Annotated in this window: 53 protein-coding genes and 5 tRNA genes; 26 read left to right on the top strand and 32 right to left on the bottom strand. The window is 59.0% G+C overall.

What is annotated here, in order from left to right; all coding sequences use genetic code 11:
• Window positions 1-113 precede the first annotated feature (113 nt).
• On the bottom strand, window positions 114-1,013 hold the full coding sequence (locus tag IE091_RS06050; RefSeq protein ID WP_189463043.1) for a YihY/virulence factor BrkB family protein: 900 nt from the start codon (window positions 1,011-1,013) through the stop codon (window positions 114-116).
• 178 nt (window positions 1,014-1,191) lie between these two features.
• Here IE091_RS06050 and IE091_RS06045 point away from each other — a divergent pair, with 178 nt between their 5' ends.
• Window positions 1,192-2,286: a bifunctional nicotinamide-nucleotide adenylyltransferase/Nudix hydroxylase gene (locus IE091_RS06045; protein WP_144982783.1), complete on the top strand. Its 1,095-nt coding sequence runs from the start codon at window positions 1,192-1,194 to the stop codon at window positions 2,284-2,286.
• Here IE091_RS06045 and IE091_RS06040 read toward each other — a convergent pair.
• From IE091_RS06040 to IE091_RS06010, 7 genes are all read right to left on the bottom strand, one after another.
• On the bottom strand, window positions 2,283-3,200 hold the full coding sequence (locus IE091_RS06040; protein WP_144982780.1) for a LysR substrate-binding domain-containing protein: 918 nt from the start codon (window positions 3,198-3,200) through the stop codon (window positions 2,283-2,285). The genes IE091_RS06045 and IE091_RS06040 overlap by 4 nt on opposite strands.
• A gap of 51 nt (window positions 3,201-3,251) precedes the next feature.
• Window positions 3,252-4,670, bottom strand: coding sequence for a cardiolipin synthase (cls, locus tag IE091_RS06035; protein ID WP_144982777.1), 1,419 nt, complete (start codon window positions 4,668-4,670; stop codon window positions 3,252-3,254).
• 121 nt (window positions 4,671-4,791) lie between these two features.
• Complete coding sequence (locus IE091_RS06030) at window positions 4,792-6,297, bottom strand: fumarate hydratase (RefSeq protein WP_039178005.1); 1,506 nt, start codon at window positions 6,295-6,297, stop codon at window positions 4,792-4,794.
• 170 nt (window positions 6,298-6,467) lie between these two features.
• Window positions 6,468-7,298 (bottom strand): endonuclease VIII, encoded by an 831-nt coding sequence (gene nei / locus IE091_RS06025; RefSeq protein ID WP_189463042.1) that lies wholly within the window; start codon window positions 7,296-7,298, stop codon window positions 6,468-6,470.
• Window positions 7,299-7,301: 3 nt separating this feature from the next.
• Entirely contained in the window at window positions 7,302-9,326 is a 2,025-nt protein-coding gene (gene uvrB / locus IE091_RS06020; RefSeq protein WP_039178009.1) for an excinuclease ABC subunit UvrB, read from the bottom strand.
• A 17-nt stretch (window positions 9,327-9,343) separates the two neighbouring features.
• Window positions 9,344-9,751 carry an OsmC family protein gene (locus tag IE091_RS06015; RefSeq protein ID WP_144982768.1) on the bottom strand — a complete coding sequence of 136 codons (408 nt, stop codon included), beginning with the start codon at window positions 9,749-9,751 and terminating at the stop codon, window positions 9,344-9,346.
• Entirely contained in the window at window positions 9,752-9,949 is a 198-nt protein-coding gene (locus IE091_RS06010) for a hypothetical protein (protein WP_039178013.1), read from the bottom strand.
• A gap of 221 nt (window positions 9,950-10,170) precedes the next feature.
• Between IE091_RS06010 and ygfZ the strand changes: the two genes are divergently transcribed.
• Entirely contained in the window at window positions 10,171-11,121 is a 951-nt protein-coding gene (gene ygfZ, locus IE091_RS06005; RefSeq protein WP_189463041.1) for a CAF17-like 4Fe-4S cluster assembly/insertion protein YgfZ, read from the top strand.
• A 17-nt stretch (window positions 11,122-11,138) separates the two neighbouring features.
• Here the strand turns inward: ygfZ and IE091_RS06000 are convergent, their stop codons facing one another.
• The 4 genes from IE091_RS06000 to IE091_RS05985 form a co-directional block, all read right to left on the bottom strand.
• Window positions 11,139-11,912: a TatD family hydrolase gene (locus IE091_RS06000; protein ID WP_189463040.1), complete on the bottom strand. Its 774-nt coding sequence runs from the start codon at window positions 11,910-11,912 to the stop codon at window positions 11,139-11,141.
• 46 nt (window positions 11,913-11,958) lie between these two features.
• Window positions 11,959-13,548 (bottom strand): peptide chain release factor 3, encoded by a 1,590-nt coding sequence (locus IE091_RS05995; RefSeq protein WP_189463039.1) that lies wholly within the window; start codon window positions 13,546-13,548, stop codon window positions 11,959-11,961.
• Between the two features lie 150 nt (window positions 13,549-13,698).
• Window positions 13,699-13,908 carry a putative motility protein gene (locus IE091_RS05990; protein ID WP_039178020.1) on the bottom strand — a complete coding sequence of 70 codons (210 nt, stop codon included), beginning with the start codon at window positions 13,906-13,908 and terminating at the stop codon, window positions 13,699-13,701.
• An 87-nt stretch (window positions 13,909-13,995) separates the two neighbouring features.
• Window positions 13,996-15,237 carry an NAD(P)/FAD-dependent oxidoreductase gene (locus IE091_RS05985; RefSeq protein ID WP_189463038.1) on the bottom strand — a complete coding sequence of 414 codons (1,242 nt, stop codon included), beginning with the start codon at window positions 15,235-15,237 and terminating at the stop codon, window positions 13,996-13,998.
• A 333-nt stretch (window positions 15,238-15,570) separates the two neighbouring features.
• Between IE091_RS05985 and amt the strand changes: the two genes are divergently transcribed.
• The gene (gene amt / locus IE091_RS05980; RefSeq protein ID WP_189463037.1) at window positions 15,571-18,945 is read left to right on the top strand and encodes an ammonium transporter; all 3,375 of its coding nucleotides are present in this window, start codon (window positions 15,571-15,573) and stop codon (window positions 18,943-18,945) included.
• Between the two features lie 89 nt (window positions 18,946-19,034).
• Here amt and IE091_RS05975 read toward each other — a convergent pair.
• From IE091_RS05975 to IE091_RS05960, 4 genes are all read right to left on the bottom strand, one after another.
• Window positions 19,035-19,109 (bottom strand) — tRNA-His (locus IE091_RS05975).
• Window positions 19,110-19,141: 32 nt separating this feature from the next.
• Window positions 19,142-19,216 (bottom strand) — tRNA-His (locus IE091_RS05970).
• A gap of 57 nt (window positions 19,217-19,273) precedes the next feature.
• Window positions 19,274-19,350, bottom strand: a tRNA-Arg gene (locus IE091_RS05965).
• A gap of 96 nt (window positions 19,351-19,446) precedes the next feature.
• A tRNA-Pro gene (locus IE091_RS05960) sits at window positions 19,447-19,523 on the bottom strand.
• Between the two features lie 205 nt (window positions 19,524-19,728).
• Between IE091_RS05960 and folD the strand changes: the two genes are divergently transcribed.
• Entirely contained in the window at window positions 19,729-20,589 is an 861-nt protein-coding gene (gene folD, locus IE091_RS05955) for a bifunctional methylenetetrahydrofolate dehydrogenase/methenyltetrahydrofolate cyclohydrolase FolD (RefSeq protein ID WP_096923019.1), read from the top strand.
• Between the two features lie 61 nt (window positions 20,590-20,650).
• A complete protein-coding gene (gene mtnN / locus IE091_RS05950; RefSeq protein WP_189463036.1) occupies window positions 20,651-21,358 on the top strand; it encodes a 5'-methylthioadenosine/S-adenosylhomocysteine nucleosidase in 708 nt (235 codons plus the stop codon).
• Window positions 21,359-21,400: 42 nt separating this feature from the next.
• On the opposite strand, the gene pyrC is transcribed toward mtnN, so the two are convergent.
• Window positions 21,401-22,438: a dihydroorotase gene (gene pyrC / locus IE091_RS05945; protein WP_039178028.1), complete on the bottom strand. Its 1,038-nt coding sequence runs from the start codon at window positions 22,436-22,438 to the stop codon at window positions 21,401-21,403.
• 150 nt (window positions 22,439-22,588) lie between these two features.
• On the opposite strand from pyrC, the gene IE091_RS05940 reads away from it, so the two are divergent.
• From IE091_RS05940 to IE091_RS05930, 3 genes are read left to right on the top strand one after another with little or no spacing between them, the layout of a single operon-like run.
• Complete coding sequence (locus IE091_RS05940) at window positions 22,589-23,005, top strand: hypothetical protein (RefSeq protein ID WP_189463035.1); 417 nt, start codon at window positions 22,589-22,591, stop codon at window positions 23,003-23,005.
• A gap of 6 nt (window positions 23,006-23,011) precedes the next feature.
• Window positions 23,012-24,283, top strand: a complete 1,272-nt coding sequence (locus IE091_RS05935; protein ID WP_189463034.1) for an ATP-binding protein — start codon at window positions 23,012-23,014, stop codon at window positions 24,281-24,283.
• A gap of 37 nt (window positions 24,284-24,320) precedes the next feature.
• Complete coding sequence (locus IE091_RS05930) at window positions 24,321-24,860, top strand: response regulator transcription factor (RefSeq protein ID WP_189463033.1); 540 nt, start codon at window positions 24,321-24,323, stop codon at window positions 24,858-24,860.
• Here IE091_RS05930 and IE091_RS05925 read toward each other — a convergent pair.
• The gene (locus tag IE091_RS05925) at window positions 24,857-25,630 is read right to left on the bottom strand and encodes a 3-hydroxybutyrate dehydrogenase (protein WP_189463032.1); all 774 of its coding nucleotides are present in this window, start codon (window positions 25,628-25,630) and stop codon (window positions 24,857-24,859) included. The genes IE091_RS05930 and IE091_RS05925 overlap by 4 nt on opposite strands.
• A gap of 93 nt (window positions 25,631-25,723) precedes the next feature.
• Window positions 25,724-26,155 (bottom strand): [NiFe]-hydrogenase assembly chaperone HybE, encoded by a 432-nt coding sequence (hybE, locus tag IE091_RS05920; protein ID WP_189463031.1) that lies wholly within the window; start codon window positions 26,153-26,155, stop codon window positions 25,724-25,726.
• Between the two features lie 149 nt (window positions 26,156-26,304).
• On the opposite strand from hybE, the gene IE091_RS05915 reads away from it, so the two are divergent.
• The gene (locus tag IE091_RS05915) at window positions 26,305-26,568 is read left to right on the top strand and encodes a GrxA family glutaredoxin (protein WP_039178039.1); all 264 of its coding nucleotides are present in this window, start codon (window positions 26,305-26,307) and stop codon (window positions 26,566-26,568) included.
• A gap of 131 nt (window positions 26,569-26,699) precedes the next feature.
• On the top strand, window positions 26,700-27,467 hold the full coding sequence (locus tag IE091_RS05910; protein ID WP_096923023.1) for a VOC family protein: 768 nt from the start codon (window positions 26,700-26,702) through the stop codon (window positions 27,465-27,467).
• Between the two features lie 25 nt (window positions 27,468-27,492).
• Here the strand turns inward: IE091_RS05910 and IE091_RS05905 are convergent, their stop codons facing one another.
• Both IE091_RS05905 and IE091_RS05900 read right to left on the bottom strand, forming a co-directional pair.
• A complete protein-coding gene (locus IE091_RS05905; protein WP_189463030.1) occupies window positions 27,493-28,155 on the bottom strand; it encodes a CoA transferase subunit B in 663 nt (220 codons plus the stop codon).
• A gap of 21 nt (window positions 28,156-28,176) precedes the next feature.
• Window positions 28,177-28,875 carry a CoA transferase subunit A gene (locus IE091_RS05900; protein WP_189463029.1) on the bottom strand — a complete coding sequence of 233 codons (699 nt, stop codon included), beginning with the start codon at window positions 28,873-28,875 and terminating at the stop codon, window positions 28,177-28,179.
• A 186-nt stretch (window positions 28,876-29,061) separates the two neighbouring features.
• Here IE091_RS05900 and IE091_RS05895 point away from each other — a divergent pair, with 186 nt between their 5' ends.
• The 3 genes from IE091_RS05895 (at window position 29,062) to IE091_RS05885 (ending at window position 31,911) form a co-directional block, all read left to right on the top strand.
• Window positions 29,062-29,958: a LysR family transcriptional regulator gene (locus IE091_RS05895; RefSeq protein WP_039178048.1), complete on the top strand. Its 897-nt coding sequence runs from the start codon at window positions 29,062-29,064 to the stop codon at window positions 29,956-29,958.
• A 169-nt stretch (window positions 29,959-30,127) separates the two neighbouring features.
• On the top strand, window positions 30,128-31,009 hold the full coding sequence (locus IE091_RS05890) for an acyltransferase (RefSeq protein ID WP_189463028.1): 882 nt from the start codon (window positions 30,128-30,130) through the stop codon (window positions 31,007-31,009).
• 119 nt (window positions 31,010-31,128) lie between these two features.
• The gene (locus IE091_RS05885) at window positions 31,129-31,911 is read left to right on the top strand and encodes a LysM peptidoglycan-binding domain-containing protein (protein WP_189463177.1); all 783 of its coding nucleotides are present in this window, start codon (window positions 31,129-31,131) and stop codon (window positions 31,909-31,911) included.
• Window positions 31,912-31,958: 47 nt separating this feature from the next.
• Here the strand turns inward: IE091_RS05885 and gcvT are convergent, their stop codons facing one another.
• A complete protein-coding gene (gene gcvT, locus IE091_RS05880; RefSeq protein WP_189463027.1) occupies window positions 31,959-33,071 on the bottom strand; it encodes a glycine cleavage system aminomethyltransferase GcvT in 1,113 nt (370 codons plus the stop codon).
• Window positions 33,072-33,159: 88 nt separating this feature from the next.
• Window positions 33,160-34,563, bottom strand: coding sequence for an alanine/glycine:cation symporter family protein (locus tag IE091_RS05875; protein ID WP_039178057.1), 1,404 nt, complete (start codon window positions 34,561-34,563; stop codon window positions 33,160-33,162).
• Window positions 34,564-34,972: 409 nt separating this feature from the next.
• On the opposite strand from IE091_RS05875, the gene gcvH reads away from it, so the two are divergent.
• A complete protein-coding gene (gene gcvH, locus IE091_RS05870) occupies window positions 34,973-35,362 on the top strand; it encodes a glycine cleavage system protein GcvH (protein ID WP_039178059.1) in 390 nt (129 codons plus the stop codon).
• Window positions 35,363-35,527: 165 nt separating this feature from the next.
• Complete coding sequence (gene gcvP, locus IE091_RS05865) at window positions 35,528-38,419, top strand: aminomethyl-transferring glycine dehydrogenase (RefSeq protein WP_189463026.1); 2,892 nt, start codon at window positions 35,528-35,530, stop codon at window positions 38,417-38,419.
• Window positions 38,420-38,451: 32 nt separating this feature from the next.
• On the opposite strand, the gene IE091_RS05860 is transcribed toward gcvP, so the two are convergent.
• A complete protein-coding gene (locus IE091_RS05860; protein ID WP_039178064.1) occupies window positions 38,452-39,351 on the bottom strand; it encodes a LysR family transcriptional regulator in 900 nt (299 codons plus the stop codon).
• A 215-nt stretch (window positions 39,352-39,566) separates the two neighbouring features.
• On the opposite strand from IE091_RS05860, the gene ppnN reads away from it, so the two are divergent.
• The 3 genes from ppnN (at window position 39,567) to IE091_RS05845 (ending at window position 42,019) form a co-directional block, all read left to right on the top strand.
• A complete protein-coding gene (gene ppnN / locus IE091_RS05855) occupies window positions 39,567-40,949 on the top strand; it encodes a nucleotide 5'-monophosphate nucleosidase PpnN (RefSeq protein WP_308428117.1) in 1,383 nt (460 codons plus the stop codon).
• Between the two features lie 33 nt (window positions 40,950-40,982).
• Window positions 40,983-41,711, top strand: coding sequence for a sulfite exporter TauE/SafE family protein (locus tag IE091_RS05850; protein ID WP_081193248.1), 729 nt, complete (start codon window positions 40,983-40,985; stop codon window positions 41,709-41,711).
• A 104-nt stretch (window positions 41,712-41,815) separates the two neighbouring features.
• Window positions 41,816-42,019, top strand: coding sequence for a hypothetical protein (locus IE091_RS05845; RefSeq protein WP_039178069.1), 204 nt, complete (start codon window positions 41,816-41,818; stop codon window positions 42,017-42,019).
• Between the two features lie 54 nt (window positions 42,020-42,073).
• Here IE091_RS05845 and IE091_RS05840 read toward each other — a convergent pair whose 3' ends face one another.
• The gene (locus tag IE091_RS05840; RefSeq protein WP_189463025.1) at window positions 42,074-44,785 is read right to left on the bottom strand and encodes a cation-translocating P-type ATPase; all 2,712 of its coding nucleotides are present in this window, start codon (window positions 44,783-44,785) and stop codon (window positions 42,074-42,076) included.
• Window positions 44,786-45,040: 255 nt separating this feature from the next.
• Between IE091_RS05840 and IE091_RS05835 the strand changes: the two genes are divergently transcribed.
• Entirely contained in the window at window positions 45,041-45,250 is a 210-nt protein-coding gene (locus IE091_RS05835; protein ID WP_189463024.1) for a hypothetical protein, read from the top strand.
• Window positions 45,251-45,297: 47 nt separating this feature from the next.
• On the opposite strand, the gene IE091_RS05830 is transcribed toward IE091_RS05835, so the two are convergent.
• From IE091_RS05830 to IE091_RS18610, 5 genes are all read right to left on the bottom strand, one after another.
• Window positions 45,298-45,374, bottom strand: a tRNA-Pro gene (locus IE091_RS05830).
• A 122-nt stretch (window positions 45,375-45,496) separates the two neighbouring features.
• Complete coding sequence (locus tag IE091_RS05825; protein WP_189463023.1) at window positions 45,497-46,309, bottom strand: inositol monophosphatase family protein; 813 nt, start codon at window positions 46,307-46,309, stop codon at window positions 45,497-45,499.
• A gap of 121 nt (window positions 46,310-46,430) precedes the next feature.
• A complete protein-coding gene (locus IE091_RS05820) occupies window positions 46,431-46,910 on the bottom strand; it encodes an anti-virulence regulator CigR family protein (protein ID WP_189463022.1) in 480 nt (159 codons plus the stop codon).
• A 116-nt stretch (window positions 46,911-47,026) separates the two neighbouring features.
• Complete coding sequence (locus tag IE091_RS05815; RefSeq protein WP_229800770.1) at window positions 47,027-47,467, bottom strand: pilin; 441 nt, start codon at window positions 47,465-47,467, stop codon at window positions 47,027-47,029.
• A 33-nt stretch (window positions 47,468-47,500) separates the two neighbouring features.
• Entirely contained in the window at window positions 47,501-47,938 is a 438-nt protein-coding gene (locus tag IE091_RS18610) for a pilin (RefSeq protein ID WP_189463021.1), read from the bottom strand.
• 242 nt (window positions 47,939-48,180) lie between these two features.
• Between IE091_RS18610 and pilB the strand changes: the two genes are divergently transcribed.
• From pilB to IE091_RS05780, 6 genes are read left to right on the top strand one after another with little or no spacing between them, the layout of a single operon-like run.
• Window positions 48,181-49,938 carry a type IV-A pilus assembly ATPase PilB gene (gene pilB / locus IE091_RS05805; protein ID WP_189463020.1) on the top strand — a complete coding sequence of 586 codons (1,758 nt, stop codon included), beginning with the start codon at window positions 48,181-48,183 and terminating at the stop codon, window positions 49,936-49,938.
• 8 nt (window positions 49,939-49,946) lie between these two features.
• The gene (locus IE091_RS05800) at window positions 49,947-51,176 is read left to right on the top strand and encodes a type II secretion system F family protein (protein WP_144982714.1); all 1,230 of its coding nucleotides are present in this window, start codon (window positions 49,947-49,949) and stop codon (window positions 51,174-51,176) included.
• A gap of 41 nt (window positions 51,177-51,217) precedes the next feature.
• A complete protein-coding gene (locus IE091_RS05795; protein ID WP_096923037.1) occupies window positions 51,218-52,060 on the top strand; it encodes a prepilin peptidase in 843 nt (280 codons plus the stop codon).
• A 12-nt stretch (window positions 52,061-52,072) separates the two neighbouring features.
• The gene (gene coaE, locus IE091_RS05790; protein WP_096923038.1) at window positions 52,073-52,672 is read left to right on the top strand and encodes a dephospho-CoA kinase; all 600 of its coding nucleotides are present in this window, start codon (window positions 52,073-52,075) and stop codon (window positions 52,670-52,672) included.
• A gap of 34 nt (window positions 52,673-52,706) precedes the next feature.
• On the top strand, window positions 52,707-52,940 hold the full coding sequence (gene yacG, locus IE091_RS05785; RefSeq protein ID WP_039178088.1) for a DNA gyrase inhibitor YacG: 234 nt from the start codon (window positions 52,707-52,709) through the stop codon (window positions 52,938-52,940).
• A 12-nt stretch (window positions 52,941-52,952) separates the two neighbouring features.
• Entirely contained in the window at window positions 52,953-53,822 is an 870-nt protein-coding gene (locus IE091_RS05780; protein ID WP_189463019.1) for a DNA replication terminus site-binding protein, read from the top strand.
• Between the two features lie 9 nt (window positions 53,823-53,831).
• Here the strand turns inward: IE091_RS05780 and IE091_RS05775 are convergent, their stop codons facing one another.
• Window positions 53,832-54,161 (bottom strand): hypothetical protein, encoded by a 330-nt coding sequence (locus IE091_RS05775; protein ID WP_016913758.1) that lies wholly within the window; start codon window positions 54,159-54,161, stop codon window positions 53,832-53,834.
• Window positions 54,162-54,526: 365 nt separating this feature from the next.
• Between IE091_RS05775 and IE091_RS05770 the strand changes: the two genes are divergently transcribed.
• Window positions 54,527-55,366 carry a helix-turn-helix transcriptional regulator gene (locus IE091_RS05770; RefSeq protein WP_039178094.1) on the top strand — a complete coding sequence of 280 codons (840 nt, stop codon included), beginning with the start codon at window positions 54,527-54,529 and terminating at the stop codon, window positions 55,364-55,366.
• A gap of 126 nt (window positions 55,367-55,492) precedes the next feature.
• Here IE091_RS05770 and IE091_RS05765 read toward each other — a convergent pair whose 3' ends face one another.
• Window positions 55,493-55,867 carry a histone-like nucleoid-structuring protein, MvaT/MvaU family gene (locus IE091_RS05765; RefSeq protein ID WP_039178096.1) on the bottom strand — a complete coding sequence of 125 codons (375 nt, stop codon included), beginning with the start codon at window positions 55,865-55,867 and terminating at the stop codon, window positions 55,493-55,495.
• Window positions 55,868-56,120: the final 253 nt, after the last annotated feature.

The following is a 56,120-nucleotide window of genomic DNA, read 5'->3' as shown; positions in this document are numbered from 1 at the left end:
AGCGTGATGTAGGGCCAGGGGTTCCATTGATACGTGGGTCACCCTGGCCCCTTGAACCTTCCCAGGCACCATTCCACGCAGACAGCACTGCGACAATGGCAACCTCCTGTTCATCAAAGCAATTCTTGGCGTACCAATACCGCACTGTTGCGGGGCACCAGAGGGCGCCCTCGGCGCAGCAGCAGCGAACGGGTAAACGATGCACCGAACAACAGTATCAAGGAACTGTAGTAGACCCACAGCAGGATCATCACTACCGAGCCCGCGGCACCATAGGTAGATGCGGTGGCCGTATAGGCCAGATAGATGGCGATCAGGCTGCGGCCTATCGTGAACAGAATCGCCGTCACCAGCGCGCCGATCAGCACGTCCTGCCAACGCAATACCACATCGGGCAGCACTTTGAAGATAGTGGCAAACAGCAAGGTCACCATGGCCAGCGAAATGAGCGACTCGGCAGTGGTAGTGACGATGGTCGCGATGGGCAGCAGGTCACTGGTGGCGTGCAGCATGCTGCGCAGGAAAACGCCCAGCACCAGAGAAACGAGCAGAATGAAGCCAATCGAAAGCACGACGGTCAGCGACAGCAGGCGCGTCTTGATGAAAATGAAGGCGCTGTTGCTGGTAGGCTTGGCCGTGACGCCCCAGATGGTATTGAGTGAAAACTGCATCTGAGCAAAGACCGTGGTGGCACCCACCAGGAGCGCAACCACCCCTAAGACAGTAGGCAGAAGCCCGGACTCTTCGATACGCGACTGGGCAACCGCCTGTTCCACCGCCTGGGCAGCCTCGGCCCCTAACGTGCCTTGAAGCTGTGTCACGATTTGCCCTTGAGCAGCATCTTCCCCCAGCACCACCCCGATCACGGTGACGGCAATGATGATCGTCGGAGCCAGCGAAAAAAGCGTATAGAACGCCAGCGAACCAGCGTAGCTGAAGGCATTGCGCTCCAGCCATAGAGAGATTGCATCTTGTACCACGTTCCACCAGAAAACGAGCGTGCGCTTCAGCATAGTTATTCCCTTTAAAACCATTCCCAGCGTCCTTTTTTATAACGCCACTATCACTATCAATAGGTAAGCATACCGAATGAAACCGTTGAGCGCAGGGTTTGATGCATTGCACAGAAGTGACTCACTGACCATAATGGCCACGCCTGATGGCCAACTGACCAGCGCGCAAGGACACCCCATGACACCGGATGCTGCCCTCTCCCCTTCGAACCATGAGTTTGACTGCCTAGTCTTCATTGGTCGTTTTCAGCCGCCACATCTGGGGCATTTGGCCATCATCCGCGAAGCGCTCAAACAGGCGCGTCAGGTCATCGTCATGGTCGGCTCTTCGTGGCAAGCGCGTTCGTTACGCAATCCCTGGCACTTCAATGAACGCCAAGCCATGATCCGCTCGGGATTCGACGAAGCCGAGAACCGCCGCCTGGAAATCACGCCCCTGCTGGATGCCCTTTACAATGACGATGTCTGGGTGCGGGATGTGCAACGCAAGGTGCGTGACCTGGCTACCCCCGCCAAGGCTCGTCTGCCACGTATCGGACTGATCGGAGCCAGCCGTGGCCAATCGAGCTACTATCTTTCGCTGTTTCCTCAGTGGGAATCGGTCAGCGTTCCGCTGGTGGAAGGCATTTCAGCCAGCCAGATTCGAGAACGGCTGTTTCGCTCCCCGGACGCCACCGGCGACTATCTGAGCACTGGCGCTTATCATGATCTTCCCCCGGGGGTGGTCAGAAGCGTAGGACAGTTCTGCAAGGGTGATGCTTATCATCAGTTGCTGGAGGAGCAGCATTTGCTGGACCAGTATCGCCAGGCCTGGGCAAAAGCCCCTTACCCGCCCATCTTCGTGACGGTAAATGCCGTGGTGGTGCAATCTGGCCATGTATTGCTGGTGAAGCGCACTGCCGCCCCTGGCAAGGGGCTGTTCGCGCTGCCCGGCGGCTTCATCAACCCTCACGAACGCTTGCTGGATGCCTGCCTGCGCGAGCTGCGCGAACGCTTGCGGCTCAAAGTGCCGGAACCGGTGCTGAAGGGCTCGCTACGCGGCCAGCGTCTGTTCGATGAGCCACACCGCAGTTGGCGAGGGCGAACGCTCGCCGAAGCTTTCTATTTTGCGCTGACCCCCGACCAGCAGCTACCTCGCCTGAAGCCGGTCAAAGGCGGCGAGCATGCCCGCTGGGTGGCGTTGGCCGACCTGGAGCCGGAAAGTCTGTTTGAAGACCACTTCTTCATCATTCAAAACTTTCTAGGGCTACCGGCCAACCTGGGCGGCGTTTAGCCCTGCAGAAAATCGCGCGGCAGCTTCATCATTTGCCGCCATAGGCGCTCTACCCCGGGCTTGTGCACCAGCGAGCAACGATACAAACGGATTTCCAGAGGAATATCCCACCCCTCATCTCCTGCCCGAACCAGCCGACCGCTCTTCAGCTCTTCACGGATGCAGAAATCGGGAATCCAGGCCACGCCGACTCCTTGCAACACCATGCCCTTCAGGCCCTCGGCCATGGCCGTTTCGTACACCGTGCGCAGCTTCATGCGTAGCGGATCGTTCTTCAGCAGCATGCGCACGCTACGCCCCAGGAAAGCACCCTGTGTGTAGGCCAGGTAGGGAATCGACTGATCACGCAGCAGCGAGAACAGCGGCTTGCCCTGCTCATCAGGGAGCGACACGGGCAACATCTTGACCTTGCCAATCGAAAAAGACGGGAACACTTCGGCGTCCAGCTGCATGGTGGCAAACGGGTCATAGTAAGCCAACATGAGGTCACAGTTGCCTTCCCGCAGAACGTGAATCGCCTCGCCCACATTCATGGCCACCAACCGCGTCGGCAGTTCGCCCAAACCCTTCTGCAGCCGCGAGATCCAGGGCGGATAAAAACTCAACGCCAAGGAGTGCGCGGCCACGATATCCAGCGCCTCGTTGGCAATCGAGAGGCCACGCAAATGGCTGAGTGATTCATTGAGTTGCTCTACCAGGTTGCGCGCAGTGACCAAAAAAAGCTGGCCTTCCGAGGTGAGCCCTATGGGTGTCGTCGAGCGGTCCACCAAAGTGACTCCCACCGCTTGTTCCAGCGCCCTGATGCGACGACTAAAGGCAGGTTGGGTCACATGGCGCTGCCTGGCAGACGCAGAAAAACTGCGCGTGTTGGCCAGTGCCACAAAATCTTCTAACCATTTTGTTTCAAGATTCACCCAACACTCCCTTTGTTTATTGGTTCTTTGTGATCGCGGCTGGCCCAGCGGCTACTGGACGGGTGACATCAGGTACGCGGCGCGGGATACGACTTTTTTCCACATTGGCCGCTGGCTGACTTCATCGAGGGTAACGCGTCGACACTGGGCGAAATCGGCTTCCAGCATCTCGGCCACCTGTCGGGTAAAATCAGCGCTTGGTATGAAGGCGGTAATCTCGAAATTCAATCTGAACGAGCGATTATCCAGATTGACCGTGCCGACGGCAGACGAGCTGTTGTCGATAAGCATGACTTTTTGATGTAGAAAGCCAGGCTGATAACGGTATATTTTCACACCTGCCTTGAGCATGTCGGGCAAGAACGAGAACGCCGACAGGAAGACCAGCAAGTGATCCGGCCGCTCCGGGATCATCACACGCACATCTACACCGCGCATGGCCGCCAGTCTCAATGAATCCTGGACGCCTTGGTCGGGCACGAAATACGGGCTGGTGACCCAGAAACGTTCGTTGGCACTGTGAATCAACTGCTGCACCAGCAGCCCTGCCGTGTCCTGCTTGTCCGCAGGCCCCGACGGCACGATGACCACCTGTTGGTCATGCCCCGCGGCGGGTGCCGCGTGCCAGTTCAGCGTAATCACTTCCCCTGTGGCCCAGTGCCAATCCTCCCAGAACGCTTCCTGGAGGCCGAGAACGCTAGGACCGTGCAGTAACAGATGAGTATCGCGCCAAGGGCCATGCTTCTTGCTCTGCCCCAGATACTCTGTGCCGACATTGAAGCCGCCAACCCACCCCTGCTCCCCATCCACCACGGCAATCTTGCGGTGGTTGCGGAAGTTGAGCTGGAAGCGGTGTTTGATGCCACGCGACGATCGAAACGGGGTCACTTCGACACCTGCCTGTTTCAGCTCTTTGAAATAACCGTCTCGCAGCTTGCGGCTGCCAATTTCATCGTAGAGAAAATAGACACGCACACCGCGCTGGGCCGCGCCTACGAGATGCTGCTGCAACTCACGTCCCAGCGCATCATCCCGCACGATGAAGAACTGCAGCAACAGATAGTGCCGAGCCTGCGCGATGCCTTCGAACAAGCTGTCGAACGTTGCTTGCCCATCGATCAGCAGCTGCGGGTGATTGCCTCGGGTCAGCGGCATCATCGCCAGCTGCTCAACGGCCTTGATATCGGTATTGGTGGACTCGACCACGTGGGGCTTGATGTTGTGACGATAGCGCACCAAGACTCTGCGCAGCACCGTATCTCTTGCACCGCGTGCGGTCACATAGCCATAGAAGCGGGGGCGTCCAAAAAACCAGTAGGCGGGTAAAGCGATATAGGGAAAGGTCAGCAGTGAAATGATCCACGCGACGGCACCCTGGGATGTCCGACTGGACATCAACGCCATTACTGCCGAGACCATCCCCAGAACGTGGATCATCATGATCGCCGTGCCTAGCAGCCATGAGGCCATTAACGCTTCCTCGTCATCATCAGGACATCTTGCTGTTTTTCTATAGCGACCATGCGGAGAAGCCCCGCCTGGGACGGGGCTTCCGATCACTCATCTGGTCACACAGGTTGCCAATCGGCCATCAGGCCTTTTGGGCAATGATTTCTTTCCACTTGGCAGGCCCCGTCTGGTGCACCGACGTGCCCTGGCTATCGACGGCGACCGTGACCGGCATGTCTTCCACCTCGAACTCATAGATGGCTTCCATTCCAAGGTCCTCGAAGCCTACTACACGAGACTTCTTGATGGCCTGGGCCACCAGATAGGCAGAGCCCCCGACCGCCATCAGATAGACGGCCTGGTTGTCGCGAATCGCGTCGATGGCCGCCTGGCCACGCTCGGCCTTGCCCACCATCCCCAGCAGCCCGGTCTCTTCCAGCATGGTACGGGTGAACTTGTCCATACGAGTGGCGGTCGTTGGCCCTGCTGGCCCCACGACTTCATCACCTACCGGGTCTACTGGCCCGACGTAGTAGATGAAGCGACCTTTCATGTCTACCGGCAGCGGCTCACCTTTGGAGATCATGTCGACCATACGCTTGTGCGCCGCATCGCGTCCGGTCAGCAGTTTACCGTTGAGCAGCAGCGTGTCGCCTGGCTGCCAGGTGCTGACCTCTTCGGGAGTGACCGTATCGAGATTCACGCGCTTGACGTTATCACCCGCTTCACGAGTGATTTCCGGCCAATCTTCCAGCTTGGGAGCTGGCAACGAGACGGCACCGGAACCATCCAGAGTGAAGTGCGCATGACGCGTCGCCGCACAGTTGGGAATGATGGCCACCGGCTTGTTGGCCGCATGGGTGGGATAATCCTTGACCTTGATATCCAGCACCGTGGTCAAGCCGCCCAGCCCCTGGGCACCGATACCACTCTTGTTGATCTTGTCGAACAGCTCCAGACGCAGCTCTTCTGCCCGGTTGCTGGGGCCACGTGCCTGAAGGTCTTGGATGTCGATAGGATCGAGGAGCGCTTCCTTGGCGATTTCCATGGCCTTTTCGGCGGTTCCACCAATCCCGATACCGAGCATGCCGGGCGGGCACCAGCCAGCGCCCATCTTGGGCAACTGTTCCATGACCCAATCCACCACGCTGTCGGAAGGGTTGAGCATGGCAAACTTCGATTTTGCCTCGCTACCGCCGCCCTTCGCTGCCACGTGAATATCGACCTTGTCGCCAGGCACGATCTTGTGATGGATGATGGCGGGCGTATTGTCCTTGGTGTTTTGGCGCTTGCCATCCGGGTCGGCCAGAACCGATGCACGCAGAACGTTATCGGGCAATTGATAGGCCCGGCGCACGCCTTCGTTGATCATGTCATCCAGGCTGAGATCCGCTTCCCAGGTCACGTTCATGCCGACATGCACGAATACCGTCACGATACCGGTGTCCTGGCAGATGGGGCGATGGCCCGTGGCGCACATCCGTGAGTTGATCAGGATCTGAGCAATGGCATCCTTGGCCGCCGGATTCTCTTCGCGCTCATAAGCGGCTGCCATGGCATCGATAAAATCCTTGGGGTGATAGTAAGAGATGTACTGCAGAGCATCGGCAACGCTTTGAATCACGTCGTCCTGGCGAATCACGGTCATGGATGAACAGCTCCTCGGTTATCGTGCTGAGTGCGACCTTCTCGGCCGTCTAAGTGTGCTGGAAGTATACCGTATTGAAACAATCCCGGCAGCCACTACAGGTGCTTCCCACCATGCAGGGGTTAACGCTTTGGTCTGACAGCGAGCCGGCAAGTTAGATAACGGTATAACTATGATAGCGAAACACCCTGACAGTTCGGGCAGCGATAGAGTCGGCGAGAACCGACCATGGTGCGCTCGATGACATCACCACAGCGATGGCAACTGAGTCCAGCCCGCTCGAACACTGCAAAGCGCCACTGCCTGCGAGGTTCTCCTGAGGCCACCGCCTGGGATATCCACTCGGGCAGGTTGGTGACGCCCGCCTGTAGATAGGCCTGCCGGGTGACCTCGATGATAAGCTCGGCCAGTAACGCGAGCTGCGTATCGCTCAGTTCAGCGGGCCGCTGGCGGGGATGCAGCTGGGCGAAAAACAGAATTTCCGAGCGCAGATAATTACCCAGCCCCGCCACCAGGCCCTGATCCAGCAGCAGCGCCCCCAGGCTACGCCGCCGAAAGGCAGGCAACAACAAGCGTTGCCTGACCTGCGCGGGGGTAACCTGTTCGCTCAACAGATCAGGACCAAGCCGCGACAAGAACGGGTGTTGATGCAGGTGCTCTTCATGCCACAAGGAAACATCCGAGGCGCTGTAAAGACTGGCAGACCTGCCCTCCGCGGTCAGTCGGACACGCAACGAGCGCTGGGTACTGGGCGGTCTGTCCTCGGCATGCAGTTTCCAGACGCCATAGAGCTGATTGTGTGAATAGAGCACACGCTGATCGGCAAAGCGAATCAGCATCGCCTTGCCACGGGTATCCACCGCCTGCACGTTGACGCCAATGAGCGATGCCGCATGCGGGGCCAGCTCCGGAAACGCAAACCACACGTCTTCCAGCGTCTTCCCCGCGAGCTGCTTCTCGATACGATCCGCGGCACGCCGGATTTCAGGGCCTTCAGGCATCGCCTACCCCAGCGCCAGCTGCTGTTCTTTCATGCGGTGCACCTGATCACGCAAACGCGCCGCCTCTTCGAACTCCAGGTTCTGGGCGGCCTCGAACATGGCGTCTTCCAGCTTGCTGATGGCCGCCAGCAGGTCTTGGCGACTCATGGACGCCACGTCATAGCTACCCTCAGGCTCGGCCACCTTGCGCTCGTTGCCACGTCGGCGGGAGCTCTTCTTGCCGGGCGTTTGGGCGGCTTCGAGAATGTCGGCCACCGAACGCGTCACGGTGGTCGGCGTGATGCCATGCTCTTCGTTATGGGCCATCTGCTTGGCGCGGCGGCGCTCGGTTTCATCGATGGCCTTGCGCATCGAGTCGGTAATCCGGTCACCGTAGAGAATCGCTTTGCCGTTGGCATTACGCGCCGCGCGGCCAATGGTCTGGATCAGCGAACGTTCGGCACGCAGGAAACCTTCCTTGTCTGCATCCAGAATGGCGACCAGCGATACTTCCGGAATATCCAGCCCTTCACGCAGCAGGTTGATCCCCACCAGCACATCGAACTTGCCCAGCCGTAGATCGCGGATGATTTCCACCCGCTCGACAGTATCGATATCGGAGTGCAGATAGCGCACCCGAATATCGTGTTCGTCGAGATAGTCGGTCAAATCCTCGGCCATACGCTTGGTCAGCGTAGTTACCAGCACGCGCTCGCCCACTGCAGTGCGCAAGCCGATTTCGGACAGCAGATCGTCGACCTGGGTGCTGGCAGGGCGCACTTCGATTTGCGGATCGAGCAGCCCCGTGGGGCGCACCACCTGCTCGACCACCTGACCGGCATGCTCTGCTTCATAAGGCCCCGGGGTGGCCGAGACGAAGATGGTCTGTGGCGAAATCGACTCCCACTCTTCGAACTTCATCGGCCGGTTGTCCAGCGCGGAAGGCAGGCGGAAGCCGTACTCCACCAGCGTTTCCTTGCGGGAGCGGTCACCTTTGTACATGCCACCCACCTGGGGCACGCTGACGTGGGACTCATCGATGAAGAGCAGCGCATCGTCGGGCAGGTAATCGAAAAATGTCGGCGGCGGCTCGCCAGGAGCACGGCCAGACAAGTAGCGCGAGTAGTTTTCGATGCCGTTGCAGTAACCCAGCTCCAGCATCATTTCGATGTCGTAGAGAGTGCGCTGTTCCAGGCGCTGGGCTTCCACCAGCCGCTCATGCTTTCTCAGCCACTCGAGCCGCTCTTTCAGCTCCCCCTTGATGGCATCGATGGCCTCCAGGATGGTTTCCCTGGGGGTGACATAGTGCGACTTCGGGTAGATCGTCATGCGCGGCACCTGGCCACGTATATCCCCTGTCAGCGGGTCAAACAGGCGGATGGAATCTATCTCGTCGTCGAAGAGCTCGACCCGTACGGCCTCCTCGTCGGCGTCCGCCGGAAAGATATCGATTACATCACCACGCACACGGTAGGTGCCGCGACGAAAATCCATGTCGTTGCGCGTGTACTGCAGCTCCGCCAATCGGCGCAGGAAGGCACGCTGATCGATCAGCTCGCCGCGGGTAAAGTGCAGGCGCATTTTCAGGTATTGATCCGGGTCACCCAGACCATAGATCGCCGATACCGACACGACGATCAAGGCATCACGCCTTTCCAGCAGCGCCTTGGTGGCGGACAGCCGCATCTGCTCGATGTGATCATTGATCGAGGCATCTTTTTCGATGAACGTGTCAGAGGAAGGCACGTACGCTTCCGGCTGATAGTAGTCGTAGTAGGAGACGAAATATTCGACGGCGTTATCGGGAAAGAACGACTTGAATTCGCCGTACAGCTGAGCCGCCAGCGTCTTGTTGGGCGCCATGACGATGGTCGGCCGCTGTAGCTGCTGCACCACGTTGGCCATGGTGAAGGTCTTGCCGGAGCCGGTCACGCCCAGCAGTGTCTGGTGGGCCAGGCCCGACTCCAGGCCGCTTACCAGGCTGCGGATCGCGGTGGGCTGGTCGCCCGCAGGCTTGAATTTTGACTGCAGACGAAATTCCTTGCTCATCATGGCTCCTGGGATGGTCACTCGGTGCGAGTGGTGATCTCGATGGTGGCCTGGGTCATCAACCGCTGAATGGGGCATCGGTGGCTGATCTCTTCCAGCTTGGCTTTCTGCTCAGGGTCGCTGATACCGTGCAGTTCGAGCTGAACGGCCAGCCGGTAAACGCCCTTCTTTTCATCCTGGTCGTCTCGCTGCACCGTGACCGTAATGCCTTCCAACGGCCACTGCTTGCGCTTGGCATACATTTGTACGGTAATGGCCTTGCAGGTTCCCAAAGCGATATCGAAATAGTCGTGAGGGTCCGGCGCACTTTCATCGCCACCCACCACCGCGGGTACGTCTGCGTAGAGGTCTTCCAGGCCATTTACCTCGATACGCTGACGAAACGTCCGGTTGCGCTCACTGATCACCACGATAGGCGGATGCATTCACGACACCTTGATGGGTAGCTTGAGCCGTTCGACCGCCTGGATCAGCGCGTCGCGCTTGGCACGCCCTTCCACTTCGGCGCCATGACGCCCTACTTCGGCGCTGTCCACCCCATCCAGCATCATCAATGCCGTGGTGATCTTGTTGACCTGATCAGCGTTGGAAACCCCTTGGAAACTGAGTGATTGCACTGCCATGCGTTGCCCTTTTATGTGTTAATGAGTCTTGTTAAGTATATGCTAGCGGGATCGATCGGCGATACGACGCAAAATTCTTGTGCAAGACCGATACGCGGAATTGAAGTTTAGCACGCGCAAGTGCGCTTGCAATTGCAGCCCACTGCCCGCACCTAGCGTAACCTATCGCCGCGCCGCGTCTTTCACTCCATGCCGCGCAGCATTCATCTTCAGGAGAGACCATGGCCACCGCCGAGACTCACCCCTTCACCGGTACTGTTTACCTCACGCACCTGGCAGCGCTGGACGTCACGGGCCCTGATGCCGAAAAATTTCTCCAGGGTCAAACCAGCGCCCAGGTCGGCCTCGCCAATGGACATTTCGCCCCCCTGACCTGCTTTTGCACTCCCAAGGGGCGCATGCTGGCCAACGCCCAACTGCTGCGCCTGGCGCCACAGCACTATCGCCTGATTCTCGACGCCTCGCTGGCCGAGTCTCTGGCCAACCACCTCAAAAAATTTGCTGCTTTCTACAAGACCGAGCTGACGATTGCCACGTCCGTGACATTCGTGGGCAGCAGCGCCCCCGACGCCACGCTACTGGAGCAGGCAGGCGTGACGTTGCCCGATCAGGCCTATGCCCACCATACCAGCCCTTCGGGCACCGCCCTGCGCATGCCGGGCACTCCTCGCTGGCTGCTGATGCTAGAAACCACACCCCCAGAGCATGTTTCGCAAGAGGCGCAACAGCAAGCCTGGCAGCTGGCAGATATCCGTAGCGGCCTCGCCTGGTTGACGGCGGCACAGCAGGATCACTTCCTGCCACAAATGCTCAACTGGGAAGCGCTGGGCGGCATCAGCTTCAAAAAGGGCTGCTATACCGGGCAAGAAGTCGTCGCTCGGGCGCACTTTCGCGGCCAGGTCAAAAAACGCCTGGTGCATGCGCACGTGAGCGCCAGCGCATTACCCCAGATAGGCGACAGCCTGGTGGATCAGGAAGGGAAAGCCTTGGGTGAAGTCGTCAACAGCGCGTTCAGTGACGAGCAGCAGATAGAGTTGCTGGCGGTCATGAATACCAAAGTGGCGGAGGAGCAGATCTCCGTCTACTGGCAAGCGCAGCCAGTGAGCCTGCACGCGCTGCCTTACCCCGTCGAGCGCCTGGACCCTGAAGCGCTAGCAGCTCAATTGAGCTGACACCAGCGGGGCAGCACTCACAGGCCAAAAATGCGCGCAGCGTTGGCACTGCTCAGCGCTGCGACGTGTTCCAGCGATTGCTGACGCAGCTTAGCCACCTGCTCAGCGACGTGCTTCACGCGCGAAGGTTCATTGCGCTGCCCTTGGAAGCCACTCAGCGGCATATCGGGGCTATCGGTTTCCAGCACGAACCCGTCATCCGGCAATGTGGCCACCACACGATGCAGGCGCTGAGCACGAGCGTAGGTGACGGCGCCTCCCAGCCCCAGTACAAACCCCGCATCCAGAAACCTTGCGGCCTGCTGGTAAGAACCGGCAAAGGCATGGATCATGCCGGGCCTCGCCAGTGCACATTGATGAAGCCGCTTGGCCACGTCATCGTTGGCCTTCACACAGTGCACGACGGGGGGAAGCTGACAACGGCTCGCGATACCGAGCTGGGCATCGAAATATTCCCATTGCGGCGAGAGACTCTCGCTGAAGCGGCCATCGATACCACACTCGCCAATCGCCACCAGGGCGGTTTCTGGGCGGGTCAACTGCTGCTTGACCAGCGCCTCCAGCGCCACCAGGTCATCGGTGTGATGCTGAGCAATGAAATAGGGGTGAAGCCCGAGGCAGATACTGACCCCTTCGCTCTCGCCCAGCGCCAGCACATTCTGCCAGCGCTGGCGCACCGTGGCAGGCACGATGAAACCCGTGACGCCCACGGCCCTGGCCGCGGCAATGACGGCCTTTCGGTCTTCATCGAACTCCGCGGCATCCAGGTGGCAGTGGGCGTCAATGAGCATAGCAAGCGCTCTCGTTTGGGTAGGCGTCTTGAGGCGAGTCTTGAGATTAGTGCTCTCGGGTCGGCTGGAAACGGATATCCGGCCAGCGCTCCTGGGTCATTTGCAGATTGACCCGGGTCGGGGCGATATAGGTCAGGTAGCCACCGCCGTCGATCGCCAGGTTGGCACTTGCCTTGCGCTTGAACTCTTCCAGCATCTTCGCATCGTCACAATAGACCCAGCGAGCCGTCTGCACATTGACGCCCTCGTAGAGACAGTCGACCTTGTACTCTTCCTTCAAGCGGTGTGCAACGACGTCGAACTGCAGCGTACCTACTGCGCCAAGAATCAGGTCATTGTTATCCACCGGCATGAAGACCTGAGTAGCCCCTTCCTCCGATAGCTGCTGCAGGCCTTTCTGAAGTGCTTTCATCTTCAGCGGGTCTTTCAGGCGCACGCGCTTGAACAGCTCCGGCGCGAAGTGCGGGATGCCCATGAAGCGCATGTCTTCACCCACGGTAAAGGTGTCACCAATCTGAATGGTGCCGTGGTTGTGCAAACCGATGATATCGCCGGGCCAGGCCTCCTCCACGTGGGAGCGGTCCGAGGCCATGAAGGTCAGCGCATCGGCAATCTTGACGTCCTTGCCAATGCGCACATGGCGCATCTTCATGTTCTTTTCGTACTTGCCGGAACACACCCTCAGAAAGGCAATGCGGTCACGGTGGTTCGGGTCCATGTTGGCCTGGATCTTGAAAACGAAACCGGTAAAGCGATCGTCCTTGGCCGTGACTTCTCGAGTATCGGTCTCGCGGGGCTGCGGCGATGGCGCGTACTCGACGAAGCCGTCCAGCATTTCACGCACGCCGAAGTTACCCATGGCGGTACCGAAATAGACCGGGGTCAGCTCGCCACGACGATAGGCTTCCAGGTCGAACTCATGGGAAGCGCCGCGCACCAGATCGACTTCCATGCGCAGCTCTTCGGCCTGCTCTTCGCCCAGAAAGGCATCCACCTCCGGGTTGTCCAACCCTTCGATACGCTTGTCGTCAGGGATACGGCTGCCCTGCCCCTGGGTATAGAGGTGAATCACGTCGTTGTAGAGATGATAGACACCCTTGAAGTGCCGCCCCATGCCAATGGGCCAGGTCATCGGGGCGCATTGGATGTTGAGCACCGCCTCCACTTCATCCATGACTTCGATGGGGTCACGAATATCGCGGTCCATCTTGTTCACAAAGGTGAGGATGGGCGTGGTACGCAATCGACACACTTCCATCAGTTTGATGGTGCGATCTTCGACACCCTTGGCCCCATCGATGACCATCAGTGCGGAGTCGACGGCGGTCAGGGTGCGGTACGTGTCTTCCGAGAAGTCCTCATGTCCTGGAGTGTCCAGCAGGTTGACGATGCGTCCGCCGTAGGGGAACTGCATGACCGACGTGGTCACCGAGATGCCCCGCTCCTGCTCCATCTTCATCCAGTCGGACGTCGCGTGGCGATCATTGCGCTTGCTTTTCACCGAACCGGCCATCTGAATGGCGTTTCCGAACAGCAGCATTTTTTCGGTGATGGTCGTTTTACCGGCGTCAGGGTGCGAAATAATGGCAAAGGTGCGGCGTAGCTCTGCTTCGCGCGCTAATTGAGCGTCAGACATGGAGTTCTCTAAATAGGGGACTGCGTAATAACCAAATAAGCGCCAGAACAGTGGCGGGGTGCGCCTATGGTAACGCAACTCCCTGCCTGCGGCATACCAAAGCAAAAAACGCCGACAAGGTCGGCGTTTGGGGATCGAGAAGCGAGAGCTTCAGGCGAAGGTGTTGATCTGGGTACCGACGCTACCTTCCTGAGCAAGCTCAGGCTGTGCTGCCGCATCGGCCGAAGCCAGTACTTCCGTGACTTGATCGGCTTGCTGCTCCAGCGCATCTCTGAACATTTGCATTTGCGCCTGCTCGACCGTTTGCGCCTGGTTCATGTAAAGCGCAGTGCTGACCGTATTACTGACCGCGACATCCATTGCGGAGCCTCCATCTGGCAGAATTTCATCTACAGCCTAGCAAACATCCCTTCCAGACGCCAAGCAAACCGGAAAGCGACCTGACATCTAGAAGCGGTCCGCGCGGAACGGCGCCATATCGATGGCTGTCGGTTTATTTTCCATCATGTCGGCCAGCAGCTGGCCAGTCGCAGGCCCCAGCGTAAAGCCCTGGTGGCCATGCCCGAACGCCAGCCACAGGCCAGGATGACGTGGCGCAGGGCCAATTACCGGCTTCATGTCCGGCAGGCAAGGACGCGCGCCCTTCCAAGCACGTTCGTCCTTGCGTTCGGCCAGCGGAAAAATGGTTCGCGCCACGCTCTCTGCAGCCCCTAGCTGCTCTTCGTCGGCAGGCGATTCCAGACGATCCAGCTCCGCTCCCGTGGTCAGCCGCACGCCTGCATTCATGGGGGCCAGCAGGTAGCCGACTTCCGCATCCATCAGCCAGTAATGCAGCTTGGTATCGGGCTGTGTGGCGTAGTGCATATGGTAGCCACGCTTGACGAATGTCGGGAAGTGGTAGCCCAGCGGCTTCATCCATTCTCCCGCCCAGGGCCCTAGCGCCATCACTACGTCATCTGCCGTGAAAGTGTCGGTGGCGGTGCTCACCTGCCACTGCGCCCCCTGCTGGCTGACGTCGGTGATGTCCGCTTGTACCAGCTGGCCACCCAAAGCCACGAACGACTCGGCGTAGGCCGCTACCAGACCACCGGGGTCAGCAACGGTCCAAGGGTCCAACCAATGAATGGCCCCGATGATCTGCTCTCCCAGCTGGGGCTCTTTTTCGACAACCCCCTGGCGGTCGAGCACCGCAAACTGCACACCATAGAGATCGCGGGCCTCTTCTGCTTCCTTGACACGCTTGGCCAGCTTTTCGGGGGTGCGATAGATTTCCAGCCAGCCCTCGCGACGTACCAACGCATCGGCACCTGCCGCTTCGATCATCGGCGCGTGGGCGTCGAGACACAGCTGAATCAGCGAGGCGTACTCCGGGACGATCTTCTTGTAGAGCCGCGACGACGAATGATGCCAATAACTGAGCAGCGGAGAGGCCGCCTTGACCATGCCGGTGGGCCGATAGCGAATATCGACACGACGGTTAGGCAGCACACTCAAAATGGTTTTCATATCGCGAGGAAACGGATACGGCCGTACCGCCTCACGCTGGATGATGCCCGCGTTACCGAACGAGGTTTCACGACCAGGCTGGCGGCGATCGATTAAGGTGACCTGAAAACCGCGCTTTTGCAGTTGCCAGGCGATACTGACGCCAACCATCCCTGCCCCTAAAACCACTGTTTGACGCGCCATTTTGATGCACTCCTCATTGAAAGATGATGCCACTACCAGCCCGTCCTGGCAGCGCCGCAGCATATTGAAAAATATCACCAATCAAACAGCAATTACACAGTCATAAATACTGTTTTAAATCATAATTTCAGTTTTTATTAACGTAAAAATCAAAAATAAGGATGAGTCCACTAGCCACGGCACGACAATTGCTTCATTCACGTTAGCAGTGCTTGAAGCGCTCGTCACGCTGACGGGGCTGCCTGCCTCGTCACTCGACAGTGATTCCTTCGCCTTCCGATAAAGCACCAAATTAGCGCATACGCCGCACCATGCAGCGACAAGGAGAAGCAGATGACAGTGATGCTGGAAACAAGGCTCCTCGACACTTTATGGGTCCTTTGGGCCGCCGCCATGGTGTTCGTCATGCAGGCAGGCTTTCTGTGCCTGGAAGCCGGCACTACCCGTACCAAGAACGCCATCAACGTCGCCATGAAAAACCTGGCCGACTTCGCGGTTTCGGTGACGGTTTTCTGGCTGATCGGCTTTGGCATGATGTTCGGTGTTTCACAGGGGGGTTGGCTGGGACTGTCGTTATTCGGCTGGGAAATGGAGGCCAGCAACGCCTGGCTGATGACCGTGTTCATCTTTCAAGCCATGTTCTGCGCCACCGCAGCCACTATCGTGGCAGGCGCAGTGGCGGAGCGCATGCCTTTCCTGGGCTACCTATGGACAGCCTTCTGGATAGCACTATTGATCTACCCAGTGTTTGGCCACTGGGCGTGGGGAGGCTTACTCGGTGGCGCGCCTGGCTGGCTGGCCGCTCGTGGATTCGTCGACTTTGCCGGAGCAACGGTAGTGCATAGCGTGGGCGGCTGGGTGGCCCTGGCCGCCGTCCTGGTGATCGGCCCCCGCACCGGGCGCTTTCGCGATGGCGTTCATGCCAACCCGTTCCCGGCGGGCAACCTGCCGCTGGCCATGCTGGGCGCACTGTTCATGATTCTGGGTTGGTTTGGCTTCAATGGCGGCAGCACCCTGGCAATCAATAGCGCCATTCCCGGCATCATTGCCAACACGCTACTGGGGGCGGCTGGCGGCATTCTGTCGTCCATGCTGATGGGCTGGCGCATTCGCCGCTATGCCGATGTGATGTATGCCATCAACGGTGCCATTGCCGGTCTTGTCGCGGTCACGGCAGGCGCTCATGCCCTGTCGCTGCACGCGGCCTTCATTCTGGGCAGCATTAGCGGCGTGCTGATGGTGGCGGCCAGTGAGTGGCTGCTCAAAAAACGCATCGATGATGCCGTAGGCGCCATTCCCGCCCACCTGGTCACCGGCATCTGGGGCACGCTGGCACTACCCTGGGTGGCTAACCTGGAGGCGCTGGGAACCTCGCTGAGCCGCTGGGAGCAGTTTCATGTTCAGCTCATGGGCGTGATCGTGTGCGGCGCATGGAGCTTTGGCCTCGCCTGGCTCCTGCTGCAAGTGAGCAAGCGCATCATGCCTCTGCGGGTTTCACCGGAGGCAGAGAAAATGGGGCTCAACCTGGCAGAACACGGCGCCCGGAACGAACTGCATCAACTTCTGGAACACATGCGCCAGCATGAGCGCCAGGGGGACATGCGCCAGCGCATCGACGCCGACCCGTTTACCGAGGTAGGGGAAATCGCTGCCAGCTACAATCGAGTATCCGCCGCGCTTGAGCGCGCCGTAGGCCATACCCGAGTCATGCTGCGTAATTTGCGTGACGGCGTCTTGACCTGGCAGGCAGATGGCACGCTCACCAGCCTCAACCCCGGCGCTGAAGCACTGTTCGGCGTTCAGGCACAGCAGCTCGTCGGGCAACCCATTACCACGCTGCTTCCTCATCGGCCATTGACCCCCGGCACACGTCTGGAAATCAAGCGACGTACCGGAGACCAGCAAGTGCGCTATCTCGAAATCCAGGTCAGCGAGGGGGCTGCGGGGTCACACTCGGAACGTTCAGGCATGGTGCGGGACATCACCGAGCGAAAACTGCTGCAAGAGCAGCTGAATCGAGAGCGCGACCTTGCTCGTACCACGCTCGCCTCCATTGGCGACGGGGTGATCACCTGCGATGCCAGTGGCAACATTACCTTCATGAACAGCGAAGCGCAGCGCTTGACCGGCTGGGGCGCCAGCGAAGCCTTGAACAAACCGATTCACCGTATCTATCAGCTGCGTGACGAACATAGCGACGAACCAATCAACAATCCGGCCCGTCATGTCCTGACCCAGCACCGCCCACTGCAATACACCGACCCCGGCATGCTGCTGAACCGCAATGGAAAGCGCTACCCCATCCAGCACAGCGCCTCGCCTATTCGCTCGCGCAGCGGCATTACTCTGGGTGCCGTCGTGGTCTTTCAGGATGTCAGTCTGACGCGCAAGCTCTCCGAACAACTCAGCTATCAAGCGTCCCACGACAACCTGACCGAGCTTGTCAATCGACGCGCCTTCGAGGCCCTCCTTGCCAAGCTGCTGACACAGACGGAAAGCGACCATGCCCTATGCTACCTGGATCTCGACCAATTCAAGATCGTCAATGATACCTGTGGTCATCAGGCGGGTGACGAACTGCTCCGGCAGGTGGCTCGCAAGCTGAAAGCGCATGTCCGCAACAGCGATACCGTGGCACGCCTGGGAGGCGACGAGTTTGCGCTACTGCTGCCCGACTGCCCCCTGGAAAAAGCCAAATTGATTTGCGAAGCGCTGCGCAGCGACATCGAGCAGTTTCGCTTTGCCTGGCAAGAGCACACCTTCGGCATCGGTGTCAGTATCGGGCTCGTTGCCATTACTCCGACGCAACCTCGGCGCCTGGCGGAAACACTCCACGCAGCCGATGCCGCCTGCTATAGCGCCAAGGAGGCAGGCCGCAACCGGATTCACTGCTACCAGCCCGAAGACCGCCTGCTGCTGGAGAGGCACGGAGAGCTGCAGTGGGTACAGCGCTTGCAAAATGCACTGGATAACGACACTTTCCGTCTGTTCGCGCAACCGGTTCACCCAGTATGCACGCGAAACAAAGGCTATCAGGAGATTTTGATACGCCTGGAAGAGCATGGCCAGTTGATTGCCCCCGGAAGCTTTTTACCCGCGGCACAACGCTATCACTTCATGCCACGTATCGACCGCTGGGTCATTCGCAACACGCTCGCCTGGCTGAGCGACCGCTATCGCAGCGCGGAACCCGACGCCATTGGCCACTGGGGCATCAACCTGTCCGGCGACTCGTTATCCGATAGCGACTTCTGCAACGACTTGATTCGGCAGGTACGTGCCGCCAAGCTGCCTGAAGGCAGCTTGTGCTTCGAAATTACCGAAAGCGCCGCCATCGCCCAGCTCTCGAAAGTCAGCGAGCTGATTCAGACACTGAAATCGTTGGGCTGCCAATTCGCCCTGGATGATTTCGGTACGGGACTCTCGTCGTTTGGCTACCTCAAACAGCTATCGGTCGACTATCTCAAGATCGATGGCCGCTTCATCCGCAACCTGCACCACGACCCCATCGACTGCGCAATGGTCGAAGCGATTCATGCGGTAGGCAAAGCGCTGCATATCGAAACGGTCGCTGAATTCGTGGAGACGCAAGAGACCCTGGATAAATTGCGCACACTGGGCATCGACTATGCACAAGGCTATCTGCTGGGCAAGCCAACGGAAATAACACGTGCAGAAGGGAATAACATCAAAGTTATGCCAAGATGATCACGTACAGCTTGACCGTAGAGAATTGGCAAAAGACATAAAGGGGTTGATATGAGAGTAGAACTTCGAGGGAGAGACAATCAGGTTAATGGGGTGGATGATGGGGATCGAACCCACGACCACCGGAGCCACAATCCGGGGCTCTACCACTGAGCTACATCCACCACAACCTGGGTACTGCAGAACGTCTTGTCGATGGGGTGGATGATGGGGATCGAACCCACGACCACCGGAGCCACAATCCGGGGCTCTACCACTGAGCTACATCCACCATGACAAAACAAATGCTTGATAATACCGACTGGAAAAAACGAGACCGTCTTCTTGATGGCACGCCCAGCAGGACTCGAACCCGCAACCTACGGCTTAGAAGGCCGTTGCTCTATCCGGTTGAGCTATAGGCGCACATAATGTATCCAGAGATACCGATGAGCACTTGACCACAACCAAAGCTTGGAAGGCAGTGTTACTTTTGACTTCAAGTAATCGGCTTCAAGTAAATGGTCGGGATGGAGGGATTCGAACCCCCGACATCCTGCTCCCAAAGCAGGCGCGCTACCAGACTGCGCTACATCCCGATACTTACCTTGACCGCTGCTGCGTGTCCCGTCTCAAGCGAGGCATATATTACTATTTATGATTCTAAAGTCAACACTTAAAGTGTTTGATTCGATAGATGCTTTGCCTGACCGCCCTGCCATGCGAAAATTGCGCAGCCGAATTGCTCGGTTACCGAGCCGTATCCTTTATTAGCTTCTCCATCTTCAATAGGGACCTCACTACATGACCGCCCAACTCATCGATGGCAAAGCCATCGCCGCGCATGTCCGTCAACGCGTTGCCGCCCGAATCCAGGCGCGTCAGCAGGAGGGTGTGCGTGCACCCGGACTAGCCGTGGTCGTGGTCGGCGAGGACCCTGCCTCACATGTCTATGTCAACAACAAGCACCGCGCCTGTGAGCAGGCTGGCATTCTTTCTTTTCAACATGCCCTGCCCGCCGATACGACGCAATCTGCCCTGGAAGCCTTGGTAGACGAACTCAACGCCGACCCCAGCGTCGATGGCATTCTGGTACAGCTACCGCTACCGGCACACCTCGATGCCAGGCCCATCCTGGAGCGCATCCGTCCCGACAAGGACGTGGATGGTTTCCACCCCTACAACCTGGGACGCTTGGCGCAACGGCTGCCCTCCCTGCGCCCCTGCACGCCCAAAGGCATCATGACCATGCTGGCACAAAGCGGCATTGCCGTGCGCGGCATGGACGCCACGATCGTTGGCGCATCAAACATCGTGGGCCGCCCCATGGCCCTGGAGCTGATGCTGGCAGGCTGTACGACAACGGTCTGCCACCGCTTCACACGCGACCTGGCAAGTCACGTCAGCCGTGCAGACCTGGTGGTCGTCGCCGTGGGCAAACCCGGCATCGTGAAGGGTGAGTGGATCAAACCCGGCGCGGTGGTCATCGATGTGGGCATCAACCGCCAAGAGGATGGCAGCCTGGTCGGCGACGTGGACTTTAGCGCGGCAGCCGAGCGCGCCAGCCACATCACTCCCGTGCCTGGCGGCGTTGGCCCCATGACGGTGGCCACTCTGCTCGAAAACACGCTGGAAGCCGCTGAACGCCACGACCAGCAGCGCTGAACCCGGACACGCTCTAGACACTGGCAGCTCCCTGCCTCATTGACCTGCGGAGAACATCACGGTGCAACGTATTGGTATCATCGGCGCCATGGCGCAAGAAGTGAACATCCTGGCAAGCCAACTGGGGGATGCTGAGCGTGCCGAGCACGCAGGCTTCGTATTTCACACCGGCACATTACATGGGCTGGAAGTCGTCATTCTCCAATCCGGCATCGGCAAGGTGAACGCCGCCGTCGGTACCGCCATTCTGCTGGAGCGCTACCAGCCAGAGGCCATCATCAACACCGGGTCTGCAGGCGGTTTTGCCACGGACTTGGCCATTGGTGATGTGATCATTTCGGATGAAGTGCGCCACCATGACGTGGATGCCACGGTCTTTGGCTATGCCTTGGGACAGGTGCCCGGCATGCCCGAGGCCTACCAGGCCAGTGAACACCTGCGCAGCGTGGCACGCAGCGCCATTGCCGCCCTGGGCGAAGTGACAGTGAAAGAAGGCATGGTCGCCACCGGCGATTCGTTCATGGCCGACCCGGAGCGGGTAGCCAAGACCCGCGCCCAGTTCCCCACCATGCTGGCGGTCGAGATGGAAGGTGCCGCCATTGCCCAGACCTGTCATCTGTATGGCTGCCCCTTCGTGGTGATTCGCGCTCTGTCCGATATCCCGGGCAGCGGTGACAACCACCTATCCTTCGAGCAGTTTCTGGAAGTGGCCGCCGACCACTCTTCACGCATGGTCAATCAGATGCTGTCGAAGCTGGCCAGCGAATGACTCTGAAACCCCCATCGCCGCCAGGCGATGGGGGTTCACCTCTTACCCCTCCATTTGCCACGCCAGGGTTTCACCCGCCTGCAAAGGCACGATGGTCTGCCCTGCAGCATAAGGGTAGCTTTCCGGCAGCTGCCACTCCCGGCGCACCAGAGTAACCGTATCGGCATTGGGCGCCAGCCCATAAAAACGCGGCCCGTTCAGGCTGGCGAATGCCTCCAGCTTGTCCAGTGCCCCAACCGACTCGAACGCCATCGCGTAAAGCTCGATAGCGGCAGGTGCCGTATAGGCGCCGGCGCAGCCGCAGCTTGATTCCTTGTCGCCCTTGGCGTGAGGAGCGCTGTCGGTTCCCAGAAAGAATTTCGCACTGCCGCTGGTGGCCGCTTTCAACAGCGCCTGACGATGCTGCTCACGCTTCAGGATTGGCAGGCAGTAGTAGTGAGGACGAATACCACCGGCCAGCATCTGGTTACGATTGAACAACAGGTGGTGAGCGGTGATGGTCGCTGCGACATTGTCCGACGCGTCAGCGACGAATTCAGCGGCTTGCTGCGTCGTGATGTGTTCGAACACGACCTTCAACGTCGGGTGACGAGCCAACAGAGGCTTCATGACGCGCTCGATGAACACGGCTTCACGATCGAAGATGTCGATGTCATGGTCGGTCACTTCGCCATGCACCAGCAGCGGCATTCCCAGCCGTGCCATGGTGGCAATGGCTGCGTCGCAATGAGCGATATCGGTGACGCCGGAAGCCGAGTTGGTTGTTGCCCCCGCCGGATAGAGCTTGACCGCTTTGACCACACCGCTGGCGACAGCACGTTCGATCTCTTCTGCGGGCGTTGTGTCGGTGAGGTACAGCACCATCAGCGGCTCGAACGCGCTACCTTCCGGCAAGGCCGCCAGGATACGTTCACGATAGGCCATGGCCTGCTCGGTCGTCGTCACCGGCGGCTTGAGGTTGGGCATGATGATGGCCCGCCCCATCTGGGCTGCGGTATGGCCTACCACCGCATTCAGCGCCTCGTCGTCGCGAAGGTGAAGGTGCCAATCGTCGGGGCGAGTGATCGTGATAGCGTCCACGGCAAGTCCTGTCTTGAAAGTGAAAGAGGGGTGTCACGGCTGCACAGTATACCCAATCGCCCCGTGGGATAAATCTGCACACGACCCCCACAGGCCCAGCCAAGTGTCGTATCATGACGCCACGTTGCAAGACCAAGGATGCTGTTGTTTATGCAGAACGTACGACGCTATGCGGATGTCATTGCCAGCATAGAGGGGTTGGTGTGGCTAGGCCTTGCCTGGTCGATCTCCATTTCCATGTATCAGCAGAGTACCGAGCCTACGCTGGCCATGTTGTTCGTGGTGGGCGCACTGCTGCTGTTCAGTTGGGCACACCGACCGCTGCGCTATCTGCTGATGCGCTACCACATTCGCAAGCGGCGCACCGACATGTGGATGCACACATTGGCCCTGCCCCTGTTGCTGGCCATGTTTTTCCATATCCTGCTGGAAACGCTGTTGGGCACTGCCTGGCTGCCACCCAAAATACTGCTGTTCAACCTGCTGGCATCAGCGGGCTGGTTAACCTTCGTCATGACGCTATTCATCAAGTTCGTGATTCATAGCGTCAAGACATCGAACAAGTAATCGTCCATGGCTACCGCTCTGCCCCTGCCGCTCTCCACGCCCAACCGCAACCTGGTCCGGCTGACCATCGTACGGGGGATCACCTGGACGGGCTTTCTGATGGCGATCATCGTCGGCATCGAGCTGCTGGCGTTCAATCTGCCGGTCACAGCGGTGGTCAGCGTAGTCATCGCCATGGGCATGCTGAATATTGCCACCTGGTGGCGGCTGGGCCGCCCCAGAGCGGTCACCCATATCGAGTATCTGGCCCACCTGCTGGCAGATATCACCGGGCTGACGCTGCTGTTCTATTTTTCCGGGGGGTCTACCAACCCTTTCATCACCTACTACCTGGTGCCGGTGACCATTGCCGCTGCCACACTGCCGTGGCGACACGCCTGGATCATTGCCGCCTGTGCCATGGGCGGCTACACCTTCCTGATGTTTTTCTACCACCCCATACCGCAGCTGGGGCATATCAGCAGTGACGGCCCTTTAAGCCTGCATGTGCTGGGCATGTGGCTCAACTTTGGCCTGTCGGCGGGGCTCGTGACCTTTTTTATCTACAAGATGGCCCATGCCCTACGCAGCCGAGACAAAGCACTATCGCGCACCCGGGAAGCCGCACTGCGCAACGAGCAGGTGCTGGCAGTGGCTACCCAGGCCGCCGGCACGGCCCATGAGCTGGGTACTCCGCTGTCGACCATGGCCGTGCTGCTGAAAGAGATGCAGGCTGACGCAGCCCAGGACTCGGCGCTTGCCGATGACATCGCGCTTCTGCGCCAGCAGGTGGATATCTGCAAGTCGCGGCTGCAGCATCTGGTCAACAACGCCGACCGGCGGCGCATGGCCGAGCCGGAGATCCTCGACGCCGAAGTATGGCTGGCAGGCGTGGTCCAGCGCTGGCTGGTGATCCGTCCTGACGTCAACCACCTTTTCGACGTGGCCGAGCGGCGGGGACGACCATGGATTGCGGTAGATGCCACCCTCGATCAGGCCCTCACCAACCTGCTCAACAACGCCGCCGATGCCAACCCCGAGCACATCGCCATTCGCCTGGATTGGCAGGACGAGAGCGTCGTGATCGATATCCGCGACCATGGCCCCGGCATTGCGATGTCGATAGCTGACCAGTTGGGTGATACCTTCGTATCGACCAAGAGCAAGGGGATGGGCATCGGGCTTTTCCTGACTCACGCCACGATCAATCGGTTTGGTGGTGGTGTAAGCCTGTATAATCACCCGGAAGGGGGAACACTGACGGAGGTGACGCTGCCACGCTGCTCCGCACCGGGCTAGCCTGCCATCAGTGCCAAGTCAGACCATCGAGGATGCCATGCAGAACCAAGACCAGCGCCTGTTGATCGTAGATGATGATGAAATGTTCTGTCACGTACTGAGCCGCGCGCTGACGCGCCGTGGCTTCGACGTGATGGTAGCCCATGACGCCGACCAGGCCATGGCGACCGCCGCGCAGTTCCTGCCCACCATGGCCACGCTGGATTTGAAGCTCGAGCACAGCTCAGGGCTCAAACTACTGCCCGAGCTGCTCAATACCGTGCCGGGTTGCCGTATCGTCGTACTGACCGGGTACTCCAGCATTGCCACCGCCGTCGAAGCCATCAAGCTGGGAGCCATCAACTACCTGTGCAAACCCGCCGACGCCGATGACGTCATGGCGGCTTTCGAACACCCGGAGGCCGACCCCAACGTGGAGCTGGCCGACAACCCACCCTCGATCAACCGCATTACCTGGGAGCACATCCAGAAAGTGCTACAGGAGCACGATGGCAACATTTCGGCTACGGCAAGAGCCCTTGGCATGCATCGCCGGACGCTTCAGCGCAAGCTGCAGAAGCGCCCGGTACGCCGTTAGTGGGCAGTCCAGCCCAGGTCGATGTTCCAGCTGGCACCGGTCACCGCGCCAGCGGCATCCGACGCCAGATAAGCGACTAGCTGGGCCACTTCGGAAGGCTCGATCAGGCGTTTCACCGCCGCGTTTTTCAACATGATCTTCTCGATCACTTCCTGCTCATCCATGTTATTGAGCTTTGCCTGGTCGGCAATCTGATTGTCGACCAGCGGCGTCTTGACGTAGGCCGGGCAAATGGCATTGGCCGTGATGCCCTGCTCGCCCCCTTCTAGGGCCGCCGTCTTGGTCAGTCCGATCATGCCATGTTTGGCACTGATGTAGGCCGCCTTGCCAGGAGACGCCACCTGGGCATGGATAGAAGCGATATTGATGACCCGCCCCCACCCCCTCTGACGCATGTGCGGCCAGGCGGCCTGGGTCAGCAGGAAAGGCGCGGTCAACATCAGGTCGATGATTTGCCGCCACTTCTCTTCGGGGAACGACTCGATGGCCGCGACGTGCTGGATGCCAGCATTGTTCACCAGGATATCCACGCCACCAAAGCGCTTCACGGCGTCGGCAATGGCACCACGGCAGGCGTCCGGGTCGGTCAAATCGGCCTTGTAGAACGCCGCACCGGCCTGGTCAGCCACCTCCTGACCCGCCTCGTTGAAATCCACTGCCAAGACCTGGTGGCCCTGCTCGCAAAAATGCTTGACCACAGCGGCACCGATACCACTGCTGGTACCGGTGACGACTGCAACACGGGGCGTTGACGCTTTATCTGCTGACATGCAGGCTTCCTTTTATCGATGTGTCTGAAATGAAGATATAAACACTTAAAACTATAGGTGCTGTCTCGGGCTTCTGCCTTCTGCCAAGTAAATTCAAAGAGTGTCAGATGACATCAACTGCTCCATCATACGCTGGGCAAGCCGAGACGCCTCTTGCAGACTCTCAAGCTCACTCAGGTCGTCCAGAATGCAGCGCTGATAGAACTCGATACCGTTCGGCAAGCGCTCGAGCGTCATGCGATAACGGCCCGATGGCAAGGAGACCACGTGAGACTCTTCCAGAGGGGCAGACAGCGTTGCCTGTTCGGGCACCACCAGCATCCATAATGCACACGGGGTGATCAGCGCGCCTACCAGCGTGCTGGCGCCGCTGATCCGCAGGTCGCTGTATTGAAAGCACAGCGCATCCACACTCAATCGCGGGTTGTAATGGGCCTCCTTTTTCAGCGCCGATAACGATGCGTCTCGGTAGCTGGTCGCCAACTCGGCCAGATAGCCATAGTCGTGGGCCTGCAAGACTTGCATGAGAATGCTCCTGTAAATGCACGGATCGCGTGACGTCCATTGTAGGGCTTTATGGATAGCGTAGTGTGCTGCTATTGGCGAAACACGCCGGGCTACGCCACAATGGGCGCTACTGTACAAGTCATACCTTATTCAACGGAGTCATTACCATGTTCGTGGTTATTTTTGGGCGTATGTCCTGCCCTTTTTGCGTACGCGCCAAACATCTTGCCGAACACCTGGAGAGCAACGGCAAGATCGAAGGCTATCGCTACGTCGACATGCCATCCGAAGGCGTCACCAAGGAAGATATCGCCAAAACGGCTGGCAAACCCATTCATACCGTCCCGCAGGTCTTCATCGACCAACAGCACATCGGCGGTTACACCGAGTTCGACCAGTTCGTCCGCGACAAGCAGCTGCTGGCTTCTTAGCCCGGCCTCGCCGCTTCGGGCGTTAAAACCTCCGTTAATCCGCGTTGAAACAGCGTCTACTCGCTTGCCTATACTGAGCGTTCGATGATCGTGTTCGATTCACTCAGGTCAGCAGGCGGCGAGGAATGGCGATGCAGCGCGAGGAGTTTTTACAACAGCTTTGGCTGGACTATATCCATAATCATCCGGATATCGGGGCGCTCCGGCTATGGCCCATCAGCGCCAGCGCCGAATACCTGACGCTGGTGACGATCAACCACGGGCCTTTTGCCATCAATGCCCTCAGCATACCCTTGGCACGGATGGGCTATCGTTCCGTTGGCCACTATGCCATGGCAGACAAAGGGCTCCTGATTCATTTGCTGGCACCTAACGATGACAGCAGTTGGCTAGTGCTCGCCGAACTCCAGGTGGGCACGCTCTCCAAAGCTCCCAGAGAAGCACTCACCGCCTTGATACGGCAGAGCCATCCAACCGACTGCAAGGGCCACAATCTGCTGTCTCGCGGCCGCCCATGGCCTATGCCCAGCTGGACGCTCTACCAACAGCTGCATACCGCCCATCCACTGGCCGCCTGGCTGGCGGTAATGGGGCCACGGCTTCACCACGCCGGGTTCGATTGCGCCACGCTGAATGCCTCGCTGGACTCGCTGGGCCTGCAGTTGGAGCATGTCGGCCTGTACGCCCTCGATAGCCAGCAAAACGGGGTTTTCTCGGTCTCCAGCCTGCTGAATCATCGTTTCTACCCCGCCATGCCACAAAAAATCGTGTTCAGCGATGGGGACGAACACCGCCTTTGCCTCGGAGGGCTGTCGCTGACACAGCGCCATGTGGAAGACGACCACAAGCGGCTGGCGGAAATCCTGCTGCCCTTCCATGCCCGCTGCGAAATGGCGTGAGTCTCACTGACCCACGCCACCCATGTCATACGTCGAAGGTCATTTCAGGCACATGATCGGGAACGATCAGCTTGCCAGCCGTCTTTTCGACGATCTCCTCGACGCTGACGCCAGGCGCACGCTCCTTGAGAATGAACGCTCCGTCCTTGATTTCAAGGTAAGCCAGGTCAGTCAGCACTCGATTGATGCAGCCAGCCCCGGTCAACGGCAGCGAGCATTTTTCCAGCAGTTTGGACTCACCATGCTTGGAAGCGTGGGTCATGGTACAGATGATGTTATCGGCACCCGCCACCAGGTCCATGGCACCGCCCATGCCCTTGATGAGCTTTCCCGGAATCATCCAGGACGCGATATTGCCTTCCTGATCTACCTCGAAAGCGCCGAGCACGGTCAAATCCACGTGCCCGCCACGGATCATCGCAAAGGATTCGGCTGAAGAGAAAATGGCCGCGCCAGGTCGTGCTGTCACGGTCTGCTTGCCCGCATTGATCATGTCAGGGTCGACTTCTTCCTCGGTAGGAAAGCGCCCCATGCCCAGCAAGCCGTTTTCCGACTGCAGCATGACATCCATGCCGTCGGGGATATAGTTGGCCACCAGCGTGGGAATACCGATTCCCAGATTCACATAGAACCCGTCCTGGAGTTCACGAGCCACTCGCTGTGCCATTTGTTCGCGTGTCAAAGCCATGGTGCCACCTCTTGTCGTTGATTAGCTGCGCACGGTGCGCTGTTCGATACGTTTCTCGAACGTGCCCTGAATGATGCGATCCACATAAATACCCGGCGTATGGATCTGACTGGGCTCCAGTTCGCCTGGCTCAACGATCTCCTCTACTTCTACGACGGTGATCTTGCCGGCAGTAGCGGCCATGGGATTGAAGTTCTGGGCGGTGTGGCGGTACATGACGTTGCCGTAACAATCGGCTTTCCACCCTTTGACAATGGCGAAGTCACCCTTGATAGCCTCTTCGAGGATATAGTGACGACCGTCGAACTCACGCACTTCCTTGCCTTCACCGATCGGCGTACCGTACCCGGTGGCTGTAAAGAACGCCGGGATGCCCGCTCCGCCTGCGCGCATCTTCTCTGCCAGCGTACCTTGCGGTGTCAGCACCACTTCGATTTCATTGTTCAGCATCTGTTGCTCGAACAATGCGTTTTCGCCTACATAGGACGCGATGATCTTGCTGATCTGACGGTCTTCGAGGAGGATACCCAGCCCAAAGCCATCGACACCACAGTTGTTGGACACCACGGTCAGGTCATTGACCGCACGGCGTTTGATTTCGGCAATCAGGTTCTCGGGAATGCCACACAGGCCAAAGCCACCTGCAATCACGGTCATGCCGCTTTCCAGGCCTTCCATTGCTTCTTCATAGGAAGATACACGCTTGTCGAATCCTGCCATTGTGTTGCCTCACGTGGTTGGTAAAACGTTATCAGATATTGTTGGTTACGTGGTTGCTGACCAGTCTGGCACAAAAGCTGCGCGCTGGATGCAGTTGCTTCGATAGAGTCAGTGTTGTGTCTGGTGATATATTTGTTAAGTTTGTTTTTCTTATCAATTTATTTTAATAACTTATAAAGAGTTCTCATGACCGTCAAGCAGCTCAGGGCCTTTCTGGCCGTGGCCCAAACACTCAGCTTTACTCAGGCATGCGAACGCCTGCATCTTTCCCAACCCGCGCTCAGCCTGGCCATCAAAGGGCTCGAAGACTCACTGGGCGGCAAGCTGCTGATTCGCAGCACGCGTAGCGTTCGGCTCACACCCGAGGGGGAGTCGCTGTTTCCGCTGGCCAAGCACCTGCTGGCCCAGTGGGACAACACCGAAGAACGTTTGCGGCAACGCTTTACCCTGCAGCTGGGACGGCTGAGCGTGGCCGCCATGCCGTCGTTTGCCTGCAACTTGCTGCCCGGCGCGCTGGTCAAGTTCCGTCAGCGCTATCCCAAGATCAACGTCACCGTGCACGATGTCATCAATGAAGAAGTGATGGACATGGTGCGCTCCAGGCAAGTCGAGCTGGGCATTGCGTTCGCCCCCGAAGGCGCTGGCAGCTTGAGCTTTACGCCACTCTTCGAAGATCAGTTCGTGGCCGTCGTCCCCCTCGACTCCCCGTTGGCCCATCGGCAAAGCCTGGATTGGCAAGAGCTGCTGCGCCACGACGTGATCACCCTGCAACGCCCTTCCATGGTACGGCGCCTGCTGGAACAGGAATTAGCTACTCAAGGTATCGAACTGCCCGTCGCCTTCGAAAGCCATCAGCTGTCGACCGTGGGGCGCATGGTCGCTGCGGGTCTGGGCGTCAGCGCCGTGCCCTCCATGTGTATTCAACAAATGGACGAGCTAGGTGCCCACTGCCTGCCACTGACCGAGCCCAGCATTGCCTGTCGAGTGGGCATCTTGACCCATCAGGAGCTCTCCGTCGCGGCTCATGCGCTGCGTAACGTCCTCATCGAAAACGTTAAAACTCCCAGGCTGGCGCGGCACTGACAACGCCCTTCATGGCAAAGTTATGCTGGGCAGCTCGCGCTTGTTCCATTAGCATTTGTCTTCACATGCGTAGAGTCGTCTTGGCACGCCTTCCACATCAGGGGCCTTGGCAGTTGCTTTGTGCGTAGTATCGCTTTGTGCGTAGTATCAGTAGATCAAGGATCGCGGTATGCCAATTATCAAAGGGGGTGTCAGCATCTTGCTGCTGACGCTGAACACACTGGTTTGGGGTGTGCCCCTGATTATTCTGACGCTGCTCAAAGTAATGGCACCTGGCCGAAAGGCCAAGGAGTGGTTGCTGAAGGGGCTGTGCGCGGTGGCCTTGAACTGGATAGGCGTCAACCTATGGTGGATGCGCCTATGGTTGAAGCCGCAGGTGTCCATTCAGGTGCCCGACAACCTCACGCCCGAGCAGTGGTGGCTGGTCATTTCCAATCACCGCAGTTGGACCGATATTTTCATTCTGTTCATGGCGCTCCATCGTCGCATCCCGATGCCGCGTTTTTTTCTCAAGCATCAACTGATCTGGATTCCGATTGTGGGGCTGGCTTTCTGGGCGCTGGAATTTCCTTTCATGCGACGTTTTACCCGCGAGCAGATTACCAGAAACCCAAAGCTGGCCACGATCGACAGAGAATCCACCGAGCGAATTTGCCGCCGTGCACGGCACGCCCCCATTTCGATTTTCAATTTTGTGGAAGGCACTCGCTTCACGCCGCTCAAGCGTGATGCACAGCAAAGCCCTTATCGTCACTTGTTGCGTCCCAAGGCAGGCGGCATCGGGCAAGTACTTAGCCTGCTGGGTAACCAATTGGATGGTATCCTTGATGTCACCATCAGCTATACCAATCCAACCCCGACGTTCATGGGCTTTCTGTGTGGAAAAGAAGCCCCGATTACCCTCGAAGCCAGGCAGATTGATATCCCGGAGTGGATGCAAAATGCCAACTACCACGAAGATTCGCAGCACAAGGAACGCTTCCACGCATGGATCAATTCACTGTGGCAGGAAAAAGACGCGTTGCTGGACACTCTCAGCGACCACGACTAGGGCACTGGTTGAGCGCTTGCCTGGTCGTCAGCCTGCTGGCGGGCTGTGCCAGCTCGACCCCCGCAACCAGCCAACGCGCCCCAGCAAGCAGCAGCGCCAGCACGTTGAGCGGTGACTGGATCGAAGTGGTCCGCGGAGACACCTTGGGGCAGTTGGCCGCTCGCGCCAATGTCCCCATCGAACGCTTGGAGCGCTTCAATCCGGGCGTCGATGCGCGACGCCTGAACGTCGGCCAACGGCTGTTGATACCCACCCAGCAGGAGCGCGCGCCCTCAGGCGGACCTTACCGCTATCAGGTACGCGCTGGTGATACCTATTCTGGCATTGCACGCCATTTCGGCACGACCACAGGAAGGATCCAGAGCGCCAACCCCGGCACCCCCGCTACCGCATTGCGGGTGGGCCAGATCATCAGCGTACCGTTGAGCGGCAGTGGCAGAGCCGTTGCAGCCAGCAGTGGCGGGTCGAGCGGCTCATCGGCAGCACCCGCGACGCCTGCGGCAACGCCCAGCGCCAGCCTGCCCGCCTCGGCACGCCGTTGGCCATGGCCACTGGAAGATTACCGGGTCGTGCGGCGCTTTGGTGCCGATAGCCGTGGCACGCTGCAACCGATGTTGCTGGCCACCCAGGCTGGTGCCAAGGCCAAGGCCGTGGCGCCTGGAGAAGTGCGCTTTGCCGATGGCATGCGCCAGTTGGGTGAGGTGGTGATCGTACATCATGCAGACAACCTGCAAAGCGTCTATGCGCTTTGCGAGCGGCTGCTGGTCAACGTCGGCCAGCAGGTCAGCACTGGCGATGCCTTGTGCGAAGTTGGCCAAAGCGCCTCGACGCAGCGCTATGATCTGCTCTTCGACCTGCGCCAGGGCGGCAAGCCCATCGACCCGCGACAGGTGTTGAGATAGAAGGTATCGAGCAAGCCCCCGCTTTTGGGGGCTTGCACAGAAGTACCTCACCCTCGATAGTAGCCTGGTTCCACGAAAGGCATTGGCGTGACCGTCATGGGCAGCGATTTACCCCGAACCAGCGCAAACACCGTCGTGCCCGGCGCTTCCCATTGCCGTTCCACGTAGCCCATGGCCACGGGCTTGCCGACGCTGGGGCCAAACCCGCCGGAGGTTACCTGACCGATCTCCTGGCCTGACTCATCCACCAGCGTGACGCCCTCACGCACAGGGGCACGCCCTTCCCCCACCAGACCGACCCGCTTGCGGGAATGATCCTTGGCATCCACCTGATGCAGAATGATATCCGCCCCCGGGAAGCCTGCCGGGCGCTCTCCCCCATGCCGGCGCGGCTTGCCGATGGCCCAGATCAAACTGGCCTCTACCGGCGTGGTGGTCATGTCCATGTCGTGACCGTAAAGGCACAGTCCCGCCTCAAGGCGCAGGGAATCCCGTGCCCCCAGGCCAATCGCCTCCACTTCCGGTTCGGCGAGTAGCGCTTCGGCCAACGCCTGGCTCGCCTCTGCGGCCACGGAAATCTCGAAGCCATCCTCTCCGGTATAACCGCTGCGGCTGATCCACACCTCGTGACCGGCCAGGCTGAAACGACCATGTTGCATGAACGTCATGTCGCAGGCCGCGGGGCACAGGCGCTGCATGACATCACGCGCCTGGGGCCCTTGCAGCGCCAGCAAACCTCGATCCAGCACATCGATCTGGTGAGTAGAACCCAGGTTGGTGCGTAGATGAGCAATATCCTGATCCTTGCAGGCCGCATTGACCACCAGATAGAAGTGATCTCCGGCATTCACCACCATCAGGTCATCGATGATTCCGCCCTCGGTCCCGGTAAACAGGCCATAGCGCTGCTGGCCGACCTTCAGCCCCACCAGATCGGCGGGAATCAACGTCTCCAGCGCGTCTGCCACACCGTCGCCGGACACCAGAATCTGCCCCATGTGCGATACGTCAAACAGGCCGCACTGCTGGCGCGTATGCTCGTGCTCCTTTTTCACCCCCAACGGGTACTGTACGGGCATCTCGTAGCCCGCAAAGGGCACCATTTTCGCGCCTAGCTGGGTGTGCAGTGAATGCAGCGGCGTACGTTTAAGTTCGGTCATGGGTTTCCTCAATGGTCAAAAGAGAAACGGGAAGCCTTAAAGGCTTCCCGGCTCTGATGGATCTTATCTTCCCGCCTGTGAAAGGCGCTTATTTATCGTGATCCAGGGCTTCACCCGGCAGGATGTCCTTACCCGCAAAATAATCCCGAGTGAGTTTAAACACAACCGGCGACAGCAGCGCCAGCGCAATCAGGTTGGGAATGGCCATCATCGCGTTGAAGGTATCGGCCATCAGCCAGATGAAGCCCAGCTGCGCGATGGCACCCAGCGGGATGGCCAAGACGAACAGCACGCGGTACAGCATGATGGAGCGCGTGCCAAACAGGAACTGGCAGCACTTCTCGCCGTAGAACGACCAGCCCAGAATGGTGGTAAAGGCAAAGATGGCCAGCGCCACGGCCACGATCTGATTACCAAAGCCCGGCAAGGCCGCATCGAAGGAGAGCGCGGTCAGAGAGGCCCCTGCTTCGCCATCGATCCATACCGTAGAGGTCAGAATGACCAGCGCGGTGATGGTACACACGATGATCGTGTCGATGAACGTACCCAGCATGGCGATCAAGCCCTGACGAACCGGGTTGCGGGTCTGTGCCGCCGCATGGGCGATGGGCGCACTACCGAGGCCCGCTTCGTTGGAGAAGATGCCCCGCGCCACGCCAAAACGAATGGCCGCCATGACGGCAGCACCGGCAAAGCCACCGGCAGCGGCAATCGGGTTGAAGGCATAGTAGAAAATCAGCCCAAAAGCCTCGCCAATTTGTCCGGCATTGACGATCAGTACCAGCAGCCCGGCGGCGACATAGGCAATCCCCATGATCGGCACCAGCTTGCCTGCCACCTTGGCAATACGCTTGATACCACCGAGAATCACCGCCCCGGCCAGTACCATGATGATCACCCCCGTCAGCCAATGGGGCACGCCAAAGGTGGCATCCATGGCATCCGCCACCGAGTTGGACTGCACGGTATTACCAATGCCAAAGGCAGCCACGGCACCAAAGAATGAAAACAGGCCGCCCAGCCATAGCCACTTCTTGCCCAGGCCGTTCTTGATATAGAACATCGGCCCACCAATGTGGTGACCGGTGCTGTCGGTTTCACGGTAACGCACCGCCAGAACCGCCTCGGCGAATTTCGTCGCCATGCCCACTAACGCAGTAATCCACATCCAGAAAACCGCACCTGGGCCACCCAGCGCGATGGCCGTCGCGACACCGGCAATGTTACCTGTGCCAATGGTGGCAGAGAGCGCCGTCATCAGCGCATTGAAAGGCGAAATCTCGCCTTCATCGCTGGCTTTCGAAGCGCTCTTGTCGGCAGGTTTTACATCGCGGCCTTGCCACATTAGCTTGAAACCCATGCCGAGCTTGCGTATCGGCATCAGTTTCAAGCCAATTTGCAGGTAGATACCCACCCCCAGCAGCAACACCAGCATCAACGGCCCCCACACCACGCCGTTAATTGCGCCCAATAGGCTCGTCAACATTTCCACACGACTCTCCTTAACCGAAGGATTAGTAAATTTATTATAAAGGTCCTGTCGCTCTCCCACCCATGACGCTCACGGAAGAACACCCTCACGCATGCCTACCATAGCGCTGACTACACGCTGGAAAAACGCAAGATTGGCATGTTTTATACCATTTTACTGGTGTACATCCATGGTCATGTCGCCAAAAGGCAGAGAAAGCCTCTTTTTTTGGAAAACCAGCCTGCCTTGCCATGCCGTGAATGACATGCATTTTTTCTCATTTTGACACTCAAGAGAAACTTGTTTCCAATCGGAAACAAGGTACCATACGCTCATGGCACGCCAGACAGCCCGTGCCCAACAGTCGCCAAGCTGAACGACAAACGCTAGTATGCTGTCGTTCACTCCACTGTTTAACAAGGGAACCTTCATGAGCAATCTTCCAGCTAATTTGCGCTACGCTGCCAGCCACGAATGGGTACTGGATCATCAGGACGGTACCGTTACCGTCGGCATTACCGACCACGCCCAACAAGCGCTCGGCGATGTGGTCTTCGTCGAGCTGCCGGAGGTCGGTCAGAGCCTCAGCAAGGGCAAAGAGTTTGGCGTGATCGAATCGGTCAAGGCTGCTTCTGATCTCTACTCGCCGGTGGATGGCGAAGTGATCGAGGTCAATGAAGCGCTGGAAGATGCGCCTGAAACAGTCAATGAAGCCCCTTACGAAGGTGGCTGGATCATGAAGGTACGCGTTGACGGTCAGGCCCTGGAAGGCCTGCTGGATGCCGATGCCTACCAGGCGTCGCTCAGCACCGACGATTGATTCTGCTTCACCCGAACGCCTGCCTCCGTGCAGGCGTTCACGTTAACACCCTGATGCATCACGCGGCCGCACAACCTCCCACGGGTTGTACGAGCGGCACCACAGCCACGCAGAACAGGCTGCCCTGAGCCCCCACGGTTTACTCATCACGTTCGGAACCTTCCCATGCCTTTTGAAACACGCCGTTTGGCCGAACTGGCCGACCACGATGCTTTTATCAAACGCCATAACGGGCCTAGCCCCGACGATGTCGCCACCATGCTAAAAGCGCTCGATTTGCAGCGTATGGAAGATCTGATCGAGCAGACCGTGCCAAGCGATATTCGCTTGGGCCGCGAACTGGCACTGGCCCCCCCCCGCAGTGAAGCAGAAGCCCTGGATTACCTGAGCCAGCTGGCACGCCAAAACCGCGTGGCCAAAAGCTACATTGGCCAGGGTTATTACAACACTCATATGCCCGCCGTGATCCAGCGTAACGTGCTGGAAAACCCAGGCTGGTACACCGCCTACACGCCTTACCAGCCCGAGATTTCTCAGGGGCGCCTGGAAGGTCTGCTGAATTTCCAGCAGGTGGTCATGGATCTCACCGGCATGGAACTTGCCAACGCTTCCCTGCTGGATGAGGCCACCGCCGCCGCCGAGGCCATGGCGCTGTGCAAACGCGGCAACAAGAAGAGCAAGTCCAACACCTTTTTCGTGGCCGAAGACGTCTTCCCGCAAACCCTGGACGTCATCAGGACCCGCGCGGAATTCTTTGGCTTCGAACTGAAGATTGCACCGGCGGAGCAACTGGCAGACGAGGAGGTGTTCGGCGCGCTGGTTCAGTACCCGTCCGCCAGCGGCAACATCACCGACCTCGCCCCGCTACTCGCCAAGGCCCAGCAGAACGGCATCATGACCTGTGTCGCCACGGATCTGCTGAGCCTGGTACTGCTGAAAGAGCCCGGTATCTTTGGTGCCGACATCGTGGTGGGCAGTTCGCAGCGCTTTGGCGTACCCATGGGCTTCGGTGGCCCTCACGCGGCGTTTTTTGCCACCTCCGACAAGCTCAAGCGCTCCATTCCGGGCCGCATCATCGGCGTTTCAAAAGACAGCCGTGGCAAGACCGCGCTGCGCATGGCCATGCAGACCCGCGAACAGCACATTCGTCGCGAGAAGGCCACTTCCAACATTTGTACCGCCCAGGCGCTGCTGGCCAACATTGCCGGTTTCTATGCCACTTATCACGGTGCCGAGGGGCTGCGCAAAATCGCTGGCCGCGTTCACCGTCTGACCACCCTGCTGGCCACCGGCCTGCAACAGGCGGGTGTGCAGCTGGCCAACGATAGCTGGTTTGATACGCTGCGCCTTACCCAGGTCGATGCAGGCAAGATTCATGGCCGCGCCATGACCCATGACATCAACCTGCACTATTTCGCCAATGGCGATGTCGGCATCAGCCTCGATGAAACCACGACGGCCCATGACGTCGCGACCCTGTTCGATGTCCTGCTCGGCGATGAGCACGGTCTTTCCGTCGCCGCCCTCGACGAGCAAGTGGTGGAAGGCAAGCTGGCAGGTATTCCGGCAGAGTACCAGCGGGAAAGCGACTTCCTGAGCCATCCGACGTTCACGCGCTACCGCAGCGAAACCGAAATGCTGCGCTACCTGAAACGCCTGGAGAACAAGGACCTCTCCCTGGCCCATGCCATGATTCCGCTGGGCTCATGCACCATGAAGCTCAACGCCACCAGCGAGATGATTCCGGTCTCTTGGCCTGCCTTCGCGCATCTGCACCCCTTCGCGCCTCGCGACCAGGTGGCGGGCTATCATCAGATGATTGACGAGCTGGCCGCTTTCCTGGTGGAAGTGACCGGCTATGACCATATCTCCATGCAGCCCAACTCTGGCGCTCAGGGCGAATATGCCGGCCTGCTGGCCATTCGCCGCTACCAGGCCGCCCAAGGCGAAGCCCACCGGGATGTGTGTCTGATTCCGAGCTCTGCCCACGGCACCAACCCGGCATCTGCCGCCATGCTGAGCATGGAGGTGGTGGTGGTCGAGTGCGACGCCAACGGCAACATCGACCTGACCGACCTGACCCAGAAGGCCGAGCAGTACAGCGAGCGGCTCTCGGCGGTGATGATCACCTACCCGTCTACCCACGGCGTGTTCGAGTCCCACGTTCGTCAGATGTGTGAGGTGATTCACCAGCACGGCGGCCAGGTCTACGTGGATGGTGCCAACATGAACGCCCAGGTGGGACTGACACGCCCAGGCGACTTCGGCGGGGATGTATCGCACCTCAACCTGCACAAGACCTTCTGCATTCCTCACGGGGGTGGCGGTCCGGGCATGGGCCCCATTGGCGTCAAGGCGCATCTGGCCCCTTACGTTTCCAACCACGTGGTCACGCCCATCGATGGCGTACAGCCCGGTGGCGCAGTCTCTGCTGCCGCCTTTGGCAGCGCCTCGATCCTGCCCATCTCCTGGGCGTACATCAAAATGATGGGCGCGCGGGGGCTGCGCGAGGCAACGGAGATCGCCATTCTCAACGCCAACTACATCGCCAAACGGCTGGCGCCGTCCTACCCGATTCTCTATCGCGGCCAGAACGGCTATGTGGCCCACGAGTGCATCATCGACATCCGCCCGCTCAAGAGCGCCTCGGGTATCAGTGAAGAAGATATCGCCAAGCGACTGATGGACTATGGCTTCCATGCGCCGACCATGTCCTTCCCGGTACCCGGCACGCTGATGATCGAGCCTACCGAGTCCGAATCACTCTACGAGATCGACCGCTTCTGCGACGCGATGATTGCCATTCGTGAAGAGATCGCGCGCGTCGAGAATGGAGAGTGGCCGCTGGACAACAACCCGCTGGTCAATGCGCCGCATACCCAGGCCGACGTCATGGACAGCGACTGGCAGCGCCCCTATGACCGCCAGCTAGGGGCTTTCCCCAGCGAAGCCGTCGCCGCCGCCAAGTACTGGCCGTCGGTCAACCGAGTGGATAACGTCTTTGGTGATCGCCAACTGGTGTGCTCGTGCCCCAGCATTGACGAATACCGCCGCTAGGCAAGCCCCCCTCACACGCCTCTGGGCCCTGTTCAGGGTTCCAGAGGCGTCGTTTCTTGTAGCCGCTGATCATGGAAGCCCTTGAGCAGCTTCTCGTAACGCTTGGGCAACACGGAATCCTTGCGCCGCAGCAGATAGAGCACTTCGTGAATGACCTGCGACAGTGGCAGCGGCTTCACCTGGCGCTGCCAGGGAGAAGTTTCCAATACCAGCCGTGACACGACGGTAAAGCCGAGCCCCCGGGCCACGGCGTCCAGCACCATGCTGACTTCGTTGGTAAACCCCTGATGGCGAAAATGCGTCATGGAGCGGAACTCGTCGGGGAAGTTGGCCCGTAGCAGCGCGTTGGCGTGATTGATGCCATCGTAGTAATTGATGAAGCCCAACCCCATCAGTTCGGCCAGGGTACTGCCCGCGAAGTCGGCGGGTACCACCAGGCACAGAGGCTCCTTGTGCCAGACGGTGCAGGCAAGCTCGGTATGGTTGAGCTGCTCGGTGACGATGCCGATATCGTAACGCCCTTCCAACAGGTCGTTGACGATTTCATGATTGAAGGCAAAGCTGTAGTTGACGGTCAGGCTGGGGTGCATCTGCTGCTGCCCCAGGATGTAGGGGTAGAACATCAGCCCGACGCTGCCAGGAGAGGCAATGCGGCACTCGCCGCTATCCAGCGAATCATCGTCCAGACCATGCCTGAACTGCTCATGTTCGGCGAACAGCTTCAACGCATAGTCGTAAGCGCGACGACCAGACTCGGTCAGCGTAAAACTGCGCCCGTGACGCTCGATCAGCGCTTTATCCAGATAGGTTTCCAGCTTTCTGACGTGCTGGCTGACGCCCGGCTGCGTCATCTCCAGGCGTCGCGCGGTGCGCGTGAAACTGCCCGTTTCCACCAGTGTGATAAAGGTACGAAAGTATTGAGCGTTGAACATGGGTTCCCGGCAACTTCATCATTAACGGTCACTGTCACAGTGAGGATCATCAGGGCGCCTAGAATGGATGCCTACCGGCGCCAAGCCTCTAGCCTAGCATAAAAAACGACCGCCTCGGGCTCGGATGCCCTTAGCAGGGCAAGGCAGCTGAACGTGAGGGAGCAGCATGCTAGTATGCCGATTGGTCATGATCATACTCAGGGATAGTCCATACAATGACGCAACCTTCAGCACCCCGCGCCACCATTTCCAGCATTATTTCTCCCGAAGGCAGCCTGGAAGTACTGTCTCAGCATGAGGTCAATCGCCTCAAGAGCACCTCGAAAAGTGGGTTGCATGACTTGTTGCGCCGCTGCGCCCTCGCCGTGCTCAACTGCGGCAGCCCTACCGATGACAGCCTGGCCCTTCTCGAAGCCTACAAGGATTTCGACATCGAAGTGCTGCAGCAGGATCGCGGCATACGCCTGAAGCTCACCAACGCGCCAGCGGAAGCCTTCGTTGACGGACGCATGATACGCGGCATTCGTGAGCACCTGTCGTCGATCATCCGCGACATCGTCTACGTCTATAACGAGATCCAGCATCATAATCGCTTCGATCTCAGCACTGGCGAAGGCACCACCAATGCCGTGTTTCACATTCTGCGCAAGGCGGGCACGCTGAAGCCGGGCCGCGACCCGAGCCTGGTAGTGTGCTGGGGCGGCCACTCGATCTCCCGTGAAGAGTACGAATACACCAAGGACGTCGGCTATCACCTGGGTCTTCGCGATCTGGACATTTGCACCGGCTGCGGCCCGGGGGCCATGAAAGGCCCCATGAAAGGTGCCAACGTCGCGCATGCCAAGCAGCGCCGCAAGGAAGGCCGCTACCTGGGCATTTCCGAGCCTGGCATCATCGCTGCTGAAGCTCCCAACCCGATCGTCAATGAGCTGGTGGTGATGCCGGACATCGAAAAGCGCCTGGAAGCCTTCGTGCGCCTGGGCCATGGCATCATCGTGTTCCCCGGTGGCGTGGGTACCGCCGAAGAGATCCTTTACCTGCTGGGCATTCTATTGCACCCCGGCAACCAGGACACTCCCTTCCCGCTGATCTTCACCGGCCCCGCCAGTTCCGCCGCGTACTTCGAGAAGATCGACGAGTTTCTGGTCTACACCCTGGGTGAAGAGATCCGCCGCTTCTACACCATCATCACCGGGGACCCGGCGGCCGTGGCGCGCAAAATGCGCGATGGCATCCACCAGGTCAGCGAGTTCCGCCGCCAGCACCAGGATGCGTTCTACTACAACTGGCGCCTGACCATTGCCCGCGAGTTCCAGGCACCCTTCGAGCCTACCCACGAAGCCATGCGCAGCCTGGCGCTGCACCGCCAGCAGCCCACCCACGAGCTGGCAGCCAACCTGCGCCGCGCTTTTTCGGGCATCGTGGCAGGCAACGTGAAAGAGCCGGGCATTCGGGCCATCGAGGCTCACGGGCCTTTCGAACTGACCGCAGAGCCCGAGCTGATGCAGCGCCTGGACGACCTGCTCGGCTCTTTCGTGGCCCAGGGCCGCATGAAACTGGACGGGCAGCCCTACACGCCCTGCTATGTGCTCACATAAGCCCATGTACTCAAGTAATCTAAGTAACGCCGCATGATCGTCGCTTTCCTGACGCTGATGGCCGCGGGGATCATCAAGGGTGCCATCGGCTCTGGCGTACCGGTCATCGTCATTCCCGTGCTGACCATGCTGTACGACGTCAAGCTGGCCATTGCCGTGCTGGTGGCCCCGAACCTGTTCAGCAATGCCCTGCAGGTCTGGCAGTACCGCCACCATCTGCTGCCGCATCGCTTTCTGCTCTGGTTCGGCCTCTCCGGTGGGCTGGGCATCGTGATCGGCACCTGGGGGCTGGTGGTGCTGTCGCCCACGCTGCTGTCGCTGGGCGTGGCGGCTGCCATCGTGCTCTACCTGGCCATCAAGCTGGCCAACCGCAGCTTTACGCTGCCTTTCCCACTGGCGCAGCGCATCGTGTTGCCGGTGGGGCTAGTGGCAGGCGTGCTGCAAGGTGCGGCGGGCATGTCCGCCCCGGCGTCGGTGACCTTTCTTAACGCGATGCGCCTGGAGCGCCCGGTGTTCATCGGCTCGATTTCGGTGTTCTTCGTGGCGATCACGCTGGTACAGATCCCGGCTCTGCTCAGCGCCGGGATTCTCACCTGGGAGCGCTCGTTGTACAGCCTGGCTGCCCTGCTGGTCATTCTGGCAGCCATGCCCCTGGGCGCCAGGCTGGGCAAACGCCTGCCGCATCGCTGGTTCGACAGGCTCATCATGTGCCTGTTGGCCACGATTGCCATCAAGATCGTCGTGGATGCATTGATGGCCTAGTCTATACTAGGGCATGATCGCGGCCGAACCGTACTCGGCATTCATGTCATGTATACTTCTTGACTCTTTATCTCTGACTTCAGCACCAAGGAAAGGAGCGACCCATGGAAATGATCAACCAGTTGAGCGATGGCAAGGCCAAAGCCTTTGCCAAACACTGTTTTGAAAGCTATTCCCCGGAAGAACTGAACGCGGCGGCGGCGGGCAGTCCTGACAAGGACCAGGCCGACCACTGGGGCATTACCGAAGGACAGTGGCAAGAAGCCGTGACAGCGGCCCTTGCCGACCATAAAGCCCAGAGTGACTGAACACCTCTTAACGCTCTGACGTTGCCGCTGCCTGCCCATGGCAGGCGGTGGCACTCACCTCCTCCGGCGCAAGATGCTTTTCTCCACCTCGACCACGCCATACACGGCCATGCTTCCCACCAGAATGGCAAGCCAGTGGTGAGCAGCCAGCCCCTCGCTGACCAGCACGAACTGCATGAAGGGTAAGTAGGTGAACCCCAGTTGCAGCAGCAGGACCAACCCGATGGCAACCCACACCGGCCGACTGCCAAACACGCCTTTCCAGGTCAGCGTGCTGTTGAGCAAATAGCGGCTGTTGATCAGGTAAGCGGCACTGCCCGCCACCAGCATGTTGACCGCGCCCGTGCGAGCCAACGCTTCGCTACCCCCCTGCCCCAGAATCCAGTTGAACATACCGAATACGCCCACCAGCAGCAGTAGCGATACGAACACCACCCGCCAAAGCAGAAAGAGATCCAGCAGCGGCGCCTTTGGGTCCCGGGGCGGGCGCTGCATCAGATCCTTCTCGCCAGATTCGAACGCCAATGCCAGGCCCAGCGTAATGGCCACCACCATGTTCACCCAGAGCGCCTGCAGCGGAGTCACCGGCAGGCTCGTGCCCGCCAGCACGGCCAGCATGATGGCCAGCCCCTGGGCACCATTGGTGGGCAGAATGAAGGTAATCGTCTTGCGGATATTGTCGTAAACCTTACGCCCTTCTTCGATGGCGTGGACGATGGTGGCGAAGTTGTCGTCGGCCAGCACCATTTGAGAGGCATCCTTGGCCGCTTCCGTTCCTTGAATGCCCATGGCGACACCCACATCTGCCCGTTTGAGCGCCGGGCCATCGTTGACCCCATCACCCGTCATGGCGCACACGCCTCCACGCGCCTGCATGGCCTTGACCAGCCGCAGCTTGTGCTCTGGCGACGCCCGAGCAAACACATCCACCTCCAGAATGATCGCTTCGAGCTGCTCATCGGTCATGGCCTCCATTTCACGCCCGGTCAAGGCCCGCTCGGTGTGCTGAAATCCCAACTGCCGGGCAATGGCCAGGGCGGTGGCAGCATGGTCTCCGGTGATCATCACCGGGCGAATACCGGCGCGCTGGCAGCGTTTCACCGCCTCGATGGCCTCTTCACGGGGCGGGTCCAACAGCCCTATCAACCCCAGCAGGCGCAACCCCGACTGCACATGAGGGTGGTCGAGCTCAGCGTCTTCTTCCATTGCCTTCTCGGCAATCGCCAGCACCCGCAAGCCTCTCGATGACAGCGCTTCGATATGCGCCTCCCACTCGCTGGCCACCAGCGGGGCTTCGCCTGCATCGGTGATCACATGGCTGCTCATTTCGATAATGCGATCCGGCGCGCCCTTGACCAGCAGCCGCCGCCCACCCTCAAGGTCATGCAGCGTGGCCATGTACTTGTGCTCTGATTCAAAAGGAATCGCATCGAGACGCGGGTACTGCTGGCGCAACGCCAGGTGGTCGAGCCCCGCTTTCTCGGCAGCCACCACCAGCGCGCCTTCGGTGGGGTCGCCAAAGATGCGATAGCGTTCATCTTCCTGGTGCAACTCGGCATCGTTGCACAGCACGCTGGCCAACAGGCAACGCTGCAAGGCAGGCTCATGGGCCAGTCCATTGCACTGCTCCTCGGCGGCCGCTCCTTCCCGGCATAGCTTGCCATGCGGGGCAAAGCCGATACCCTCGAGCGTGAAACGGGCATCCTGCAGCCAGATGGCCTGGGCTGTCATCTCATTACGGGTCAGCGTGCCGGTCTTGTCGGAGAAAATGGTGGAAATCGAACCCAGCGTTTCCACGGCGGGCAGCCGCCGGATGATGGCCCGCCGCCTGGCCATGCGCTGAACGCCCAGCGCCAGGCCAATGGTTACAATCGCAGGCAGGCCTTCGGGAATGGCCGCTACCGCCAGGCCCACGGCCGCCATGAACATCTCGCCCAAGGGCTGCTGATGCAGCCAGGTACCCAGCAGCGCCGTGATCCCAGCGGCCAGCAGGATAAACACCGCCAGCACTCGGCCAGCTCTATCCAACTGCTGTAGCAATGGCGTCTTGATCTGCTCGACACTGCGCAGCAGCTCGGAAATCTTGCCAATTTCCGAGCGCCCTCCGGTCGCCACCACCAGGCCACGGGCATTCCCCTGCACGACCAGCGTGCTGGCAAACGCCATGTTCGAACGCTCGGCCAGCTCGGTATCGTGGGCCAGCGGCGCGGGCTGCTTATCGACGGGCACCGACTCACCGGTCAGGGCAGCCTCATCGGTTTTCAAGCGCCGTACTTCCAGCAGCCGAACATCCGCAGGCACGCGATCCCCGCTCTCGAACAGCACGATATCCCCCGGCACCAGCGCTTCGGCGGGCACCGTGGTACGCTGGCCATCGCGCAGCACGTTTGCCTGGGGAGACAGCATGTTGCGAATACTGTCCAGCGCCTGCTCGGCCTTGCCTTCCTGGAAAAAGCCGATCAAGGCAATGATCAACACCACGCCCACGATGGCGGCCGCATCAATCACGTGGCCCAGCAGAGAGCTGGCCACCGCCGCGACCACCAGAATCAGCATCAGGATATTGGCAAACTGCGCCAGCAACCGCTTGTACCAGGGGCGCCCCTGGGCCTGCTCCAGGCGGTTTTCTCCATACTGAGCCAAACGCGCCGCTGCTTCTTCGCGGCTCAAGCCTTCACGGGTCGCCGACTGCTGCGCCAACGCTTCGTCTACCGATAGCCAATGCCATGCCTCGGGCGTTGCAGCCTGCTTGCCTGTGCGACTCATCCCTGCCTCCTGGTCGATGCTCTCGAGTAGGTATCTCACCTTGCACCAGAGCATACCGTACCCAGCTACGCAGGATGCCTCCCACCGCTAAAAGCTTGACTTGCATCAAGAGCACCCAAACGCCAGCCTATTTAATCTGCATCATGCAACCTGGCAAAGTGCTGTACTAGACTGTCACGCAGCCCAACAGCAAACGCCGACGGCGCCACATCCCACAGAGTACGTCAAAGGATTGCCACACAGAGGAGGTGCTGCATGGAGAAAGCGGTCATCGACATCATTCGAGAGAAGGAAGGCCTACCCGACAGCATGAGCGACAGCGACATTGTGCGTGAGTACAAAGGCACCTATACCGCGGCCCGCGCCGCCATCAGCGTGGACCATAAGCCGCTGGATCAGGTGATGGCCGATACCATGGCCAAAATACTGCCCTTCATGCGCCATGATCGAAAGAAGAAAAAGTGAACCAACGAAAAAAGCCGCTGCAATGAATGCAGCGGCTTTTTCGATATTGGTCGGAGTGACAGGATTCGAACCTGCGACCTTTGCAACCCCATTGCAACGCGCTACCAAGCTGCGCCACACTCCGATGCCCGTTGGCTTTCGCTTCAGGACGGTGCGTATACTAGCGCTTTATCAGCCAAATGAAAAGCCCTTTTTGCGCTTTCTTTTCAAATGCTTGCCGTGCTGCGCTGAAAAGCACCCATCAGGCTAGCGATCCGCGCTTGCCAGCAGCGTCGCCATGGCATCGTACACGCCGGGGGCGGTTACCAACAGCTGCTCAGGGAAAAGGTCGGCAGGAATGCCTTCCGGCACCTCGACCAAATGCCCCACGCGTGCACCGGCTTCCCGGGCGATCACCCAACCTGCCACAAAATCCCAGGGGGATACGGTTTCGTAATAGGCATCCAGGCGCCCACAGGCGATGTCGCAGATATCCAGCGCCGCCGCTCCGTTGCGCCGGATGTCCTGGCAGTGGGTCAGTACGGCTTCGAAACGCGGCAGCAGAGCCTTGCGGGCCTGCTTGTCGTAGGGAAACCCAGTACCGACCAGCGTGCTGGCCAGCGTTTCGGCACCGCTGGGCTGGATAGGCCGCTGGTTGCAGTAGGCCCCCAGCCCCTGGGCAGCGCTAAAGGTTTCATTCAGAAACGGTGCGTGAACGACGCCCACCTTGCCCACGCCCTGCTCGATCCAGCCAATGGACACCGCCACATGGCGCTGGCCCTGGGCAAAGTTCACCGTGCCATCGATAGGGTCCACGACCCATAGTTGCTCGGCGGGATGATAGAGCGCCTGTTCGGGGCTCAGCTCTTCGCTAAGCCTTGCCTCACCGGGAAAGTGCTCTTCCAGGCGCTGGCTGATTCGCTGGTCGACAGCGACATCGACATCGGTGACCAGCTCCATGCCGTCTTTAAGCCGTTGGGCGAAGTTCTGCTGTTCGCGCGCCTCGCGGATCATCTGCCCCGCCTCTTCGGCGATGGTAATTGCCAGCGCCAGGCGCGCTTCCAGGGTATACGCTGCCATCAGGTTGCCTCTTCTAACGAACGATGGATGAGTCAATAGAGAGATCAGCATAAGCGCTAGCCGATGGCATTACCATGAACGCTCGCTCAAGCGACTGACCTCAACACGCCCCAAAAGCTCGTTAACGCAGCGCGTCCACCAATATATCTACCACCACCCGTGTAGCGGCTTCGATGAGCACCACGTCTGCCCCGACGCGCTCCCACTCATAGCCTGGGTAGCGTGGCAGTTGCTGTGCAATGGGGCCATCGAAGCGCTTGGCGATCCCCGGCGGTAGCGGCTTGCCCCGCTCCAGCTGGCGTTGTATGCCGGGCGGCAGCGGCTCGGCGCGGGGGGCTTCGTACTGGCGCAGCAGGCCGAGCAGCTCCCGCTCGTTGATACGCGGCAGATCGATATAGCGCTCCGAGCGATGCTCGCGATCACGGCGATATTCATGGCGATGCTCCCGCTGATATTCCTGACGATGCTCACGCCCGCCCTGGCCCACCTGCTGCTCCTGGTGGCCGCGGGCACCATGGGCGGGGGCATGCGCAGGCTGAGCACTCGCCAGGCCGTGCCAGCACAGCGTGCCAAGGAGCACGGCAAGAGAAAGTGGTTTCATGATGGGCTCCCGGAAGTATTGTTGCCTGAAGAAGCCACTAGTGTATGAGGGAATTACGCAGGGAGTGTGTAAAATTCGCGAACTTGTATGCAAGTAAAGTGATAAGACGGCTTACTTCACTCAGGTGCCATGACGCGCTCGACCATCCCTTGGCTCGTGATGCGGGCCTGAACGTTTGGACGCTGGGTATTCAGCACAAGGGAAGTGCCATCGCCATCGAATACGCCGCGCAAAGCATCGGCGACAGCCAACTGAGTTGGCTGGTCGCTTTCGCCTACGGAACAGGCTGCGAAGTGGTATGGTTCAAGGACCTCATCCAGGTGATCCGTTGCCAATACGCGTGTTTTAAAGGTGCTTAGCTCTTGCTGACAGGCGCTGAAGGCGGAACGGTCCAGGTAAGCCAAGTAAGCGGGCAGGCTCATTCCTGACAAAAGGGCTATCACCGCTATCACGATTAACAATTCAATCAGACTAAAACCGCTGGCTAGGGTTCGCATACTGTTTTCATATAGTAGAGCCAAATAAAAGGCCGCTCCTGAAAAAGCGGCCTGATACATAACATAACGCAAAATAATTATTAATTAACCACCTTAAGTGCCGGCATTTGCATCAGCTGGCGCACCTGCAAAAATACGTCCACTTTGAATCCTGATAACTACCTCACTCGCATTACCACGGTCACGCTGAGTTTCAATCGGATCTGAGGTGCCATCTGAGATAAAAGCCTCTACCACGTCTTCGCGGTCTCCCGTGTCATTAAGATCACAAGCCTGAAAATCAAAAGCAACTCTACTTGCTAGTGCTGAGGCATCATCATTTGATAGAGCAGACTCAGACATGACTGCACTTCGATAAGAAGATAGCTCTCCGGTACATGCACCTACAGCTGAGCGATCCAAATAATTACCATACTGAGGCACACCCACAGCAGCAAGCACGCCAATAATAGCCACCACAATCAGCAGCTCTATGAGGGTAAAGCCCTGCTGCTTGAAGCGGCGGGGTTGGTTGGGTTGGGTCGTTTGCATTGCGAGGTTCCCTTGCAGTGTAGGAGTCATCAGGCCAAAGCTTACTGAACATCAGCCTTGCTTGCTGATTACATTAGCTTACCCACCCCCCCTTGGCAACCAGCTTTATCCTCCTGACATGCCCCGATAATCGGCTTATTTCATGGTATGGAACCTGTACGTGGCTGGTACCTCAGGAACAGTAAATATGGTACAACCCTCAGCATTGCATTCCGTTTCATTTGCCCGCTGCCGAGTATGCCATGAGCCAACCTGCCCCTGAGTCTACGCTGAGCCATGCTGCCCTGAACGGGGGGTTGCGGGGCATCGCCAAACGGCTGGTCAAGCACGGCCTGCTTACGGATGCCCAGGCAACCATTGCAGAAAGTACTGCTGCCGAACTCCAGATTTCGCTGCTGCAGCATGTGGTCGATAGTGGCTTGGTCCCCGCCGACGAGGCCGCCGTCGCCGCCGCCTGGGAGTACGGCCTGCCAGTGGTGAACCTGGAAGCCCTGCGCGTCACCGCCCTGCCTGCCGCCAACGATTACCCCGTCAAGATTCTGGAGCGACTGGGCATTCTACCGCTGGCACGTCACGGCCATCGCCTCACCGTGGCGGTGCCTTACCCCGCCACGCTGACCCAGCTGGACGAGCTGCAGTTTGCCACGGGGCTCAGTGTGGACGGCGTACTGGCGCCAGCGGATCAGCTGCGCGACACGCTGGTGCAGTACCTGGCGCAAAACGAACGCAGCATGCTGGATGAGCTGGAAGATGTGGATGATGCCGTCAGTGAGCTCAACATCATCCAGCACGAAGATGGTAGCGAGACCACGCTGGACAAGGCGACCCAAAGCGGCGAAGACGCGCCAGTCGTCAAGTTCGTCAATAAAATCCTGCTGGATGCCATCAGCCGGGGCGCTTCGGATATTCACTTCGAACCTTACGAGACGCAGTATCGCGTGCGGTTTCGCATCGACGGCATGCTGGTGGAGATTGCTCGGCCACCGTTTGCCCTTCGACATCGCATTGCTGCGCGCTTGAAGATCATGTCACGGCTCGATATCTCCGAGCGCCGCCTCCCCCAGGATGGCGCGTTGAAGCTGCAGCTGTCACGCACCCGCTCGATCGATTTCCGCGTCAACTCGCTGCCCACCGTCTGGGGCGAGAAGGTCGTACTGCGGATTCTCGACCCCACGTCTGCTCAGTTGGGGATCGACCAGTTGGGGTTCACCCCAGAACAGCAAACCGCCTACGAGAGTGCGCTCAAAAAACCCCAGGGAATGATCCTGGTCACCGGCCCTACCGGTAGCGGTAAAACCGTGACCCTGTATACCGGCATCAATATCCTGAATCAGGTGCAGCGCAATATCTGTACGGCGGAAGACCCGGTGGAAATCAAGGTATCCGGCATCAATCAGGTCAACGTATTGCCCAAGATCGGGCTCAATTTCGCCAGCGCCCTACGCGCCTTCCTTCGCCAGGACCCGGACGTGGTGATGGTCGGTGAGATCCGCGATCTGGAAACGGCGGAAATCGCCGTCAAGGCTGCACAAACCGGCCACCTGGTGCTCTCCACCGTGCATACCAACTCCGCCGCCGAAACCTTGACGCGCCTCGCCAACATGGGGGTGGCCACGTACAACATTGCCAGCTCGGTGAGCCTGATCATCGCCCAGCGGCTGGCGCGCAAGCTATGCAACCAATGCAAAGCACCTGCCGACATTCCCGCAGAAGCGCTGCGCAAGGCGGGCTTTAGCCAGCAGGACATTCGCCATGCCACCATTCATCATGCGGTGGGCTGCAAGCAGTGTACCCAAGGCTACAAGGGCCGGATCGGGGTGTACGAAGTCGTACCCATCAGCGACGACATGCGCCAGTTGATCATGCGCGACGGCAACGCCATCGAGATCGATCAGCAGGCCAGGCGCGAAGGTCATCCCAGCCTCTACCAAAGTTGCCTCGGCCGCGTGCTGGATGGCAGTACCAGCCTCGACGAAGTTAACCGTATCAGCAAGGAGTGACCCCTCGCATGGCCAAAGCCAAGGCGCGCCGCGCCAAACCGGCCCCGTTGCATCGCTGGAAGTGGTCTGGCAAAGGCCCACAGGACCGCCCGATGAAGGGGGAGCTGATCGGCAGAACCAAGGCCGATATCGTCGATCAGCTCGCCAAGCAACGGATCGTCGCCGGCAAGATCCAAAAACGCAGCAGCTTCAGCGGCCGAGGCAAGGTCAATAATGTCGATATCATGGTGTTCGCGCGGCAAATGGCCACCATGGTGCGCGCTGGCATTCCCATCCTTCAAGCTCTTCAGGCGGTCTCCGAGAGCCTCAAAAAACCCGCCATGGTGGCGCTGACCCAGCAGATCATGGAAGACGTCTCTTCCGGTGATAGCCTCTCCGCGGCCATGGCCAAGCACCCAAAGCAGTTCGATCGCCTGTTCGTCAATCTGGTAGATGCCGGTGAGCAAGCCGGTGCCCTGGACCAGATGCTGGAGCGTATTGCCAGCTACAAGGAAAAGGTCGAATCGCTGAAAAATCGCGTCAAGAAAGCGCTCTGGTATCCCACGGCGGTCATGGCCATCGGGGTCGGGGTCACCATGCTGCTGCTGATCAAGGTGGTCCCGGAGTTCGAAAGCATGTTCCAAGGGTTTGGCGCAGAGCTGCCAGCGCTGACACAATTTACCGTCAACCTTTCCGAGATGGCCCAGCGCTACTGGCTGCATGCCATCGGCGGGCTGGTGGGCAGTGTGATGCTGCTCAAGGCCGCGGCTCGGCGCTCTCCAAAACTTGCCTACCGACTGGATGGCCTGCTGCTCAAGCTGCCGGTGATCGGTGACATCATGCATAAATCGGCGGTATCACGTTTCACGCGGACACTGGCAACGACCTTTGCTTCCGGGGTGCCGCTGGTAGAGGGGCTGGAAACGGCGGCGGGCGCCGCCGATAATCGTGTTTATATTCGGGCCATCAACGAAGTGCGCCAGGACGTGACCACCGGCCAACAGCTGCACTTTGCCATGCGCATGACCAATCGCTTCCCTGCACTGGCGGTGCAGATGGTGAGCATTGGTGAAGAGGCGGGCTCGCTGGATGCCATGCTCAACCGAGTGGCCGACTACTATGAAGAAGAAGTAGACAACAAGGTCGATGCGCTGACGTCGCTGATGGAGCCCCTTATCATCGTGGTATTGGGCGCCCTGGTAGGCGGTGTCGTGGTTTCCATGTACCTGCCCATCTTCGAAATCGGCACGGCGCTTTAATCGCTCGGCCATCGACACCCTTATTTCACCTCAGGATCTCCATGGGCTTATCGCCAATCTTACTGCTTGCTATCTCACTGGTGCTGGGGCTTTGCCTCGGCAGCTTCTTGAACGTCGTCATCACGCGACTACCCGTCATGCTGATGCGCCAGTGGCGCAACGAAGCCCTGATAGCGCTGGAACAGCCACCCGAAGCACACCCCCGCTTCAACCTGGCATACCCTGCCTCATTGTGCCCTTCATGCGAGCACGCCATTGCCTGGCACGACAACCTGCCCCTGCTGGGCTGGCTGAAACGCCGTGGGCGCTGTGCCAACTGCCACACCCGCATCAGCCCCCAGTACCCCGTTGTGGAGCTGATGGGTGGGCTGTTGGCGGTGGCCGTGGTGCAACTGCACGGCGCAACGCTGGCCAGCCTGTTTCTGTACGCTGCCTGCTTGACGCTGCTGGTACTGGCAGTCATCGACCTGCGTACCTATCTGCTGCCAGACATTCTCACCCTACCCCTGCTGTGGATGGGGCTACTGTATCAGCTGCTGTTTCAACCACTGATGCTGCCCAGCGCCGTGATCGGCGCCATGGCGGGTTACTTGATCCTCTGGAGCTTCTACTGGCTGTTCAAACTACTCACCGGCAAGGAAGGCATGGGGTTTGGCGATTTCAAGCTGCTGGCAGGCCTGGGCGCGTGGCTCGGCTGGGAAATGCTGCCACTGCTGCTGATCGTCTCGGCAGGCCTTGGGGCCATCATCGGCCTGGGCGTTCAAGCCATGATGCCCAAGCTTCGCGGCCAACCCATGCCCTTCGGGCCTTTTCTCGCCCTGGCGGGCTGGTTAGGGCTTTTGGCGGGCAATGAGCTGATGGCCCTTTATCTCTCACTCTTCTGATCGGAGGCGATAATGATCATCGGATTGACAGGCGGCATCGGCTCCGGCAAGTCGACCGTGGCGCGCGCATTTGGCGAACTAGGGGCAGGCTGGGTAGATGCCGACGATATCGCCCGCGAAGTGGTCATGCCCGGCGAGCCTGCACTGGCAGCGATTACACAACGTTTTGGCCAACAGATACTCGATGCCGATGGTGGCCTGAACCGCGCTGCGCTGCGTCAGATCGTTTTCAGCGACCCCGAGCAGCGCCGCTGGCTGGAAAGCGAAACCCACCCGCGCATTCGGGAACGCCTGCAGTTGCGGCTAAAGGAGCTTGCTCTGAACTCGCCTTATGTTCTGCTGGTATCGCCACTGCTGTTCGAGTCGGGCCAGGATGCGCTGGCGCAACGCACACTAGTGGTCGATGTACCGGAGGCGCTGCAGCTATCGCGCACTTTAGCGCGCGACGGGGTGAGTGAAGCCCAGGTGCGTGCTATCCTCGCCGCCCAGCTATCGCGCCAGGAACGGCTCAGCCGTGCCCATGACGTGATCGACAACAGCGGCAGCCTGGAGCACCTGCAGCACCAGGTCGTCACGCTGCATCGACGCTACAGCACGATAGCGCACGACTGAGTAATGCACGATTGAGTCATGAGAGGAGAGATGCATGAAGAGCGCTGCCAACGATGCTCCACTGGAAGTCGCCTGCCCACAATGTGCCACGCCCGTGACCTGGAGCGCACAAAGTACCTATCGACCGTTTTGCAGCCAGCGCTGCCAGCTACTCGACCTGGGTGCCTGGGCCGACGAGTCGCACCGTATTTCCGGTGAATCGGCCATGGACGAAGCGGATATCGATACCCTGCTGGCTCAGGCCGATCGCGATGCCCCGCTCTCCTGAGGACTAGCCAAGATGCTCCCATCGGCCTCGCCCGCCTACCGCCTGCTGCATGAACTGGATGATCGCTTTGATCGGTTGATGGAAGCCATCGAGCAGGTTGCCTTGCTTTATGAGTCCCAGCCGTTACCCACCTGGCGTTTCGATGGCCTCAGCGACCCCGGCTGGGTAAGGCATGCACTGTTGGATATGTGGCATCAGCAAGCTCAGGATGGACGCGAAACGCGCAATTATATTGGAGTCATCGCAGCGGACGAAGCGCTATTGAAGGCCTTTCAAGACGTCAATCATGCCAAACAGGCCATCAGTGACTGGCTCAGGCACATCAAACAGGCCCACCCAGCTGCATTGAGCGAAGCCAAGCAGCGGCTACCACGCCGCCACCCTGACCTCGACAGCGTACTGCGTCAGAGCGGGCTGGCCAGGCTGCACTTGAAGCAGTGCTGGCGACTACTCCCCATCGCAGAGGCTCCCGTCGCCAGAATACGCTTTGCCTGGTATACCAGCGGCCGCTCCATCAAACGCCTCAGCGTCCAGGAGGCGGAACAGAAATTACTGCAACTGGATACCGAAGCCCCTCATGTGCGTATCCAATTACGCAAGCTGGCCAGCCTGCCCAGCCAAGAAGTGTTGGCCCAAGTTCAGAGCCAAGCCCCGCTGATGCGCGCCAATCTTTTCTACACCGAACCGCTGGCAGATGGGCATACGCGACGGGCGCTCAATGTGGCCATGCCCCTCGTGGTACCTGCCCCAGAGGGGCGCTTACCGGATATCAAGCCACCCCCACCCTCAGCGCCCACCACCCGCACCCGTGCAAAGCGCCGGGATGAAAAGCTGGAGAGTGAGGTGTTTCTGCCCAGCCTGCGGGTCTTCCGCTACCGTTAGAAGCCCCCTTCACTCACCGGGTATTTCCTCCAACGCCCACACATTGTACTTGAGCAACGTATCGATCAACTCGCGCAGCGCCCCTGCCGATTGGTCGTACTCGGCCATCAGCGCATGCAGGCGCTCGCCGAACAGCTCATCACGCCGCTTCTGTTGGTCCGCCTGATCTTCTGCTTCTAGCTCGGCCAAGGAGCGCACCGGAGGGCCAGTGGGAATATCGAAATCACTGTCAGGGTCTTCCAACTGACGCAGTGCTTGGGCAAAGGCGTCATCCAGCTCACGAAACTTGCGCAGCTTCTCACGCTCATCCAGCTGTTTAGAAACCTTGTGATATTTCATTGATGTTTCATCTACACCTTACGAAAAATGGTCGACAAACCTGAGAACAGGCCATTTTAATCAAAAACTGTGCACAAACGCGTATTCTTGAAGTGCAAACTTGCCTTTGCTACCGCTTGGAAGCATAAAGACAGCAGCGCGAAGACCTCACCATCGGTAACAATGATTAACCGAACAGGTGATTTAAGCTAATACCTTTTACGTCATCGCCGGCAAGGAACAGCCACTCTGTCTATCTCCATGCCCTGGCACATACTGCCACCAGAGATGGCCTACCAGGTCATGAGTACCCATACGCACCGGGAGAGTGCACTGACAGGTCAGTCACAAGCTACCTGTTTGAACCACGCATAGGAGGCCAGATAGTGTTCAATGCAATGTCGCGAGCTGAGATCTGGCTGCAAGACTCGCTTGATCAACCACTGAGTATCGAAGATCTTGCCAGTCACTTGGGATATTCAGCATCACAGGTGCGGCGTCAATTCCGCCAATGCTTCAGCATGTCACCCCGAGCGTACCGAGAGCAACGGAGACTGGAGCGTGCAGCAGTGCTGCTGTCGTTGACCCAGCAAAATATAGCGCATATCGCCGCGCAGTGCGGCTATGTGAATCATTCTTCCTTTTCACGCGCTTTTCAACGACGCTACCAGCTGTCTCCCAGGCATTATCGCCAAGCTGTCAACGATATGCATCACCTGATACCCCCGGCAAAGTCATTTACCACGGATATAAAGCAAGGCAGCCCTCGTCAAGCCGTCTATATGCGTATCTACAAGGCGGCACACGCCATTAGCGGCTTGGGCAACCGCAAGCGCCATTCCAACCATCTCTCCTGCCTGGAAGCTCAGCTCGGCGGTTCCACGCCCGCTGTGGCTCTCCCCGACCTGCTGGCAGACAAGATCTCTGCGCTCAACAGTACGACAAAGCAGTATAAATTACGCACCGATATCGGGCTGCATCTCGAAAACCAGACGGGCACCGATAGCGTAGCCTTACCCGTAGAATATCGACGTATCGATATTCCCTCACAACACTATGCGGTAACGCTGTTTGATGATTTTAGCGAGCTCGCTGATGCGTTGACGGCGACACTGTGTCAACTGCACTATCACCAGAGCCTTTATCACATTAGCGGGGGCGCACCTCATGTGCTGTGGCGCAAGGAGCACCTGGAACTCAAGGTACCCTTGCAACGCCTTACATAGTCACTGTACGACGATGCACGAAAGAGGCTGGGAAGTTATGGAGAGCATTACCTGGCCTCGATGGCAACACTGCGATACCGCTAAAACAAAACCGGCACTTCTGGGAAGAAATGCCGGTCGAGAAACTTAATCTTCCAGACGAACGAGCCAAGACTCGACGGTATCATCGCCGTGCTCGTCTTTCCAGCTGCGCAGGCCTTTGTGATTACCACCGCGAGTTTCGATCACTTCACCCGTGTTCGGGTTCTTGTAGATCTTCAGGCGGCGCTTGCGGCGAGTAGCAGCAGCCGGTGCCTTGGGAGCGCCACGCTGGTCAGCAGCGGGGTCCAGCAGAGCGATGACATCACCAGGGCGCTTGCCGAACTCGGTCATTAACGCTTCCAGCTTGGCTTTAAACTCGAGTTCACTTTTCAGACGCTGGTCGTTTTCCAAGCGCTGCAGTTCTTCCTGAAGCTGCTTAAGCTGCTGTTCTTTTTGGATGTAATCATTTAACAGAGACATGGGAGGTCCTTTTAGAATGAAGATAACTACCTTGGCACTGAGCCGGGAAACTCAACACCGACTATTTCAGGATGCGGACACATTATTGCCTTAAATCCGCTGATTGACAATAGTCTAGTTGATTTTAGCGCCTTTACTAAACAATTTTAGTAACTATTCAGGTGGTTGCGGATAGCCTGTCGACAACCACCTGATTTTTCTGGCATAGTGCACAGCATCATTCGGCACACCTATGCGGCGATATGACCATCAG

It is taken from the genome of Vreelandella hamiltonii (assembly GCF_014651775.1).
GTDB lineage: Bacteria > Pseudomonadota > Gammaproteobacteria > Pseudomonadales > Halomonadaceae > Vreelandella > Vreelandella hamiltonii.
The sequence above is the reverse complement of the archived record's forward strand: the minus strand, read 5'-3'. Positions and strand labels throughout refer to the sequence as shown.

What these genes read in the sequence shown, in the direction of transcription:
- IE091_RS05795 (WP_096923037.1), top strand. Translation starts at nt 51,218, where the DNA reads ATGGGCTTATCGCCAATCTTACTGCTTGCTATCTCACTGGTGCTGGGG.
- IE091_RS05765 (WP_039178096.1), bottom strand. Translation starts at nt 55,867, where the DNA reads ATGTCTCTGTTAAATGATTACATCCAAAAAGAACAGCAGCTTAAGCAG.
- ppnN (WP_308428117.1), top strand. Translation starts at nt 39,567, where the DNA reads ATGACGCAACCTTCAGCACCCCGCGCCACCATTTCCAGCATTATTTCT.
- IE091_RS05995 (WP_189463039.1), bottom strand. Translation starts at nt 13,548, where the DNA reads ATGTCTGACGCTCAATTAGCGCGCGAAGCAGAGCTACGCCGCACCTTT.
- IE091_RS06045 (WP_144982783.1), top strand. Translation starts at nt 1,192, where the DNA reads ATGACACCGGATGCTGCCCTCTCCCCTTCGAACCATGAGTTTGACTGC.
- hybE (WP_189463031.1), bottom strand. Translation starts at nt 26,155, where the DNA reads ATGCAAGTCTTGCAGGCCCACGACTATGGCTATCTGGCCGAGTTGGCG.
- uvrB (WP_039178009.1), bottom strand. Translation starts at nt 9,326, where the DNA reads ATGAGCAAGGAATTTCGTCTGCAGTCAAAATTCAAGCCTGCGGGCGAC.
- IE091_RS06050 (WP_189463043.1), bottom strand. Translation starts at nt 1,013, where the DNA reads ATGCTGAAGCGCACGCTCGTTTTCTGGTGGAACGTGGTACAAGATGCA.
- IE091_RS05985 (WP_189463038.1), bottom strand. Translation starts at nt 15,237, where the DNA reads ATGGCGCGTCAAACAGTGGTTTTAGGGGCAGGGATGGTTGGCGTCAGT.
- IE091_RS05895 (WP_039178048.1), top strand. Translation starts at nt 29,062, where the DNA reads ATGACCGTCAAGCAGCTCAGGGCCTTTCTGGCCGTGGCCCAAACACTC.
- ygfZ (WP_189463041.1), top strand. Translation starts at nt 10,171, where the DNA reads ATGGCCACCGCCGAGACTCACCCCTTCACCGGTACTGTTTACCTCACG.
- IE091_RS05775 (WP_016913758.1), bottom strand. Translation starts at nt 54,161, where the DNA reads ATGAAATATCACAAGGTTTCTAAACAGCTGGATGAGCGTGAGAAGCTG.
- folD (WP_096923019.1), top strand. Translation starts at nt 19,729, where the DNA reads ATGACCGCCCAACTCATCGATGGCAAAGCCATCGCCGCGCATGTCCGT.
- IE091_RS05780 (WP_189463019.1), top strand. Translation starts at nt 52,953, where the DNA reads ATGCTCCCATCGGCCTCGCCCGCCTACCGCCTGCTGCATGAACTGGAT.
- IE091_RS05930 (WP_189463033.1), top strand. Translation starts at nt 24,321, where the DNA reads ATGCAGAACCAAGACCAGCGCCTGTTGATCGTAGATGATGATGAAATG.
- gcvH (WP_039178059.1), top strand. Translation starts at nt 34,973, where the DNA reads ATGAGCAATCTTCCAGCTAATTTGCGCTACGCTGCCAGCCACGAATGG.
- IE091_RS05800 (WP_144982714.1), top strand. Translation starts at nt 49,947, where the DNA reads ATGGCCAAAGCCAAGGCGCGCCGCGCCAAACCGGCCCCGTTGCATCGC.
- gcvP (WP_189463026.1), top strand. Translation starts at nt 35,528, where the DNA reads ATGCCTTTTGAAACACGCCGTTTGGCCGAACTGGCCGACCACGATGCT.
- IE091_RS05835 (WP_189463024.1), top strand. Translation starts at nt 45,041, where the DNA reads ATGGAGAAAGCGGTCATCGACATCATTCGAGAGAAGGAAGGCCTACCC.
- IE091_RS05860 (WP_039178064.1), bottom strand. Translation starts at nt 39,351, where the DNA reads ATGTTCAACGCTCAATACTTTCGTACCTTTATCACACTGGTGGAAACG.
- IE091_RS05850 (WP_081193248.1), top strand. Translation starts at nt 40,983, where the DNA reads ATGATCGTCGCTTTCCTGACGCTGATGGCCGCGGGGATCATCAAGGGT.
- IE091_RS05840 (WP_189463025.1), bottom strand. Translation starts at nt 44,785, where the DNA reads ATGAGTCGCACAGGCAAGCAGGCTGCAACGCCCGAGGCATGGCATTGG.
- IE091_RS05890 (WP_189463028.1), top strand. Translation starts at nt 30,128, where the DNA reads ATGCCAATTATCAAAGGGGGTGTCAGCATCTTGCTGCTGACGCTGAAC.
- IE091_RS05905 (WP_189463030.1), bottom strand. Translation starts at nt 28,155, where the DNA reads ATGGCTTTGACACGCGAACAAATGGCACAGCGAGTGGCTCGTGAACTC.
- gcvT (WP_189463027.1), bottom strand. Translation starts at nt 33,071, where the DNA reads ATGACCGAACTTAAACGTACGCCGCTGCATTCACTGCACACCCAGCTA.
- IE091_RS06000 (WP_189463040.1), bottom strand. Translation starts at nt 11,912, where the DNA reads ATGCTCATTGACGCCCACTGCCACCTGGATGCCGCGGAGTTCGATGAA.
- pilB (WP_189463020.1), top strand. Translation starts at nt 48,181, where the DNA reads ATGAGCCAACCTGCCCCTGAGTCTACGCTGAGCCATGCTGCCCTGAAC.
- IE091_RS18610 (WP_189463021.1), bottom strand. Translation starts at nt 47,938, where the DNA reads ATGCAAACGACCCAACCCAACCAACCCCGCCGCTTCAAGCAGCAGGGC.
- IE091_RS06010 (WP_039178013.1), bottom strand. Translation starts at nt 9,949, where the DNA reads ATGGCAGTGCAATCACTCAGTTTCCAAGGGGTTTCCAACGCTGATCAG.
- IE091_RS05915 (WP_039178039.1), top strand. Translation starts at nt 26,305, where the DNA reads ATGTTCGTGGTTATTTTTGGGCGTATGTCCTGCCCTTTTTGCGTACGC.
- IE091_RS05825 (WP_189463023.1), bottom strand. Translation starts at nt 46,309, where the DNA reads ATGGCAGCGTATACCCTGGAAGCGCGCCTGGCGCTGGCAATTACCATC.
- nei (WP_189463042.1), bottom strand. Translation starts at nt 7,298, where the DNA reads ATGCCTGAAGGCCCTGAAATCCGGCGTGCCGCGGATCGTATCGAGAAG.
- coaE (WP_096923038.1), top strand. Translation starts at nt 52,073, where the DNA reads ATGATCATCGGATTGACAGGCGGCATCGGCTCCGGCAAGTCGACCGTG.
- yacG (WP_039178088.1), top strand. Translation starts at nt 52,707, where the DNA reads ATGAAGAGCGCTGCCAACGATGCTCCACTGGAAGTCGCCTGCCCACAA.
- IE091_RS05900 (WP_189463029.1), bottom strand. Translation starts at nt 28,875, where the DNA reads ATGGCAGGATTCGACAAGCGTGTATCTTCCTATGAAGAAGCAATGGAA.
- IE091_RS05820 (WP_189463022.1), bottom strand. Translation starts at nt 46,910, where the DNA reads ATGAAACCACTTTCTCTTGCCGTGCTCCTTGGCACGCTGTGCTGGCAC.
- IE091_RS05815 (WP_229800770.1), bottom strand. Translation starts at nt 47,467, where the DNA reads ATGTATCAGGCCGCTTTTTCAGGAGCGGCCTTTTATTTGGCTCTACTA.
- IE091_RS06015 (WP_144982768.1), bottom strand. Translation starts at nt 9,751, where the DNA reads ATGCATCCGCCTATCGTGGTGATCAGTGAGCGCAACCGGACGTTTCGT.
- IE091_RS05910 (WP_096923023.1), top strand. Translation starts at nt 26,700, where the DNA reads ATGCAGCGCGAGGAGTTTTTACAACAGCTTTGGCTGGACTATATCCAT.
- IE091_RS05925 (WP_189463032.1), bottom strand. Translation starts at nt 25,630, where the DNA reads ATGTCAGCAGATAAAGCGTCAACGCCCCGTGTTGCAGTCGTCACCGGT.
- IE091_RS05940 (WP_189463035.1), top strand. Translation starts at nt 22,589, where the DNA reads ATGCAGAACGTACGACGCTATGCGGATGTCATTGCCAGCATAGAGGGG.
- IE091_RS06030 (WP_039178005.1), bottom strand. Translation starts at nt 6,297, where the DNA reads ATGACCGTGATTCGCCAGGACGACGTGATTCAAAGCGTTGCCGATGCT.
- IE091_RS05935 (WP_189463034.1), top strand. Translation starts at nt 23,012, where the DNA reads ATGGCTACCGCTCTGCCCCTGCCGCTCTCCACGCCCAACCGCAACCTG.
- cls (WP_144982777.1), bottom strand. Translation starts at nt 4,670, where the DNA reads ATGGCCTCATGGCTGCTAGGCACGGCGATCATGATGATCCACGTTCTG.
- IE091_RS05990 (WP_039178020.1), bottom strand. Translation starts at nt 13,908, where the DNA reads ATGGATGTCGCGGTCAGTAATACGGTCAGCACTGCGCTTTACATGAAC.
- IE091_RS05845 (WP_039178069.1), top strand. Translation starts at nt 41,816, where the DNA reads ATGGAAATGATCAACCAGTTGAGCGATGGCAAGGCCAAAGCCTTTGCC.
- amt (WP_189463037.1), top strand. Translation starts at nt 15,571, where the DNA reads ATGACAGTGATGCTGGAAACAAGGCTCCTCGACACTTTATGGGTCCTT.